We start from the raw sequence: 57,671 nt of genomic DNA on the forward strand, positions 1-57,671 counted from the left end.
TCTGTAATAATAATATCTGGTTTTATTTCTTTTGCTATATTTATAGCTTCATAAGCATTAGATGCCTCCCCCAAAACTTTACATTTCATTTTTTCCCAGGGAATTATACATTTAAGTCCTTTTCTTGAATAATATTCGTCATCTACTATTAATACTTTAATCACTTATCTCATACTCCTTTTTAGGCACTATAATAGAAAACACTGTAAATTCAGCTTCTCTTTTATAAGTTACTCCAAAGTCTTGTCCATAAAATAACTTTATTCTTTTATCAACATTATTAATCCCTACACCTTCTCCTGTGGAATTATTATTTTTCTCAAAGCCAACTCCATTATCTTTTATTTCAAAGCATAAATTATCTGAAACTTCAAAAGCATTTATAATTAAAATCCCTTTTCCAATTTTCTTTTCTAATCCATGAATAATAGCATTTTCAACTAATGGTTGTAGCATTAACTTTAAAATATGAAAATCTAATATATTTTCATCTATATTAATGTTAATAGTAAATCTATCCTTATATCTATAATCTTGAATAGTAAGGTAACTTTTTATTTGTTCAAATTCTTTTTTAATAGGTACCATATCCTCTATATTGTTTACACTATATCTAAAAAATTTAGCTAATGCATCTGTTGCTTTAACTACATCTTCACCTTCTCCAAGCCTTGCCATCCAACTTATAAGACCTAATGAATTGTAAAGGAAGTGAGGATTTACCTGAGACTTTAAAGCTTTAAACTCAGCCTCCTGAACTAAAAGTTCTTTCTTATAATCCTCTTCTATAAGTCGTTTTAATTCTTTTGTCATATCATTAAACCCTCTAGATAAATGTCCTATTTCATCATTTCTATTACTTTCTATATATACATCTAAATTTCCCTTTTCAACTTCTTTCATATAACTTGTCATCTCTAATATTGGCTCAGAAATTTTTTTAGATGTAATTAGTACAAAGAAAATTGATAGGCTTATTACAATTAAACTCAATATAATTAAGAACTTTAAATTATTAACTATTTCACTAAAAAAGTATTTATTAGGTATTAACTGTAGTACTTTTATTTTTGTATTTTGTGTTGTTGTATAATAGCATTGATAGCTTGTCTTATCTATATTAACCTTTAAAGTTCCTTTAATATTATTAAGCTTACTTAAATATTCAGATGGAAATTTAAATCCTGTTTGATTTTTATAATTTTTATCTGTAATTATATAACCATTATCATCAAGTAGCATTACATTTGAATCTTCTACAAAGGATATTGCTTTAAAAATATCATCAAAATAACTATCATAAACATCAGCTATAACATAACCTATTACTTCTTTTGTATCTCTATTTATTATAGCCTTTCCTATTACTAAAACAGTATCTTGCGATTCCTTACCTTCTACTCTTCTATGGATTTGGGTTATAACAATATCATCATTACGATTTAGTTTTTCATAAAAATCTCCTCTTATATCACTATATATTGGAGCATAATAATCTGTAGTTGAAAACCTACTTGTCTTATCTAAATTTACAATATGAATTGGTATTTCTTTAGTTTGAGTTGCTAATATAGCCCTTATAATTTTATATAGCTCTTGAGTATCTTCAAATTTCTTTTCCTTTTCATAATTATCTTTAATTCCTTCTTTTGATATTACTTCTTGAACCTCTAAATTTTCAGCTATGTAATTAACCATTTTGCTATATGTATTTATATTGCTATCTATCAATTCTGCTGCAATTGATAGATTACTATTTGTATAATATTCTATTTTTTCATAAGTAGTTTTTATAATAAATACTGTATCATATATCCATAGTAAAATTAATGGAATTATACCTACAAATAAAAACACAAGTAATAACTTTTTCTTAAACCCAAAATTATTCTTGAACATTTTAACTCTCCTGCTATAATAATAAAAATATTTCCATTATTTATAATAAACTATTTTTAATAAAAAACATAGTGACCTAAAATATCTATTCTGTATTTTAGGTCACTTTATTCATTCCTTTAACTCATAAATTTGTGTTATATATTCATTTGTACTACATTGGACTAAGACTTCATTTATACTCATTGCTTTTGGTATTTCTATAGTTATCAAACAGCTCTTTATCTTATCCAACTCGCTGGTATCATTTACATAGAATTCTATATTAGCAATTTTTATTCCTTTTTTAAGCATGTACACTTCGATACAATTCATAGCTTCTTGTTTATTTATATATTCAATATATATTTTGCAAAGTCCTCGATTAGTTATGAATCTATTTTCAAACCTTTTTAAAGTTACTAAAACTAATACTATTGCTATACCTGCTAAAATACTTATTGAATAATATCCAAAACCAATAGCTAATCCAACACAGGCTACCACCCATAAAGATGCAGCTGTGGTTAATCCTTTTATTGATCCCTTAGTATGAATTATCGTTCCTGCCCCTAAGAAGCCTACTCCACTTACAACTTGTGCTCCTAATCTTCCCATATCTATTTTTAAAGAATTTGATAAATTAGGATCTGCGGTTATTAACACAATAGATTTATTTACCATCTCTACTTGTATTAATGATATTACAGTTGCTCCTAAGGCAACTAAAATGTGGGTTCTAAAGCCTGCTGGGCTATTAGTTGATTCTCTCTCATATCCTATAACGCCACCTATTACTATTGCTAGTAATAATCTTAATCCAATTTCCTGTAAAGGCATAAACTTGTACTACCTCCTTTACTAGATTATATGAACATTCTCCTTACTAAAGTTAATCATTACCTCTTGTCCTTCTTCATATACCTTTTTAACTTGAGGATTAAAGTCCTCACATTTAATTATTGTTTCTCCAACTTGTATTGAATAATCTTGGAAAGCTCCCATAAATGTTGAACTTATTATTTTTCCTTTAAATATTCCTTTTTCACCTATTTCTATTGCTTCTGGTCTTAATACAAGTTTGCAACTATCTCCTGTTGTTTTTGATCCTTTATATGGTACATTAAAAATAACATCATCAACCTTAATAGTTACGTTTTCATATTCAGCATCAGTAATTTTACCTGGTAAAAAATTTGCTGTTCCTATAAAGTCTGCAACAAACTCTGTAGCTGGTGTATAATAGATTTCTTTAGGAGTACCTACTTGTTCTACTATACCTTTATTCATTATTATAATTCTATCTGAAAGACTCATAGCTTCTGATTGATCATGTGTTACATAAATAGCTGTGATTCCAACTTTCTTTTGAATTTTTCTTATTTCAGTTCTCATGTAAACTCTTAATTTAGCATCTAAATTTGATAAAGGTTCATCGAATAATAATACCCCAGGTTCCATAACTAATGCTCTTGCAAGAGCGACTCTTTGTTGTTGTCCCCCAGATAATTGATTTGGATATCTTACTTCCATTCCTTTTAAGCCTACTAATTCTATTATATTCTTAACTTTTTCATCAAGTTCCTTCTTATTCATTTTTTAAGCTTTAAACCATAAGCTATATTGTCATATATATTTAGATGTGGAAATAATGCATAACTTTGGAACACCATAGATGTATCTCTTTTATCTGGAGTTAGATTATTTATCATGTCTCCACCTAAATATATCTCTCCTTCTGTTGGAATTTCAAAACCTGCTACCATTCTTAATGTTGTTGTTTTTCCACAACCAGATGGTCCTAATAATGTTACAAATTCACCTGCTTTTATATCTATTGAAATATTATCTACAGCCTTAAATTCTGAATCTCCACTGTGAGATAAGTATATTTTAGTTAAATCTTTTATATTAACACCTTTACTTCTTTGCATATCTATCACTCCTATTATAATAAGTTATCATCACTCTTACTTACACCAAATCTTCCTAATATAAAATACATAAATGCAATAGCAATTAATACTATAATTATTAATACTGTTGAATATGCTGATGCTACACCAAATCTTCCATTATCTACTTGAGATAAAATTGAAGCTGTTAATAATTGATATTTTGGTGTTACTAAGAAAACTACTGCACTTACTGCTGTCATACTTCTTACAAAAGTATATACAAGTCCACTAAAGAAAGCTGGTTTTATTAATGGTAATGTTACTGATGTAAATACTTTTGTTGAATTTGCACCTAAATCTTGTGCCGCTTCTTCTATTGCTGGATCTATTTGTTGCAATGATGCAACCCCTGATCTTACCCCTACAGGTAAACTTCTAACTATAAAGGCTATAACTATTATAAATGCTGTTCCTGTTAATATTAATGGTTTTGTATTGTATGCATTTATATATCCAAGACCTAATACAGTACCTGGAACTGCCATTGCTAAAAGTGAAGTGAATTCTATAAATCCTCTTCCTATAAACTTCTTTCTTACTATTAAGAATGCAATAATCATACCAAATATACCTGTTATTGGTGTTGCATAAATAGATAATAATGTTGTATCTCTAAGTGGCTTCAATCCTAAATTAAATACATATTTAAAGTGTTCTCCTGTTAATGTATAATCTACACCCATTACCTTAAATATTCCACCTAGTGGTACTAATATATAAAATGCAAATACAAATAATGAAATTAATAAACAAATTATATCTATTGGCCATACAATATTTTTTTCTGTTATTAAGTCTCTTTCTCTTGATGCTTTTCCTGTAACTGTTACATATGATTTCTTTTCTATCCAGAACTTTTCTAATACAAAAAGTAATATTGATAAAGTTAGTAGTACAACTGCTATAGCAGCTCCACCTCTCATATCGTAGTTACCTATAGCTTGCATATAAATCTTTGTAGCTAATGTTGAGAAGTTCCCTCCTATAACCATTGGATTTGAAAAGTCTGCAACTACTTCTATAAATGTAAGTAAAAATGCATTTGCAAGTCCTGGTAACATTAATGGTAATGTTACTGTTCTAAAGGTTTTCCATCTTGATGCACCCATACTTCTTGCGGCTTCTTCTAATGATGGATCTATTTTTCTTAATAAACCTATTAATAAAAGATATGCTACTGGGAAGAATGTCATAGTTTGTACCATTACTATTCCTTTAAACCCATATATATTAGCATTTGTAATACCCAATAGTTGTCTTGTTACAAGCCCAAATTGACCAAATAGCATAATTGCTGATAATGCTAAAACAAATGGTGGTGAAACTATTGGTAATATTGATACTATTTTAAATAGCTTTTTAAAATGTGATTTTATATATGCATCTGCATATGCAAAAATAAATCCTATTATTGTTGATGATACTCCTACTGTTACTCCTAAAAGTAGAGTATTTACAAAGGTTTCTCTAAAATCTATATCTCTTAATACTTGTCTATAAGCACTTAATGAAAAACTTCCACTCTCAATAAAACTAGCTTTCAATACAGAATATAGAGGGTATAGTATAAATATAGCTAATGTAACTATTAAAAATATTATCGTTGTTAAAAGTATTGGGTCTCTCCATATCTTTTTCATATCATCTAGCTTATGCTTTCTAGCCATTTGTCGTCTACTAATGCTCATTTTTTATCACCTCTATATATTTAATTGGGAATAGGTTTAACTCCTATTCCCTAAAATATTACTTAATTGCATTATTCCACTTTTCTACAAGTTCACTTCTTACTTTTCCAGCCCAATCTAAATCATAATCAATTAATTTAGTATCTTTAATTTCATCTGCTAATGCTGGAGCTTGAGCTGTTGTATTAGTTAAGAATTGATATGATCCTACTGTTTGACCAATTTCCTGTCCTTTTTTACTTAAAACAAAATCAATAAACATTTTAGCTGCTTCTTGATCTGGGCTACCCTTAATAATTGCTGTAGCACCAATTTAATAACCTGTACCTTCTTTAGGTGCAGTTAAAACTATATCCTTCATACCTTCTTCTCTATATTTAATACCATCATGTAAATATGAAACACCCACCATTACTTCACCTTGACCTGCAAGTCTTGCTGGAGCTGTTCCTGATTTTTCATAAGATTTTACATTCTTATTAAGCTCTTTCATATATTCTAGGCCTTTTTCTTCACCCTTTAATTGAACCATTGTAGATAAAGCTGTGTATGCAGTTCCTGATGAACCTGGGTTGGCAATAGATATTTGACCCTTAAATTCTGGTTTTAATAGATCATCCCAGCTTTCTGGTGCTTTTACACCCTTTTCTTCTAATAATTTTTTATTAGAAGCAAATCCTAGATATCCAACATATATTCCTGTCCATGCTCCATCTTTATCCTTATATTTATCTGGTATATCCTTAGCATTTTCTGAAGTATAGTTTTCTAATAGTCCATCTTCTTTAGCTTGTACAAAAGCATCTGCCGGACCACCATACCATACTGAAGCTTTAGGATTATCTTTTTCAGCTCTTAATCTACCAAGAACTTCTCCAGAAGACATTCTAACTGCTTCTGCTTGAATTCCTGTTTCATTTTTAAATTCTTCAACGATTTTAACCATATGGTCTTCCATTAATCCACAATAAATAGTTAACTTTAAATCATCCTTTGATGTTTGCTTACTTCCACATCCAACAAATAATCCTGCTGTCATCAAAGTAGCAATTGAAAGTGCTAGTAATCTTTTCCTTTTCATTATTAATCCCCCTTAAATACGTTTCTTTGAGTATTTATCTTATGATTTTATTATACAGTAAACCTTTTCTTATTTCGTATATAGGTAAATTTTACTTACCTACAAGTAAAAAAAACACACATAAAAAAATAAGCCCATATACATGAGCTCATTAAATATTTGATATACTAATTGCTTGTTCTTTAAATTTATCTATACCTATTCTTTCAATGAAAAAGCTTAATTTTTCTCCTGCTTCTGCATTTTTTTTATAATATTCAAATATACTATCTATAACTTTTAATGCTTGTTCTTCATTTAATTCTTCAGCTATTATATCTGCTACTCTTGGATTGTAACCTGCAGATCCTCCAGCTATAACTATTAATCCTGTTTTATCTGCTATAACTCCAACATCTTTTGAATAAGTACTTGCACATGCATTCCTACAACCAGCTACCCCAATTTTAGTTCTACAAGGCATTTCCATCCATTGATATTTTTTAGATAATTTCATTCCAATACCTATAGTGTTATACTTAACTCTCTTACAAAAACCAGCAGGGCACATCTCTACATTTTTAACTGAATTTTGCATTTTCACTGCTGGCTTCATTCCAAGCTCATCCCATATTTTAGGTAAATCATAATCATTTAGATTAGTAATTAAAATTCGTTGCCCTGATGTTATTTTTAACACTCCATTATATTTTCTAGCTACTGCTGCTATTTTCTCTAACATTTCTGGAGTAACAAAGCCTCCAGGCAAATGAGGTGTTATTCCATATTTTCTTACTCCATCTCTAACCTTTTGAAGATTTCCATAAGTATCACTCATATTTTTCTCCTTAAATAATATATGTATTTTATATATACATTTTACTATATATCTTATAAATTTAAAACATTAATATTAAAATCTTATTTTTCCATATAAAAAAGGACATTATATATTTATAATATCCTTTTTGAATCCTAATTATTATAAAACAAATTCTTCTATTACTTTTGCTACTCCATCTTCTTCATTAGTAGCTGTTATATAATCTGCAGCTTCTTTTACTTCTTCAAAAGAATTTCCCATAGCTACTCCAAGGCCTGCATACTCTATCATATGTAAATCATTACCTGCATCACCCATAGCAATAACTTCTTCTCTCTTTATTCCTAAATGTTTTGCTAAAAGTTCTAATCCAGTTCCTTTATTAGCATCTTTATTTAAAAATTCTAAGAAATAAGGAGTACTTCTTACAACTGTATATTTTTCATAAATTTCTTTAGGTAAATTTTCTGTAGCTGGTGCTAGTATTTCCGGTTCATCTATCATCATTATTTTTGCAATAACTTCTTCTTTATCTATAGAATTAAAATCTTTTTCTGAAACATCTATTCCATTTATTGTTGCTTCTACTTCTGTGTACTTGCTTATTTTAGGAGTAATTAATCCTTGTATTTCTGAAAAGGCATGAATATTAACTCCATTTTCTTTACTTAATTTATATAAATCATGTACATCTTGCCCTTTTAAGCTTACTTTTGAAACTACCTCTTTACTTTTAGTTTTTTGAACTAAAGCTCCATTATAGCTTAATACATAATCATTATCTCTATACATATCAAGAATTTCTAAGTATCTTGATACTCCTTCAATAGGTCTTCCTGTAGCTAATACTACTGTTACACCCTTTTCTCTAGCTTTTTGTATAGCTAACTTTGTTCTTTCTGAAATACTTTTGTCTTCTCTTAATAGAGTTCCATCCATATCTAATGCAATTAACTTGTACATTATTAATCCTCCACAATTTAAATTCATTGAAATTATAACACAAAGTACTCTCTTATTCCATAAAGGATACTAGCTATATCTAAATTATATTATTTATTATGTTCTATATAAGATTTTAGTATATCTGAAAATTCGTCTCTTTTAAGAATATAAAACACTACTCCTACTACTTCATAACTTGATGTAATTAATGAATCTTTTCTTATTTCCATCAACTTTTTTTCTATATCTCCTACCAAAACTCTTAAATCTGATTCATTTAGTAACTCTCCAATATCATTTGCTGCATTTTCTATACTAGTTATTATTTTTTTAGGAATAAATTCTTCTATTCTTCCATCCTTTTTTATTATTTTCATAATCTTCACCTTCCTTATATTATATTATATTATGTGAAGTTTTGTCTATAACTATTAACTTATATAAAAATAAGGCGTTGAATTTTCAACACCTTATTTTCATCTTCTATTTTTTTGCTTTACTTAATCTTACCTTTTTACCTTTTATAGATACTTCTTTATATTTATTAAGTATCTTATTTCCTTTTCCATTTAATATATCAACAAATGAGCAAATATCTTGAACATCAATTATTCCTATATCTTCTCCTGTTAATCCATCTAAATTACTAAAACATCCCACAATATCAATTGGACGTATTTTTTTCTTTTTACCACCACTTATATGAATTTTAGTTACATCACTATGTATAGTTTTTTTAGGATTACCAATATTCTTAGATAAATTCTTTTGACTTTCTCTAAATATAGTTATTCCTTCTTTTACTTTTTCATCAGAAGGTAAGTTTCCTTGTTTAATTGTATATCCTATATATTCTTCTATCCCATCTAAAAATTTTTTCTCATAATTAGATACAAAAGAAATAGCAAAGCCTTCTTTTCCTGCTCTTCCTGTTCTTCCTATTCTATGTACATAACTTTCTCTTTCCATAGGAATCTCATAATTAAATACATGAGTTATATGGTCTATATGTATTCCTCTAGCTGCTATATCTGTAGCAACTAACACTTTAAATTCTTTATTCTTAAATCTTTCCATAGTCTTTAATCTATCTTTTTGTTCCATATCACCATGAAGTTGTTCTGCTTTTATTCCATCTCTTTTTAGTTCTAAAAATACATTTTTAACTTTATCTCTTGTATTACAGAATACTATAGCTGATTCTGGAGCAGATGCATATAAATATCTACACAATTCATTAAGTTTATTATTTACATCTATCTCTACATAACTTTGCTTAATTTTATCTCTATTAAAAGCTTTAGCTTTTACTGTTAATATTTTGGGGTTATTCATATAGCTAGAACATAATTTTTCTATTTGTTCTGGCAAAGTAGCTGAAAATAAAGCAGTATTTCTGTCCTTCGGCAATCTATTTAATATTTCTTCTATTTGATCTACAAATCCCATATTAAGCATTTTATCTGCTTCATCTATAACTACAAATTTAATATTTTTTAAATCTAGATTTCCTCTATTTATATGGTCATTAATTCTTCCTGGTGTTCCTGCAATAATATGAACTCTTTGCTTAAGTTCTCTAATTTGATCGTTAAAAGGCTGTTTTCCAAAAACTGCTGCACATCTAACTTTTTTTAATCTACCTATATTGGATATATCTTCTTTTACTTGCAAAGCTAATTCTCTTGTAGGTACTAAAACTAAGCCCTGAACTTTACTTTCATTTGATAAAGACATTTCGCATAATGGGATTCCAAAACTTGCAGTTTTTCCACTACCTGTTTGTGATTTTACTATAATATCATTTTTATTTAACATATATGGAATTGCTTCTTTTTGTACTTCTGATGGTTCTTCAAATCCTAAGTTATTCAAAGCTTTAAGTATTTCATCACTTAATTTCATATCTTTAAATGTTGTATTTTTCATTAAACTACCCCGTTCCTTAAAATAATACTCTTATTTTAACCTATAAAAGCTTTATTAACAATTAAAAAGAAAAATGTATAAAATAAAAATCACATGTTAATCTATTAAGATTTTACATGTGATTTATAATGTTGTTTCAATTATATGAAGAAATATCCAAAAGCATACCCTGCATATATAAATATAGCATTCCATATTGCTATTCCTATAGTAGAGTATACGGTAAAGTTTAATATATTCATTCTAAATGTTCCTGCTACAAAAGGAATTAAAGTTCTTCCTACAGGAACTAATCTTGTAACTAATACCCCTTTATTCCCGTATCGTTCTATATATTTATATGTTTTCTCAATAGAATCTCTAGTTTTAGGAAATCTTTTATATATTCTAGATAAAATAGGATTCCCAAAATAATATGATATTATATATAAAATATAGCTAGCTAATACACCTGCCAATACAGATACTCCTAATGCTACAAAAAAGTTAATTCCTGACTTTGCAACAACTATTCCTGCTGCTGGCATAATAACTGCTGCTCCTAAACCTGGAAAATTAAGATATTCTAAAAATATAATTAAAAATAGAAACATCATCCCGTACCTTGATAAATATTCCATTATTACTTGTATATTCATTGTTAAACCTTCTTTCCTATATAAATGTTATTCAACTAATCTTTATTTAGTTTAACTCACATATCTTAATTTAATCTTAACTTTTGATTTTAATTATCTTAAATTATTATATTTATTTAATTACATCAGGAGCTTTATATGTCTCTCCTTTTGTATCAATAGATATTGATTCTATAATTACATCTTTTTTAGGTTTATCATTTGCTCCAGTTTCTACTGATTCCACTTTATCTAAAACATCTATTCCTGATATAACTTTACCAAAAGCTGCATACTCACCATCTAAATGTGAAGCATCTCCTGTCATTATAAAAAATTGACTTCCTGCTGAATCTGGATTTTTAGCTCTTGCCATAGATAATACACCTTTTTCATGCTTTAAACTATTGTCAAATCCATTTGATGAAAATTCACCTTTAATTGAATATCCTGGACCTCCAGCTCCTGTTCCTTCTGGATCTCCACCTTGAATCATAAAACCTTTTATTATTCTATGAAAAGTTAAGTTGTTGTAGAATCCTTTATTGGCTAAATCTATAAAATTATTTACTGTATTAGGTGCTATATGCGGATAAAGCTCTGCTGTTATAGTTCCGTAATCCTTTATTACTATAGTTGCTATAGGTAAGTTTTCAGGTGCTTCGATTTTTTCACCTTTTTGATTTTCCTTTGTAACTTCTTCTTTTTTAGTGCTACAGCCTCCTAATGCTAATATTCCTAAACTCATTACAATCATAATAGCTATGAATTTTTTAAAGTTCTTTTTCATCTCTCAATCTCCTTTTTATTACAATTAAATATAATTTATTATACCCTCTTAATATGTAATAAAACAACATAATAATATATAATTTGCTTTTATTATATTTCAATAAACTCAAAAAGATATAGGTTATTTATCCTATATCTTTTATGTTTATTATTCAATTGGATTACCATTAAAATCTGTATATTCAGCTCTATTTTTATCATTTCCTATGTTGTTTTGGTTTCCATGAAGTCTTTGTCTTCTTTCACCTTTTTGTTGTGGTTCCTTTGTCTTATTGCTCTTTGGCATATATAAGCACATCCTTTCTATAATACTATTACTTAACATAGTTATTTTGTGCCTATATAAATATTTAATTCATTTATTTATAATTCAAATTCTTCTATTTCTATAGAATATGTTCCACAATTTTTACAAACTATAACTGTCACTATGTAATTACAATCTACTTTACCTTCTCTATAAAGCTTGGTAAAGGATTTTCCTTCATAATCATCATCTATACTGCTTGTTATAAACTTTCCATCCTTTGCATAAGCATAGAAAAAGAATTCTAGAAAATCAAAGACTTTCTTTTTCTCTGCTTTCCCTGCTCTACATTCTTCACAACAAGTTTCATAATAAGCCCTTTCAAATTCAACTTCTTTAGAGTTTGAAAGTAATTCCAAAACTTTATTTGCATCTATTCCTTCTAATTCAAATTCTTCATCATTAATAAAATAATCTAAGTTATCTTCTTTTAATTCATATTCTTTTCCATCAAAATTAAACTTATATATCATAAATTAATCTCCTTCTTATAATTGCTATTTAACATAACAACTTTAGTTAATATAAATTAGTGTATCACACCTTAATATTCTTTGCACCTATAAAGATCTATTGAACTTTTAATATTATTTTATAGGAATTTGTATTTCTGTTATAAATTCATTTTCTATAGATGTTTCGTGAACATCTATTTTGTAAATTTCTATAGGATCATTTATTACTTCAAAATTATTTTGTTTTATAAATTCAAATAATTTTTTTATATGTCTTTCGTTAGAACTATACGCTCCTCTATAAGAATATGTAATATACTTTCCTTCATTTAAAACAAGATTATATTCTTCATCTCCATCTTCTAAAAAGCAAAATACGGATTTATATTCATTAAATATGTTTCCCTTTAGTTTATCTAAATTATATATAGCTCCTATATGATAATTGCCTAAAAGATAAAATTTTTCTTCATATTTTTTCTGAAGCTTTTTAACTAAAAAGTCTACTTCTGCATCTCTAGAAATATTAGCATTTAACTTTAAAGCTTTTCTCTTTTTAATATGTATTACTTCAATTTTATCAATATAACTTTCTTCAACTACTTCCTCTATAGCTTTTAATCTTTTAGATATATTTATCTTTTGTTTATTTAAAACTTCTATTTTTTCATCTATTAATCTTATTTCTTCATTTAACATTTTTTGAGTTGAATTTATACTTCTATCATTTAAATAATCCTTTATCTTAGACATAGGAAAATTTAATACTCTTAATTCCTTAATTAAATTAAGCTTCCATATATCTGTAATGCTATATAATCTATACCCATTTGTATCTCTAATAGGTTTTAGAATTCCTATTTCTTCATAATACATTAAAGAATCTCTTCCAATACCATAAATTTTAGAAATTTCTCCTATTTTATAATAATCTTTCATTTAGATTCTCCTCATTTATTAAAAAATCATTTGACCTTAGTATTGTACCATAGTTTATATTTAATTATAAATAATACAAATTTAAATTAAGGAGAATAAAATGACTCAATCAATAGATAGTACAAGTGATAGTCTCACGATTCGAAAAAAATTTATTAAATACCTACTCCCTTCAGTAGCTGCAATGTGGATATTTTCTCTATATACAATGGTTGATGGTATATTTGTTAGTAGAGGTGTTGGACCTACAGCATTAGCAGCTGTAAATATATCTATGCCTTTTATTAATTTTATCTTTGCTATTTCTATGTTTTTTTCTACTGGTGTATCTACTATAGTTTCAATTTATTTAGGACAAGATAAATTAGATAAAGCTAAAGAAGTTTTTAGTTTTAATATGTTTTGTATGTTAATTGTAGCTATTGCTATAACTATATTTAGTCTACTTAATCTTGATAATATAGCATTATTTTTAGGAGCTACAGATACTACATTACCTATGGTTAAGGAATATCTAAAAATAATAATGCTTTTTAATGGTTTCTTTATTATCTCTTACTGTTTAGAAGTATTAAGTAAAGCTGATGGTTTTCCACATCTTGCTATAATAGGTATGATTATTTCTGCACTAACTAATGTAGTGTTAGATTTTATATTTGTAATATTATTAGGCTTTGGAATAAAAGGAGCTGCCTTTGCAACAATAATTTCTCAAGGTGTTTCTTGTTTATTTTTCTTAATTCACTTTTTAAGACCAGTTTCTAAATTACACTTTGTAAAATTTAAAATAAACTTTAAAACCTTAGGAAGAATATTATCAATAGGATTCCCAGATGCTCTTACAGAATTAACTTCTGGAATTGTAATTTTATTATTTAATCAAATAATACTAAAGTATATAGGGGAAGATGGTATAGTAACTTATAGTATTATCTGTTATGTAAATACTTTAGTAATAATGACGATGATTGGTATAACTCAAGGTATGCAACCACTTTCTAGTTTTCACTATGGGAAAAAAGAAAACTTCATAGTTAAAAATTTGCTTAAAATTAGCATAAAAACAATAGGTATATCTTCTATATCTATATTTATACTATGTATAATTTTTGCAAATAACATTGTTGCTATTTTTCTTAAAGGTCATTCTCCTGAATTATTTAGTTATTCAGTGAGTGCATTTAGAATATTTTCAACTGCCTTTTTAATACTTGGTTTTAATGTATTAATTTCTGGATACTTTGCATCTATAGAAAAACCATTTAATGCAACAATAATTTCATTATCTAGGGGGCTGATTATAATTACTATTGTTCTCCTTACTATGACTTCATTAGTTGGTGAAAATGGCATATGGATTTCAACTTTAATTTCTGAGTTACTATGTTTAATAATTTCAATATTATTGCTTATTAAAAATAGAATATCTTATAAAAAATCTTCATATAAAACTTCTAATGTATAATAAAATAAAAGGACTATCTAAGCTTAATTAGATAATCCTTTTTATATTGAACTTTAATTATTTTCTAACTTCATATTTTAACTTATTTAAAACTTCAACTTCATTAGTTATAATGTTTGTTACACCTAACTCCATTGCTTTTTTCATATCAATTTCACTATTTATAGTATAAGGATTAACCTTTATATGGTTTTCCTTTAACTCCCTCATTATCTCTTCATCAAATATAGAATAATAATAAGGGTGATAACATTCACATTTTATATTTTTTAGGTACTTATATACATCTACTAATGTAGTTTCTGTTAACGCACCTGTTATTATATTTTTATTAATTTCCTTTACTTTTAATAAACTATAATGATTAAATGAAGATATAATTATTCTATCTTCTATTTCATATTTTTCAATCAAATCTAGTACTTTTTCTTCTAAATTTTTATACTTTACTATACTATTTTTAATTCTAAATTTAAAATATCTAGTTTTGATTCCTTAAATAGTATTAATAATTCTTCTAATGTAGGAATCTTTTCGTTATTTTTAGTTTTAAATTTTCTTAATTCAGCTAAAGTATAACTTTTAACTAATCCTTTTCCATCAGTAGTCCTATCTAGTGTTTCATCATGAATTATAACTGGAATACCATCTTTCGATAATTGAACATCCGTTTCTATTCCATCTGCTCCAAATTCTATAGCCTTTTTAAAAGCTATTATAGTATTCTCATCATATTTTCCACTATATCCCCTATGAGCAATATTTAAAACCATCCATATTCCTTCTCTCTTGTATAAAATTATATCTCTAATAATTTTATCATACTTTTTATTTTATATATTCTTTTTCTACTTTTTAAATTTGATACTTTATTTGATGGTCTTTTATTTTTGGAATAATAGGTATCTTTTCCAATAGCAATTACTAGTACTGTAGCCCTACCCTTTTCAACTTTTGCTCCTTGGAGACATATATTATCTAATTCTGTTATATCCTTATGTTGATAATAATTTCCTCTTATATTTTCATATTTTTTTATTATAGTATTTTCTCCTGTTAATATATATTGGTTTATGCTAAAGTCATTGCAAGATATTATCCTAACGTCTGCTGGAATATAATCTCCTTCTTTTAAACATATTATATCTCCCATAGTTATATCTTCTGCTGATAGTATTCTTTCCTTTTTATTTCTTATACAACTTAAATATTTATTATTTTCTTTTATAAAATTTAATGAACTAGGTATAATATTAGGTCCATACCTTTGTATACGTATTCTAGCTTCCTCTTCACTAATTCCATTTATATTTGTTTTTAATATCTTATAGATTTCATTTATATTTATTTTGCTAAATCTAATTAACTTATCTATAGATAAATTACTATTTCTTGTATCAATCATATATCCACCTCCAAAATTATATCAGTAAAATAAGCTATAAAAGCTAACCCTTATTTTACATTTTTGAGATTACATTAGATTAGATTTAAGAAATAGTTGAGAAAAAATTATCTAAGTTATAAAAGCTACTTTGATAGGTCCTATAATTTTTTTGAAATTAATCCTATAAAGTCTAATTCTTCCTCCACTATTTCTATCTAATATGTGATCTGATTCCATTTTTGCACCTCCATAAAATATATATAAAAAAATTAACCCTTGTTTGTACTTGAACAAACAAGGGTATTCTTTAACTAATAAATACACTCTACTCGTTCAAGTTTTAGCTCTTTAAGGCATGAAATTGAATTAAATTAAACCTTCTTTGTTCGGTAAAATCTGCTAACCAGCTGAGAGTGTTTCCACCCTTTCACGGTATCAATCCTTATCCTTAAAGTAACCTCACCTACCGAGGATATTTAAATCTATATTATTAGTATATTTAGTATTTTTTTATTTGTTACTATATTCCTAAATTCTTAAGAGTATTTTGTTAATTTCTTCACTTACTTCTAATCTTTCATCATAAATCCAACTAACATCAAATTCTAAATTAAAAATTTTACAGAATGAATAGTACATATTTATTCTTTGATAATAACATTCTAATTCATCTAAATTCCCCTTATAACATTGTGGTTTAGTAATGGTTTTATTTTTTAATACAAATAACTCTTCTACATAATCTAAAAAAGTATCCATAAGTTCATTCTTTGAAACGTCAAAGGGAACTTTAAGTAATTCCCATTGAATACTTTCTTTTAGTTTATATCTTTTGATGTTTTCTAGAATTATTAAATATTCATTTATATCCATTTTTCTATAAAAATCAAGAGTTTCTTCTCTTGTAGCCCATAAAGCTAATTTTTCATTTAATGGCAATCCTTGTACTTTTAAAATTGCTTCTGAAGGACCTATTACTGCTTCTTTTATTACTATATCCTTTTCTGCTAACTTTTCTTTTATAAACCTTTGATTATCCCTTACTGTTGCAACATAACCTACTTCATATATTCCTTTTCTTCCTGCTCTACCTGCAACTTGTTTAACTTCTTGAGATGTTAATGGTCTTATTTCTTCTCCATCAAATTTTTGTATATCTAAAAATATTATTCTTTTAATTGGCAAATTTACCCCCATACCAATTGCATCAGTTGTTATTAATATTTTATTTTCTTTATTTATAAATTGCTCATATTGCTTTCTTCTTACTTCTGGTGGCAAATCCCCATATATTATACTTGCTTTTATTCCTAAACTAGAATACTGTTCTGCAAGACTTAATACTTTCTTTTTTGAAAATACTACTATAGCATCTCCTTCCTCTGCTTCTGAATTATTAAAATTTCTATTTTGAACTTCTAAAGGTATATTTCTTTTATATTCTTTAAATTCAAAATCATCATCGCAATCTTTTATAATAGTTTCTAATATTTCTTTAGCATTTAAAGCTCCACATACATGAATTTCTTTGCATCTTAAACCAAGCAAAGCTCTACTCCAAGCTGCACCTCTTTGTGAATCATCTATCATTTGAATTTCATCAATTATAGCAATATCATATTCCTCATTTAAGTTAGCTTTTTCTATAGTGCAAGAGGTATGTGTAGCACCCTCTTTAATTAATTCTTCTTCTCCAGTTAATAAATTGCATATCACACCTTCATTATTTAATCTTTCATAGTTTTCTAAAGCTAATATTCTAAGAGGTGATAAATATATTCCCTTCTTAGCAACTTTTAAACGTTCCATTGCATTATAAGTTTTCCCTGTATTCGTTTCCCCTAAATGTATGAAAAATTTTCTTTTCATACTTCTTGCAGCACTATACTCATCTTTAGGGTTTGCTGGAAAGTTTTCTTCAAACTCTTGAGAAATTAATTTAGGTATATGATGCTTAGTTAATAATGTCATAAACCCTGAGTTAATAAAAACATTATAATTTCCTCTTAATACTTGATAAAAGTCAAAATCAGTATTATTTTTTCTATTATAATCATCTAACATTTTTTTAGATATATATTCTAATAATTCTTCGTATCTTTCATATAAATTATCATATTCTTTAAAGCCTTCATTTTCCATAGTCTTAAGCTGTCTTAGTTTTTTACGTATTGCTGACTCGTGTTCTATTAAAGCCCCTGGTTTTGAATTATGAACTATTTCTTCAATTTGATTTATTTGAGATTTAAGCTTTTTAAAATCTCTTTGTAATGCATTCTTTTTCAACTTCTCACCTCTTAAGTTTTTACTATATTAGTAAAATTTTTCTCCTAATTGAGAATATTCCTTATAAAGTTTAAAAATCCTTCTATTATTTGTTCCTTTAATTTATTATATTCAAAATTAATATATACTTATACTAATTAACATTAAATATCCCTTAAAGTTATATTCTATGGGCTATTCTACTAATCCAATTGCTCTAACAGGACAGCCATCTGAATCTTTAAATTTAAGTGGTGTTGCTATAAACATAAATTCATTAGGAAGACTATCTAAGTTTGTTAAATTTTCTATTATTAACTTTCCTTCTTTAAATAAAATCATATGTATAGGAGAATCTATATGAGTTCCTGTATGAGAACATATATTAATACTTTTTTCATTATAACCAGATATTTTTATCTTTGAAATATCATTAAATATTGGTCTTTCATCATCTGAGTAAACTGTCATATTATACTGAATTTCATGTGATAAATCTACTATCTTCATAATTTATCTCCTTCTTATATTACTAAGTATGTAAAAAAGGCTCTTAATATACTGAGCCTTTTACATTTCTATATCTTTTTCTAAGTTATTTCTATATGAATTCTTTCTATTTTCCTTATTATAAAATTTATTCTTAACCCAATTGTAAGTTTTAAAAAGTTTCTTATATTTTTCCTCTTCATCTTTTTTAAACTTAAATTCTGACATTAACATAATAGGTTGAAGTAGATCCATTGTATCATAATAGCCTTCTCTTATCCTTACTCGCTTTGATTGCTCATCTAAATTTAAAGTCCCCTTAATTACGCTTTCATCTAGGTTTTTTGGTGCAAGCTCTATTATTTTGCTATTAGGATATAATGATCTATCTATTCCAGCTTCTTTAGATAGTAAAACTACTATTATAATGTCACATCCTTCTTCATATACAGGCTTAATAGGAGTGTTATCCGATACTCCTCCATCTATATACTTATTTCCTAAAATCTCTGTACAATCATATATAAGTGGTAATGAAGCTGATGCCACTATCATTTCTTTTGATATTTCATCATTAAAATCATTTATCTTAAAATATTTCGCTTTGAATTCTGGTAATTCTGTACATGCTGCGTAACATATTTTATTACGTTCTTTTACTTTTGATACATCTAAATATTTATCTATTATTTCTTTCGCTCCATCCTTTGGAACCGTTCCTTCTTCTAATTTTTGAAGCATATATTTTTTAGCTATATTTAAATATTTACCTCCAATTGCAAGCTCTAATCCTTTTTTAAAAAGTTCAATTTTACCTATAGGAACTAGCTTGTCCATAGTTACTTCGTCCCATAATTCCTCTGCTGCATCTATATCATCCTGTGCAAATAGTACAGCATTAAAGGCTCCTATTGATGCACCTGAAAACACTTCTATATATTTATCTATTCCAAGTTCTTTTAGAGCTTTCCAAACGCCTAACTCATAAGCTCCTTTTCCGCCACCACCTGATAATACTAACCCAATTTTCATTTTATCCCCCTATTTAAACTATACCTAATATCTTATTTTAATATATACATTATTATAATTTAATTCCTCTATTTTTTCAAAAATTGATAATATATTAATCTTCTTTGTTTTTTCTTATAATATACTTCTTATCTTCTAAAAAAGGTAATATCTCACTTTAATTTTAGTGAAATATTACCTCTGAATTTACTAATTATTTTTAAGGTCTAAATAAAAGTTTGCTTCTGTCATTTTTTGATAAGGATGTACCCATAATGCTCCTATTCCGAAAGTTAATGCACTTACTATCCACCATCCAATGAAACTTAAATTTAAAACAAAATAATCAAGTTTATGTCCTATCATCATTTCTTTACTTTCTGATAAGCATTGGATAATTCCCTTTTCATTATCCTCACTTAAAATAAAATATGCTTGTGAAAACATCATTGCAAATATAACTCCTGGCACTATTAGAAATATCATTCCTAATATTACTATAATAGTAATTAATATATTTAGTCCTAGAGTTTTAAAGTAAATATTAAATCCTGAAAAAAGATCATAAAATCTAGCACTGTTATCTTTTCTTGTTAAGTTTAATAGAAATTTACTTAATCCTAAAGCTAGCACTCCTCCTAATAATAGCGATACTACATCTACAAATATTTCTATACTTCCATCGAATATCATTTCACTATAGCTTATACTATTTATAATAATAAGATAAACAAAACAAGTAAGTATTGCAATTCCCCAGTTTCCTCTCAATTGATCTTTAGCATTAGCTTTCAATTCAGCTCTACTTTTCATACTATACCTCCTATTTATTATATAGTATTATATATAATAAACTTATTTTTTATTCTTCTATAAAACCAGTATAATCTAAAATTCCCCCTCTAAGATTGTATAATTTTGTAAACCCTTCATTTTCTAATATATCACAAGCTACACTACTTCTCATTCCTACTTTGCAATAAACTAGTATTGGTGTATCTTTATGTTCTTCTAAATCTTCTAGCTCCCACTCCAAATCATCAACTGGTATATTTATTGAATTAGGTATTCTATTTTCTTTAAATTCAGCAAATCTTCTTACATCCAATATTAAAAGTTTATTATTTTCTTTTATTAAATTTTCTGCTTGTCTATTACTAATAGATTTTGTATATTTCAAAATTCTCACCTCTTTAAGTTTAATTAATTAAAACTAATTATAATCTTCTAATATTTAAAATTCAATAATTCTATTTGTAATTTTATATTTAATTATATTATTTTTTGAATTGCAAAAAAGTGAGGAAAATAAAAATTCATTTTCCTCACTTTTGAAAAAATTAACGTTTCCCTGCATCAAATGGTTCACCAGCAGCCTTTGGTGCTTGTGATGATTTTGAGAATAGTATCAATGCTAATAATGTTATAGCATAAGGGAATACTTTTAATATAACTGGTGGAATTGTAGCTAATGTTGGTATAACTTGTGACACATTAGCAACTGTAGCTGCAAATCCAAAGAATAATGTTGCCCCTAATATTCCAAGAGGTTTCCACTGACCAAAGATTAATGCCGCTAAAGCAAGGAATCCTAATCCTGAAACACTTCCATTAAATTCTCCTGAGTATGTTACTAGAATTATTACTCCACCTAAAGCAGAAAATGCTCCTGAAATCATAACTCCTATATATCTCATTTTATAGACGTTTATACCTGCTGCATCAGCTGCTTGAGGATGTTCTCCACAAGCTCTTAATCTTAATCCAAAACTTGTTTTATAAAGTATAAATATACTTATTGCTAATATTCCTAATACTATCCAAGTCGTAGTATAGCTATTGCTAAAGAATAAATCTCCAATTATCGGAATATCTGAAAGTACTGGTACATCTTTAGGAATAAAACCTCTAGTAATTCTTATATTACCACTACCTGTAATAGTTCTTGCTAAGAATATTGTTAATGATCCTGCAATCATATTTATGGCAGTACCACTAATAACTTGATTAGCATTTAAATTTATACTTGCAAATGCATGTAATAATGAAAATAACATTCCAGCTAACATTGCTACTAAAAGTCCAATCCATAATGGAAGTGAACTTCCTGGCATCTTTTCTTGTAATTTTACTATTGTAAATGCCCCTGCAAAGGAACCTATAATCATAAGCCCATCAAGTCCTACATTTACTATACCACTTCTTTCACAGAATAAAGCTCCTAATGCTGCTATTAAAAGAGGAATTGTAAATGCAATAGCATATGGAAATATTTGTTGTATTGTATCCCACATATTATTTATCCCCCTTTCTTTTATTTTTATTATCTATAACAGACGGATCTTCTTCTACTAGTTTATCAGTATTCATTTGAACCTTTCTACGTCTAAATTTATCAAAAACCTTATCCACTACTGCACTTGTTGCAGCAAAATAAATAATTGTAGCCATAATTGTATCAGCTATTTCAGGAGGAATAGATGTCATGGCACTCATAAATCCTTTGCCTGTATATAAAAGTCCAAAGAATAATGCTGCAAATAAAACTCCAATTGGAGAGTTAGCACCAAGTAGCGCTACAGCAATCCCGTCAAAACCTTGAGATGGTGTAACACCTATTTGCATATTTGCTACATTACCTGCATATTGAGCAACACCTGCAAGCCCTGCAAGTCCTCCTGCTATCATCATAGAAATTACTATATTTCTCTTTACTGGCATTCCTGAGTATTCAGCTGCATATCTATTAAATCCAACTGCCTTTAATTCATATCCAAGAACTGTTCTATTTAAAATAAATCCAATTATTATAACAGCTATAATTGCAATTAAAACTCCATAGTTTATAAAAGACCCTTGAAATAATTCTGAAATCCAAGGGGCTTGTAATGAAGCTTCAGCTGATAGTTTAGCTGATTCTGTTTCTAAGAAAGCACCTTTAAAGTAAGCTGGTATTGTATAATATACAACCCAATAGGATATCCAATTCATCATAATTGTTGAAACAACTTCATTAACATTATATCTAGCCTTAAGTATCCCTGGAATAGCTGCACAAAGTGCTCCTCCTAAGAAACCAGCTAAAATCATTGTTATTAACAACAATGGTCTTGGAAGATTTACTGTTAATCCAACTGCTGTTGCACAAAGACCTCCACACAGCATTTGTCCTGCTGCACCTATATTAAATAAACCTGTTCTAAAGGCAAAAGCTACTGAAAGTCCAGTAAGAATAAGTGGAGTAGCTGTTGCTACTGTATTAGCTATTCTTTCTATATTCTTTAATCCACCTTGGAATAAATAACTATATCCTTCTATTGGATTACTTCCTATAATCGCCATTAGGATTGCTCCAGCTAATAACCCTAGTATAACTGCAAGAATGGATTTTAAACCTCTATTCTTCATGGTTCTTTTCCTCCTTTACTCCTGCCATCATAAGACCTATTTCATTTTCATTTGTTTCTTTTGAATTCACTATACCAATTAATTCACCATTATTTATAACAGCAATTCTATCTGCTACATTTAGTATCTCATCTAATTCTAAAGATATAAGCAAGACAGCTTTTCCATTATCTCTTTGCTCTACTAATCTTTTATGAATATACTCTATTGATCCAACATCAAGACCTCTTGTTGGTTGTACAGCAAGTAATAATTCTGGATTTAATTCAACTTCTCTACCTATAATAGCTTTTTGTTGATTTCCACCTGATAAAGTTCTAGCTATTGAATCAGCCCCTTCTCCAGATCTTACATCAAAAGTATCTATTATTTTTTGAGCATGTTCTTTTATTGCTTGTTTATTTAATAATCCATTTTTTGAAAAAGGCTTTTTATTATATGATTCTAAAACCATATTTTCTTCTATTGTATAATCAAGAACTAATCCTCTCTTATGTCTATCTTCAGGTATATGAGCTATACCTTTTTCAACCCTATTTCTAACTGGAATTGCAGTTATATCTTCGTTATTATAAATTATATTTCCTGAGTCTACAGGTCTTAGTCCTGTTATTGCTTCTACAAGTTCAGTTTGTCCATTTCCTTCAACCCCAGCAATACCTACAATCTCGCCTCTTCTTATATCTAATGAAAAGTTTTTTAAACCTAATACCTTTTTATTATTCATTACTGAAAGATTTTTAATACTCATAACGATATCTTTAGGCTTAGCTTCACTTTTATCTACCTTAAATGAAACCTCTCTACCAACCATCATTTTTGCCATTTCAGCTTCACTAGTGGTTTTTACATCAACTGTTCCTATGTATTTTCCTCTACGTATAGCTGTACATCTATCCGCAGCTTCTTTTATTTCTTTTAATTTATGGGTAATTACTATTATTGATTTTCCTTCTTGAACAAGACCCTTCATTATTTTTATTAATTCTTGTATTTCTTGTGGTGTTAAAACTGCAGTAGGTTCATCAAATATTAAGACTTCTGCGTTTCTATAAAGCATTTTTAGTATTTCAACACGTTGCTGCATTCCTACAGAAATATCCTCTATTTTTGCATAAGGATCTACATTTAATCCATATTGTTTTGATAACTCTTCTATTCTTTTAGCTGCTGACTTAATATCTACAACCAATCCCTTTTTAGGCTCTAATCCTAAAATTATATTTTCTGTTACAGTAAAATTGCTAACAAGTTTAAAATGTTGATGAACCATTCCTATTCCTAAATCATTCGCAACATTTGGATTGCTTATTTTTACTTCCTTACCTCTTATTTTTATCTTACCAACTTCAGGTTGATACATTCCAAATAAAACTCCCATTAAAGTCGATTTTCCTGCACCATTTTCACCAAGTAAAGCATGAATTTCACCTTTTCTTAGTTGAAGAGTAATGTTATCATTTGCAACAATCCCCGGAAACTCCTTACGAATATTAAGCATCTCTACTACATATTCCATGCTAACTCCTCCTTCTTAAATCTAACACAAAATAAGACATCAATTCCCGTATTTACCAAATTATCGTATATAAAAAAAGACGGAAGAACCGTCTTTTTTTTATATAATTCTTCCTAAAATAGCCCTTATTTTATTTTTGCCTTGCTAAAGCAAACCTTAATTAGCATTTTATATTATAGTAAATCACCTTTTTCAGCTGATACTTTAATTTCACCATTCTTAATCTTTTCTACTACTTCTTTAACTGTCTTTGTAGTATCTTCGCTTAAGTTTGGATTTTCATCTGGAATACCAACACCATTGTTAGTAACATCATAAACTATAGTATCTCCACCTGGGAAGTTACCTTCTTTTTCTGCTTTAATCATATCAGCAGCTGCGTTATCAATTCTCTTCATTGCTGAAGTTAAAATAACTGATTTGTCCCCTTCGTAAATACCGTGAGTATATTGGTCAACATCAACTCCAATAACCCATACTTCTTCACCTTTTGTAGCTCTACTCTTAGCTTCGTTTATAGCACCTACTCCAGTTGCACCTGCTGAACAGAATATAGCTTTAACACCTCTATTATACATTTGAGCTGCAATTTGTTGTCCTGCTGCTATATCTTTAAAAGTTCCTTGATAAATTACATTTTGAGACAGTAGATAGTTTTGTGTAAAAATAAAACTATCTACTGTTTTTTTGTATTAACAGTTGGAAGTTTTGGAATAATATACTATATAAATTAGGAGGAATTATTATGACAAGAAAAATTGATACCAACTTTGATTACAATGAGGAAATTAAAAGATGTAAAACAATCGATGATGTAATGGGTAAAAACGGATTAATACAAAGATTAGTTAAAGATGTCCTTGAAAATATATTAGAAGGTGAAATGGAAGAACATCTAGGAAGAAATAAATATGAACGTGTAGAAGCAGTTGATCAAACTAAGAAGAACTACAGGAATGGTTATAGTCGCAAGAATTTAAGAAGTTCCTTCGGTGACGTCGACCTAGACGTACCCCGTGATAGAAATGCTGAATTTGAGCCACAAATTATAAAAAAATATGAAACTGTGTGTACTGAGTTAGATAAAAAGATTATATCTTTATATGCTAAAGGTATGTCAACATCTGATATTCAGGCTGAAATTGAAGACTTATATGGAATAACTATATCACCATCGATGGTATCTAAAATAACTGATAAAGTGCTTGCTAGCGCCGCCGAATGGCAAAATAGAGTATTAGATAAAATATATCCAATAGTTTATTTAGATGCTATGTACTTTAAAGTTAGAAGTAATGGAAAGATAGTTAACAAGGCTGTCTATATATGCTTAGGATACACTATGGAAGGATATAAAGATATTTTAGGTATATGGGTTGATGAAGCAGAAGGTGCTAAATTCTGGTTAGGAATTTGCAATGATTTAAAAAATAGAGGTGTAAAAGAAATTTTAATTGCTTGTATGGATGGATTAAAAGGTCTTCCACAAGCTATAAAAACAGTATTTCCATCAGTAAATATTCAAACATGTATTGTTCATCAAATAAGAAATTCAATAAAATACATAGCTTCAAAAGATAAAAAAGCATTTATGAAAGATTTGAAGGAGGTTTATAAGGCTACAACAGAGGAACTTGCGTTAGCACAGCTAGATAATTTAAAGGAGAGATGGGGAGATAAATATGGAATAGTAATAGATTCCTGGTATAACAATTGGAGTAACCTTTCAACATTTTTTGACTTCTCTCCAACTATAAGAAAGATGATTTATACTACAAATATCTTAGAGGGTTTTAATCGTCAAATACGTAAATTCACTAAAGTTAGAGTCATATTCCCAACTGATGAATCTTTAAATAAGTGTGTTTACTTAGCAACAATGGAGATACTAGAAAAATGGACTCAACCTATACATAATTGGGGTGCTACGCTAGCGGAGCTATCAATAATATTTGAAGATCAATTAAAAGATGAATTAGCTTAAAAGCTTGTACTTTTTATAAATTATATGCATACTATTAGATTTTTTTGAAATACTAAAAAAGGTAATAAGAAACATTATTAGTATTTCTTAAATATAAAAAAATATTACTGGAAATGAAAATTTCCAGTAATGTTAAAATAATAAAAATGATAATTACACAGAATTATCTATTCTCTCTACATTTTCAGCTTTTATTGATGCCTTAGTACCTAAGTTTTCATTAGCATACTTAACACCTTGTTGGAATCCCCAATTAAATTTTTGTACTGGTGGAATTTCCATACCACCGATAAATCCTAATTCACCTTCTTTTATTTGTAAAGCAGTTGCAACACCTGCTATAAATCCTGATTGTTCTTCTGCAAAGAATATAGAAACAGTATTCTTTGCTACTGATGCATCTGACTTATCATCTTTCTTTGGTGCACCATCTAATAGTATAAATTTTGCATCACTATATTTTTCTTGTGCTTCAAAAATTGCAGTTTCGAATTTAAACCCTGGAGTTACTATAAATTTAAATCCTGCATCATAAAGATTCGTAATTTCCTTTATGTAGTCTGCATGAGTTTCTCCACTTGGTTGTAAATATTTCTTTTCTAATTTTAATTCATCCGCTGCTCTTGTTACCCCTGTCCATGTACCTTCATTAAATGATTTGTCGTCAATAGTACCTGAATCTGTTACCATCCCAACTTTTAAATTTGCATCTTCTGTTGATCCTGAGCCTTCACTTTTTCCGCAACCAACTAAGCCAGTTACCATAAGTGCTGATAATGCTAATGCAATTACTCTTTTTTTCATTCTTTAATTTCCCCCTTAGGTTTATTAATGTTAATTTTTTAATTTAATTATTGTCTTATTGCTAGTAATTTTGATTAAATTATATGTTTTTTTATTATTTACGCCATTAGTATGTAACATCATCTACGATTATATACCAAATTGCTAAAATATTTTGTAAATAAACTATTAAAATTATGTTTCCTAATGTTCTTATTGTTAAATAGTAAATATAATTTATTATTTACTAATAAAAAACGAGAAGAAATAGTCCTTCTCGCTTTTTTGTCGTATTTTGAATTTTATTTTCGATAATATTTTTTCTAAAATTCTGAAAAAATTCCTTTAAAAGTTTCTATTTCAATTGGAGAAATCCTAACTCTTTTTAATTGTAATTCTCCATTTTTTATATTTGAAAAACCATTTTGTGTAGTAACAGCACCCTCAATTCCAAGTTCTTTTGCAACTTCTATAGTTTCATTATCACATTTTCCCACTGGATAGCAAAGATACTTATTTTCTATTCCAAGATTATTTTTTAAGAAGTCTTTAGCTTGTCTTATTGAGTAAACCTTATCTTCTCTACTTAATTTATCTAATTCTAAATGATTAGCCGTATGACTTTCAATAGCCATTCCACTTTCCTTCATTTCTTTAAGCATATTTAAACTCATGTATGCTGGATCCTTATCTGTATTATCCGTAATAATAAAAAATGTTGCTTTCATATCGTATTTTTTTAATATTCTATATGCATTAGTATAATTATCTACATAACCATCATCAAAAGTAATTGCTACTGGTTTTTTAGGAACTTTACCTGTTTTTAATGAACTTATAACATCACCCATAAGCATAGAAGTAAATCCATTTTCTTTTAACCATTTAACTTGCTCTTCAAATTGACTTGTAGGGACCATTAAATTATTTGTAGGGTCTAAATCTGCAATAGAATGATACATTAATATTGGTACATATACTTCACTTGGATCAAGCTCTATATACTCAATAACTTCCTTTTTATCTTCTTTAATCTCTTCTGTATTTTCTTCTTTTTCTTCTTCATCTTCTATAATTTGTCCATTTTCTTCTGCTTGATTATCTGTTTCTTCTTTGTTAATAACCATTAAATTATTTCCTATAATATCTTTAAAAGAAAATGCTGCAAATGCACATATGCAAATTAAAAATATAGCTGTAAATATAGTTTTAGCTTTCACATTTCTCTCCCCCTTTTTTATTACATAATAATTATATTGTTTTTATTTATTTTATTCAAATTCAATTTATATTTTTAGTATTGCTACTTAAGTTTTAAATTATTTATCTTTATCATATAATTTAATAAATCAATATTATAAGGAGTGTTTTTTATTGTTCGGATACATAACTCCATTAAAAGGTGATCTTAAAGTTAAAGATTTCGATTTATTTAAAAGTTATTATTGTGGATTATGTTTTGCTATAAAAAATAATTTTGGAAATATCCCTAGAATGACTTTAAATTATGATATGACATTTTTAGGGGTACTTTTAGACTCTCTATCCCCTGATGAAATTGAGCTAGATATAACAAAATGTATATCTCACCCTACTCAAAAAAGATATATCATTATAAATAATAAAGCATTATCTTATGCTTCTTCTATTAACTTGTCACTATTTTATTATAAACTTTTAGATGATGTTAAAGATGATCAGAATTTGAAAAGTAAGTTTTTATCAAAATCTTTATATTTATATACAAAAAAAATTGATAAATCTCTATATCAAATAAATAATATAATTAATTCTAGATTAACTGAGCTTAATGATTTTGAGTCTAAAAAATCTTTTTCTTCCATAGATGAAATTTCTCACCCCTTTAGTGATATAGTTGCAAATATTCTTAAAAGCTATCCTAATGTACTTATTGATGATGGTGAAATATTAAGAAATAACCTATATAACTTTGGTTATGCTCTTGGAAAATGGATTTATATTATCGATGCTTTGGATGATTTAAAAGAAGATATGGAAAATAAAAAATTCAACCCAATTAATTTTCTATATAATAAAAACAATCTAAACTTTTATGAACTTCTAGAAAATATCAAAGCTAAAATTGAGTTTACTATTTTGAATTGTTCTTATAACTGTAAAGAATATCTCTCTAAACTTCCATTAAATAAGAATAAAGATATCTTATATAATATTATTGAACTTGGAATGCTTAATAAATATATAACTATAATAAATAATCATGGGCAAAACTAAATTTAGTTTTGCCCATGATTATTTATATCATCTGGTTTTGGACTTATACCTCTATACTCCTTTAATTTTTCTAAAGACATGTCTATCATTGGCATATTTTTTATCCCTTCCTTCTTAAAATGTTAGCCCCCTTAACCTTTTACTGCTCCAATTGTAATACCTTGAGTAAATGACTTTTGGAATATAAGGAATATTATTATCATAGGTATTGATGCTAAAGCTGCTCCTGCCATCATCAATCCATAATTAGTAGTAAATTCTAGTTGCATTGTTGCTATACCTAATGGAAGTGTTTGCATAGCTGTACTTCTAATAAGTATTAATTGCATAAAGTAATCATTCCAAGAACTTATAAATGTAAATATAGCTAATGCTCCTACTCCTGGTTTTACTATAGGTAATACTATATTTTTAAATATTCCAATTTCACTACAACCATCTATCTTCGCTGCTTCTAACAATTCTGTTGGTATTGTCTCACTAAATTGTTTCATAAGGAATATTCCAAATGGCCATCCTACTGCTGGTAATATAAGTGACTTATAGCTATTTATCCAATCAAGCTTTGTTAAGATATTAAATAAAGGTACCATTATAACTTGTTTTGGAAGTGCCATTGCTATTATAAGTAACCAGAATATTATGTGCCTACCTGGAAATCTCTTTTTAGCCAATACATACCCTGCAAGAGAAGATGTTAAGCACACTAAAAAAGTTGTACTAATAGCTATGAAAAAACTATTAAATGTCCATCTTAGAAGTGGTTGTCTTGCTAAGTCTGTCCAGTTTTGTAATGTTGGATTATGAGGAATCCACTGAGGTGGTATAGCAATAGTAGCTGCTTGATCTTTAAATGCCCCTGTTATAATCCAATAAAAAGGGAATATAAAAATTATCATAAATATACATAGTAAAATTAATGAGCAAATATATTTAGGAGTCCATCTATCTCTCCAATCATATAATTCTTCTTTTTCTTTTTTCTCTCTACCAAACATATGCTTTTCTCCTTCCTATTAGTATTCAACATCTGAACCTAAGTATTTATATTGAATAATAGATATTGCCATAACTATAATAGCTAATACTACCCCCATAGATGAAGCTAATCCATATTGTCCTAAAGTAAATGATCTCTCATATACTTGATACATAATGGTAGTTGTAGCATAATTTGGCCCACCAGCTGTTAAAAGTTGGATTATTGAAAAACATTGAAAAGAATTTATTGTAGTTATTATTACTATATATAAAGTTGTTGGTTTTAATAAAGGCCATGTTATATTCCAAAATACTTGTCTCGCACTAGCTCCATCAATTTCAGCAGCTTCTAAATAATCTTTTGGTATATTTCCTAAAGATGCCATATATAGAACTATAGGTTGTCCTACTGATAATGTAACTAATACCATTAATATTGCCCATTTCGCTATACTTGGATTTCCAAGCCACGATTGTGCTTCTATACCAAAGAAACTTAAAACATAGTTTAATATCCCGTAATTAGGATGAAATATCCATCCCCAAACTACTGTAATACTAACTACAGATGCTATAGCTGGCAAATAAAACACTGATCTAAAAAATGATCTAACTTTAGATGATCTTTTATAAATTGTTACTGCAACAAACATTGAAAAAACAAGAACTATTGGAACATTACCTATAACTAAAAATAAAGTGTTCCACAAAGACTTTCTAAATACAGGATCATTAAATATTTGAACATAATTTTTTAATCCTATAAATTCTGATGATCTTGGAGTATAGTTAAAAAAGCTTATAACTATACCGCCTATCATTGGAAGTATAACAAATGATAAGAAAAATATTGCTGCCGGCAATAAGAAAAGATATGCTGAAAGCCACTCTTTCTTAGCCAACTTACTATGTTTTTTCACTTTAAATTTTGGCTTTTTGTTATTTGCTAATTCAGTAACCATAATGCAAGCTTCCCCCTTATTATAATTAATATGAAGGGAGATATCCCCTTCATATTAACACCTTTATTTATTTTTTATTTAATGTTTCATTAGCTTTATCATTAAAATTCTTTAATGCTTCTTTTGGTGAAGTTTGACCTAAAGTTATTTCTTGAAGTGTTGGGAACCAATGAGTTCTCATTTCTGCAAATCCATTTACAGTATTATAATACTCAGCTGTATATTTTCCCATTCCTTCAGCAAATTTCATTTCTTCATCTTCATATAACCCTTTAATTGAGTCTCTAACTGAGAATGTACCAGTTGAAATTAAGTTTTTCTTTTGCCATTCTGAATCATTAGCTAAAAAGTCTATGAATTTCTTAGAAGCTTCTATTTTTGCGTCATCTCCATTATCAAATACACATAATCCACCAATTAAAGCTTCTAATGCAAGATCATCTTTGCTTGGTGATGGAATTGGTAATAATACCTCTTCAAAATCTTCTACTTTTTTATCTGCATTATTTTTTCTAAGTCCTGTTGAGTAAAGTATTGTAAATGCTGATTTTTGTTGTAAAAATAAATCTATCGCATCATTTGAAGCTAATGCTTCACTCCCTGGACCAATTAAACCATAATCTATGCTCTTTTTAACCCATTCCATTGCTTTTACAGCAGGTTCTTGATCAAAAGTGTAAGATGTTTGATCATCATTCATTACACTTCCACCATAAATATTTGAAACAAAGGCTCTAGTTCCTTGATCTCCAGCTGTACTTTTACTAAAGAATGTCATTGGTATAACATCCGGCTTAGCTTCTTTAATTCCTTTAAGTGCTGATTCAAATTCTTCTATTGTCCATAATCTATCTTCCTTATTTAATGGAAGTAAATCTAAAAGTCCTGCTTCTTCAAACATGGTTTTATTTGCAGCCATCATAAATGTTGTTGTATTAAATGGATACATATAATAAGTATCATCTAACTTACATCCTGCTAATAATTCATCAGATACATCTCCATTTAAATCTTTTATCATATCATCTACAGGAGCTAATACTCCTTGTCTTGCAAAATCAATAATTCTTCCTGGTGCATCATATAAAATATCTGGAGCTGAATTAGATGCTATAGCTGCATTTAATTTTTCTCCACCCCCATTAAAGGAAATCATTTCTACATTAACCTTAATATCAGGATTTTTCTCTTGGAATGCCTTTATTAACTCTTCTTCATATTTTCCGACTTGTCCATCTTTTACTTCAAAGTTAGGAAAATTCCACCATGTAATTTCTACTGGTTTATCCTTATTAGTCTCTTCTCCTCCTGACTTCCCACATCCAACAAAGGATGACATTGCTACTGCTGTAGCTAATAGAACTGTTGATAGTAGCTTAAGCTTTTTCATAAATTTAATTCCCCCTTTAATTTTATATTCTCTCTTATTGTGACTATGCTATTGTTCGTTAAATTATTTTAATCCTTTTCATATAATATGTAAGAAATTTTATAAATATTATAGGTTCTATTTCCATAAAAAATTTAACTTTTTAATAAATATATTTCTCCTTTTTTATCTAAATTAATACAAACTAAAAAGGCATGCTTTCTATAAGAAAACATACCTTTTTCCAATTTATTTAACACTACTTCTTTCAACTAGCTTTGTGTCTAATTTTATTATTTTATTTTTAGAGGTTCCATTTATTGTTTCTATTAAAAGTTTAAATGCTTCTTCACCCATACTATATATAGGTTGGGCTATTGTTGTAAGTTCTGGTTCAGTAAGTGATGAAATATTAATATTATCATATCCTAACACTGATATTTTACCTGGGATACTATACCCATTTCTTATAAGATATTTCATTCCTCCTAAAGCCATTACATCACTGCTATAAAATATAGCATCAATATTTCCTGATTTTGAAAGTAATTCTTCTGTTGCTTTTATTCCACCTTCTATTGAAAAATCACTTTCACATATTAAATCTTCATTATAAACTCCAAGTTCTCCTGCAATAGTCTTATAACTTTCATTTCTAATCTTAGATATTTGAAACTTAGATTTTCCTGCTACAAACGCTATATTTCTTTTACCTTTATCAAAAAGATACTTTACTCCTAGTTTAATTCCCTGATCATTATTGCATAAAACTGCATTATATTTCTCTATAGTTTCTATGTATCTATCTACAACTACAAATGGTATTCTATTGCTTTTTAATATATTAAGACTATCTTCACTATTTCCACCTGAAGCAAATATTACTCCATCTACAAGTTTACTTACTAATAATTTTATATATCGCTCTTCTTTTTCGTCTTTATTATAAGAATTACATAGGATAACATTATATCCAAGTATCTCTGCATTTTCTTCTATTGCTTTTGCCATTTCTGAAAAAAATGGATTTTCTATATCTGGTAATATAATCCCAATAGTATTAGTTTTCCTTGTACTTAAACTTCTTGCAACACTATTAGGTATATAATTTAATCTCTTTGAAATCTCCAAAATCTTTGTTCTTGTCTCATTACTTACACTGATTGGTTTATTATTTAAAACTTTAGAAACTGTTGTTTTTGATACATTAGCTTCCTTTGCTATATCATTCATTGTTATATTTCTCATAAAACACCCCATGCTATATGACTATTATATATTTTGCTAATTATTCGTACCACCTATTATATCATATTTTGTCTATAGTTGTGCTTTATTAACTTATACCTATTCTAAATCTGATTTTGTAAGTATTTTTAGTGATGCTGGTATTTCTTTATCTACATGTTCTCCTTTATTTATCCTTTCAGATATATCAACTCCTAAAGCTCCTATTACATCTGGTTGTTGAGCTACTGTTGCAGTCATATCTCCTTTTAAAATTGCATCTTCTGCATCAGCATTTCCATCAAAACCTATCAATATAACATCCTTATTAGCTGTCTTTATTGCTTTAGCTGCTCCTAATGCCATTTCATCATTATGGGCAAAAACAACATCAAACTCTGGAATTGCCTGTATTATATTCTCCATAACTTGAAGTCCTTTTTGTCTATCAAAATCTGCTGATTGGCTTGATACTATATTTATACTGCTATTAGTATTTACTATATCATTAAATCCTTTTCCTCTATCTCTAGTAGCTGATGCCCCTGGTACACCTTGCAATTCTATTGCTTTTATGTCTTTCTTATCTTTTAACTTATCTAACGCAAACTCAGCTGCCATATTTCCACCCTTTATATTATCTGATGCTATATGACTAGTTACCTCCCCATCATTAGCTTGTCTATCTAATGTTATTACTGGAACTTTTTTCTCATTAGCTACTTTAATTGATGTAGAAACAGCATCACTATCTGTAGGATTTATAAGTAATGTAATTACTCCTAATTCTATTAAATCTTCTACATTTGCTCTTTCTTTAGCAGGATCATTTTGTGAGTCTAGTACTATTAATTTATATCCTAACTCATTAGCTCTTTTTTCAGCACCATCTTTCATTGATACAAAAAATGGATTATTTAAAGTAGATACTACCATACCTATCTTTTTTTGTTGTTCTTTTCTTGAACATCCTGCAAATATACTAATGGTTAATGCACTTATTAAAGATACAGCTAAAATTTTTAAAGCTTTTCTTTTCATATTATTCACTCCTTATATTTACATTCTGTTATTTTCTTCTATCTTTTTTATCTAATAAAACTGCTATTAATATTACTAATCCTTTTACTATTAATTGATAAAAAGGTGAAACATTCATTAGATTTAATCCATTATTTAAAACACCGATAATTAATGCACCTATTATTGTTCCTGATATCTTACCTTCCCCTCCTGAAAGACTTGTTCCTCCAATTACTACTGCTGCTATTGCATCTAATTCAAAACCTGTCCCTGCATTTGGTGAAGCTGAACCTATTCTACTTGTTATAATAACTCCACTAATTGCCGCTGCTATACCTGAAATTACATAAACTAAAGTTTTTATTTTATCTGTATTTATTCCTGAAAGTCTTGCTGAATCTTCATTTCCACCTACTGCATATAAATATCTTCCGAATCTTGTTTGGGATAGTCCATATATTGCTATACCTGCTACTATTATTGTTATTAATACTGCTATTGGTAAAAATCCTATTTTTCCATTTCCTATATTCATAAAACTTTCTGGTAATTTTGATATAGGTGTTCCATTTGTAAATACTAGCGTTGTACCTCTAAAGATTGTCATTGTTGCTAGTGTTGCTATGAATGCCTGTAGCTTTCCTTTTGATACTAAAGCTCCATTTACTGCTCCTATAACTGTCCCTATTATAATTGCAACTAAAATTGCAAGAGTAATATTTCCCGTTGACTTAATTATAGATGCTGCAAATGCACCACTTAAAGCAAGAGTTGAACCTACTGATAAATCTATTCCACCTGTTAATATAACAAAAGTCATTCCTATAGCTATAATTGCATTTACTGATATTTGAGTTAATACATTTGTTATATTAGTTATAGTTAAAAATCTTGGGGTCATAATTGATATTATAATGCATAAAGCAACTAATCCTATAAGTGATTTATATTTTGTTAAATTTACTTTTACATTTTCTTTCATCTTTAATTCCTCCATTTTTATTGCATGCCAACTGCAAGCTTCATAATTTTTTCTTGGGTAGCTTCTTCTCTTTGAAGTTCTCCTGATATTCTTCCTTCACTCATTACCATTATTCTATCGCTTATTCCTAAAACTTCTGGTAAATCTGAAGAAATCATTATAATTGCCTTACCCATTGATTTTAATTCATTTAATAATTCATATATTTCTTTCTTAGCTCCAACATCAATTCCTCTTGTAGGTTCATCTATTATAAATACCTTTGGTGATAATAAAAGCCATTTAGCTAAAATAACTTTTTGCTGATTTCCCCCACTAAGATTTTTTATAAGTTGTCCACTATTTGGGGTTCTTATATTTATTTTTTTAATATACTCTTCAACATCTTTTAACTCAGCTTTAGTATTAATAGATTTATTATTCCTTTCATATTTTTTTAAATTACACAAAGTCATATTATTAGCAACTGACATATCTAATACACAACCCTCTTTTTTTCTATCTTCTGAAAGATAACATATACCATTTTCTATAGCATCTTTACTACATTTTATATTTATTTCTTTTCCAGACAATATTATTTTTCCAGATGTCTTTTTATATTCACCAAATATTGTCTTAGCTAATTCAGTTCTTCCTGATCCCATAAGACCAGCAACACCTAATATCTCTCCTTCTTTTACTTCAAAAGAAGCTTTTTTAACCTTACCCTTATATTCTAAATCGTTTACACGAAGTATAGTATTGCCTATATCCACCTTCTTATATGGAAACTGATCCTCTATCTTTCTACCAACCATCATAGCAATTAATTTATCGTTATCTATATCTTTTATTTGTGCTTCACCAGCATATTTACCATCTCTTAAGACTTCTACTCTATCACATATAGTAAATATTTCTTCCATTCTATGTGATATATAAATAATAGCTATCCCTTTATTTTTCAGATTATCTATTACTTTAAATAAATTTTTAGTTTCAACATCTGTTAAGGCCGTTGTTGGTTCATCCATAATTATTATTTTAGCATTTTTAGTAAGGGCTTTGGCTATTTCAATCATTTGCCTTTCCCCAACATTAATATCTTCAACTAACATATTAGGATCTAAAGTGCATCCTATTTGTTCTAAAAACATCTTACTTCTCTCTATCAATAGTTTTTTGTTAATTCTTCCTGTAAACTTATTATATTTTTCATTACCTAAAAATATATTTTCTGCTATTGTAAGATTAGGAATAACACTTAATTCTTGATGAATTATAGTAATACCACACTTTTCTGCATCTTTTATTCCTTTAATTTTAATTTCTTTTCCTTCTACAAAAATTTCTCCTTGATCCTTTTGGTAAACACCACTTAATATTTTCATAAGTGTAGATTTTCCAGCTCCGTTTTCTCCCATAAGAGCTGTAACTTCCCCACCAAAGGCCTTTAGATTTACATTGTCTAGGGCTTTAACTCCCGGAAAGCTCTTGCTTATATTAGTCATTTTTAACATTGGGTTTTTGGCACTCATTTAAATACCTCCTCTAAAATACAACTCCTGATTTTAAAATAATATTTGCATAAGGTGTTTGCTCACCAGTTCTTACTACTGCCTTACAATCCTTTAATAGAACTTTTAGCTCTTCATGTGATACTATAGTTATTTTTGTGTCTCCTATCTCTTCTTTTATCTTTTTATATACTTCAATATTTTTAGTTTCTATTTCAGCTGCTATTATTACCTCTTCAACTTGAAGTTCTAATAAAACAGCTTTTAATGTATCTATAAAACTAGGTAAATTTTTTATTAATGCTAAATCTATTCTTTTGGTACAATCAGGTATTGGAAGACCACAATCTCCAATAGCTAACATATCTGTATGTCCCATTTTAGATATTACTTCTGATAATTCACTGTTTAGTAATGCTGTTTTTTTCATTTCTAGTTCTCCTTATATATCTCTAATACTTCATCTAAATATGGTATAGATGGTTGTGCACCTTCTCTTTGTACTGCTATTGATGAAACTTTATTTCCAAATCTAACAGCTTCAGTTAAATCTTCAAATGTTAAATTGTTAGTGTTAAGTCTAGAACTTAATGCTCCAATAAAACTATCCCCTGCTGCAGTTGTATCTATTGCATTAACTTTAAATGCATCAATTATTCTGGCATCTTCTTTTGATATTACTGCAGCTCCTCTTGACCCTAAAGTTATTATTACAAATTTAACTCCTTTTGCTATCATTTTACTAGCTGCCATTTTAGCACTCTCTAAGTCTATAACCTTAACCCCTGTAATTAATTCAGCTTCTGTTTCATTAGGGATTATTATATCTGTATAATTTAATAACTCCTCTTGAATCTCCTTAGCTGGCGCTGGATTCAATATAGTAAACTTATTTAGTTTTTTAGCTTCTTTAAATGCCTCTAATGTAACATTTATTGGGGTTTCAAATTGAGATATCACTATATCACTTTCTTTTATTGCCTCTTTTGAACCTTCTATATCTTCATTAGTTATAGCCATATTAGCTCCAGGTACAACTATTATAGAATTATTTCCATTTTCATTAACCATTATCATAGCCATTCCTGTTGGTTCTTTTTCATCTATTAAAACATAGTTTGTATTTATTTTATCTTCTATTAACTTATCTACTAAAACTTTCCCATTTTCATCTTTACCTACTTTTGATACCATATATACTTTAGCTCCATATCTTTGAGCTGCTACTGCTTGATTAGCACCTTTACCACCTGGAATTTTTTTAAATCCCTTTGATAAAATAGTTTCTCCTACCTTAGGCATATCTTCAATTTGTAAAACAAGATCCATATTCATACTTCCTAAAACACATATCTTATTCATAATAATTCCTCCTAAGAATCTCTAGTTACTCGGTTAACTCAACCGGTTAACTATATAATACACTCTTTAGTAAACAATTACAATACTTTTCGGAATATTTTTTTATTTTATTTAAATTTACTTTGCAAACAAAAGAGATTGGATATAAATTAGTAAATAAAAATTTATATCCAATCTCTCTTATTAATTATTTTTAAATTCTTTTATTTGACTTTCAGCTTCTCTATCAACATTAATATTAACATTAGCTCTCTTTACTGATCCTGAAAACATTTTTTGTATCATTCCATCTAATCTATTCTCAACAAAAACTTTTCGAGTAATTTTTTTAACCTTTTCTTGATGTAGTTTTTGTTCTAAAAGCCAATCAATAGCTTCTTTAGTAGTATTAGAGTTCCAATAATTATTAGGCACTTGTTTTAATTCCCATGGCTTAATCTGATTTGGATAAACAAAATTAACTACCTCATAGGGTGAACCATTAAAAATTTTAGAAAACATTCCATTTAGTTTATTTTCTATAAAAATTTCTCCCGTAAGATTATTTTTTATCTCGTCAATGCTCCATTTTAATTTTTCTTCGAATAACCATTTTAATGCTTCCATACATGTATTTTCATTCCAATAATTATTTTCTACTTTGCTTAACTCCCACGGTCTAAATTTGTCTGGATAGGCGTTATTAACTAAATTAAAAATAGAATAGTTAAAAACTTTTTCTACCATCCCACTTAATTTATATTCTTTTAGAACTATAAATCTTAACTTTTCTTTTAGCTCTTCATCAGACCACATTAATATTTCTTCTATTAAATATCTTGTTAATATTGCTGCATCTTGTTTTGCCTCTGTCCTTTTCCAAAAGCCTCTTGGAAATTTTTCTACACTTCCATCTAAAATAAGTCTATATATTTGTAGTGCATCCATTTCGTGTATTTTTGAATATGTGCTTCTCATATTTACTTATTCCTCCCCAAATGTTTAATTTCTCAATATCTACTAAAAATCTCCCCTTTTTATAACTAAATCTTATATCATATCCGTCTTGTAATTAATGATTTATTTCTACTTATATCCCTGTTTTTTTTCGCATTTATTATTATAAATAATAATGTTTGTAAAAAAGCTAGAGACTGATAATTTACAGTCTCTAGCTTAGCATTTATTTTTTATTTTCCTTTTGAGTTTTATATTCTTTTGGGGAAACCCCTATGTATTTTTTAAAGGTTCTACTAAAATATTCTACATCATTATAATCTAATTTATAACTAACTTCATATACCTTTATTTCTGCATTTAATAATAAGTTTTTAGCTCTTTCCATTTTTAAAAAAGTCATATGTTCAACTATAGTTTTCCCAGTTGTTTTCCTAAAAAAATGACTTATATAACTTTTATTCATATTCATCTTATTACATATTAGCTCTAATGAAATATTGTTTTCTATATTTTCTATTATAATAGTACAGATTTCCTCTACTCTTTTATTATTTAAATAACCAAACTTATATTTAGCTATATCAATCATTAATTTATTGATAATTTCCTTTAAATAATTTCTTATTGTTTGTATATCATCACTTCTAAATTCATCGCTCTTTTTCCAATTTTTTATATTAACAAACTTATTATACCATCTATATTCTAATACTACATTATAGAGTATTTCATCTGAAACTTTTTTTACGATATACTTATCAGAATCCGATTTAAAAATATTTTCTTCTAATGCATTATTGATAATATCATCAATTTTATTAAATACTAAATCATTTCCTTCTCTTATATATTCTAAGATTTCACTAATTTCATCCTCTTTGATTAGCTTATCTATTTTACTAATTTTTTCTTCTTTTCTACGCTGTTCAACTAAAAATTTATTTGCTCGTATTAAAGCTTCTTCTAGTTCTTTTTCATTTATTGGTTTTGTAAGATAATCAAACGCTCCAAAAATAATTCCTTCTCTTGCATATTTAAATTCACTATATTCACTTAATAATATTACACAAATAGATAATCTCGCTTCTTTAATTTTTTTTAATAAAGTTACTCCATCTATATTTGGCATTTTTATATCTGTTATTATTAAATCTATTTTATTATCTCTTATTTTAGTTAATGCCTCTTCTCCATCTGAAGCTTCACTTACTACCCTAAACCCCGTTTTCTCTCCCCAGATTTTTTTTCTTATTATGTCCTTTCTCATTATTGGTAAATCATCTACAACCATTACATTAAACATTTTCATCACCTATACTTAGTATAATTAATTTACTTGTAATAACGAAAAATACACTATTGTTCCTTTATTAAATTCAGATTCTATCCATATTTCACCGTTATGCTTTTGTATCTTTTGCACTGGAAAATAAATTATATATTAAAACTCTAATTAATGTTTCATGAGCATTTATTTTTAACTTAATATATATTATATTGAATATATCTTCATATCCTGGCATAATTATTATTGCTATTACCAAATAATTTAATTATAAAAAACATCCTATTATTTATAATTTTATCTTTTATAGCTAATTTTATTGCCTATTTTCTATTTTAATGCTCTATATATAATCATTTCCATATATCAACTTTTCAATCATAAAAAGTGAGGTATATTAAAATAGCTATTTTAATATAATTAGCTATTAATACGCACCCCACTATAATTTTATTTTTAACTAAAATTATATGCATTTATTATTATAATATCTAAGCATATAATTTTTATAAATGTATTTTTTTTAGTTTCTACCTAGTTTTTTTTGTATTTACAGTTTTTTAATATTTTTTACAATTATTAAAAAATGAAAATGTACATATAATTAAATTTTTTAATAAAAAATTTAGCCATCTTATTAATTATGTCTTCATTTCTATTAAGTGTATTTTTTTAACTGTAATATTTCTTCTTTAGATAAATTACGCCACTTTCCTATTTCTAATTCATCTAATCTTATATTCATAATTCTAATACGTTCTAATCTTATTACATTGTATCCAAAAAACTTGCTCATTCTTCGAATTTGTCTATTTAATCCTTGAGTTAATATAATTTTAAAAGTGTTTTCTGAAATTCTTTCAACTACACAAGGTCTTGTTATAGTATTGCAAACTTCAACACCTGAAGCCATACCCTTAATAAAATCATCGTCAAAATTTTTATCTACAGTTACTATATATTCTTTTTCATGATTGTTTTCTGATTCTAAAATTTTATTTGCTAATTCTCCGTCATTAGTCATTAATATTAATCCTTGTGAATCTTTATCTAATCTCCCTACTGGAAATATATATTCTGGATAATTTATAAAATCAATTATATTACTTTTAACATCTCTTGCTGCTGTGCATGTTATCCCTATAGGTTTATTCAATACAATATAAACCTTATCTTTTATTGGTATAGGTTTATTATCAATAAAAATATTATCTTCTTCTTCAACCCATTGACCTGGCACACACAACTTTCCATTTACAGTTATTCTTTTTTCCTCAATAAATCTATTTGCTTCTTTTCTTGAACAAAATCCTAAATTACTAAGAAGTTTATTTATTCGCATGTAAAATCTTTATCCTTTCAATATGTCTCAATCTCTTTAAAATATTTTACTTAACTAATCTTAAATTTACAACTATGTATACAAAAAAACTCAGACTATCTAATAATCTAAGTTTTTTATCTAAATTAATTTTGGCTTATATTTTTCTTTGCTCAAAGATACGTTGCTATAAAATATACCCTTGTCCTCTCTTAGTTTGTAGATAACCTATAGCCCCTATCTCTTAAAGCTTCTTCCTTAAACTCTACCTCACTTGTAGCCAAATTATATTTTAAATCCATATAATTAAATATATCAACTTCATTATTTTTATAAGTTCTTCTTATAATGGATGAACTTCCTCAACAACATTTTCAAAATCTAAAGAATATTTTGTTTCATATCCATATCTATTCAAAAAAGTGCTTAATTCTAACCTGATTTTTTCTTCATCTTTTATAATATAAATTTTATTATTCATCTTATCCCCCTACCCTATAAAAAAATAGTACATTTTACTGTACTATTTTTAATTTTTATTAAATTATATCACAATTTAAGTTCTCTCTATTTTAACTTTACTTCCACCCTTACCTGATTCAGCTGGTGTTAATATTAATTTTACTGGGACTCTATTTTTTATTGTCTCTACGTGACTTATTATTCCTACTTTTAATTTGTCATTGTGTATTTTTTCTAATGAACTCATAACAATGTCTAATAAATTATCATCTAATGTTCCAAACCCTTCATCTAAGAAGAATAACTCTAATGGAGCTGTTCCTTTTAATTGGATTTCTGTTGATAAAGCCAATGCTAATGCTAATGAAGCAATAAATGTCTCTCCACCTGAAAGTGTTGATGCATCTCTTTCTGCTCCACCATTTTTATAATCTCTAATTATAAATTTCCCATTTTCATCTACTTCTAAAGCATAATTACCATTAGTTATATCTTTAAGGCGTTTAGATGCTTCAATAGAAACATATTTTAATCTAGTTGCTGCAACAAACTCTACAAATTTCTTACCTTTAAATAATTTATCTAAGTCATTTAATAACGCTAACTTATGCTCAACTTTTTCTTTTTGCTTTAGTAAGCCTTCAAGCTCTTTTATTTTATTTTCTATATTTTTAAACTCTTCTTCAACTTTAATTTTTATTTTACTCAATTCTTCAACTTGTTTTTTCTTTAAATCTTTTTCTTGTTTAATTTTTTCCCATTGTTCTTCTGTTAAAACTCTATTGTTAATTTTCTTAATTAAATTTTCTATAGTACCTTTAACTTTTGATAATTCATCATTATATTTTTCAATTTCTATTTTAAAATCATTTATTTTATTTTTATTTATAATATTATTTCTTACTTCTTCAATACTTGAAAAACTTTCTTCTTTTAATATTGAATCTAATTTTTCTTTATCTCTATCTCTGTTCTTATGAAGCTCACTATTTTTAGTATTAAGACTAATTATCATATCATTATATTTTTGATAATTCTTTTCTATTTCTTCTTTTAATTTTTCAATATTAATAAAATTATTTTCAATTTTTTTCATTTCTTCTTGAATATGCGTTAACAAATTTTCTATATTATCAACATCTCCAATTTTATTTTTTATCTGTAGAATTTTTTCATTTCTATTTTTATCTTTTTCTTGTAATATTGATTTTTCTCTAGCTAAACTTTCTCTTATATTATTTAAAGTATTAACTAATGTATCTTTTTTAGTAATTAATTCCTCTATCTTTTCTCTATATTTCTTAATATTTATTTCGGCTTCTTCTCTTTCTTTTCTTTATTAATTATCTCATCATTTTTAGCTTTAAAATCAATTACATTAGTTTTATCTTTTATATTATTTAATTTACTTTCATTATCTTTTAATATTTTTACTACTTCTTCATATTCTTCTTTTAAATTATTTAACTGTTTCTTTCCTTCTTCAGTTCTTGCTTCAATTTGTTTATATTTTGTATCTAAACTATGATATTCTTCTTTGAATATGGTTACTAATTTTTCTAGATTTTCTTTTTGAATATTATAGTTATTAATATTCTTTTCCAACTCTATAAACTTTTTTTCTAGTTGTTCTACTGAATATTTCTTAAAGTCTTCCCCTAAATCTAATATTGATTTTTTATTTTCTTCTAGTCTCTCCTCAGTTATTTTCTTATTTGTTTCTACTTTTGTAATTTCATATTGAAGCTCATTAAGTGTTTTTTCTTTTTCTTCAATGCTTTTTTCTAAAGCTTTAACATCTTTTAATTCTACATGTTTTAAATTTTCTTTATGATGTTCTACTGATCCGCAAACCGGACAAGCTTTACCTTCATTTAGATCTTTTCTTAAGGTATTTGCCAAATTTTCTATCTGTAATTCTTTAACATCAGCCTTTAAAACTTCTATTTCTTCTTTTAATTTAATATGCCTCTCTCTATTTTCTTTTAAGAAAATATCATAATTTATTACATCTTTCTTATACTTATCTATTTCTTCATTATATTTATTAAAATTTTCCCAAGCTTTCTTACTTTCAGAGTTTAACTTTTGCAATTCTAATAAATCATTTTGATTTCCCGGGCAATTTTTTATTAATTCTTCTAAATTTTTTTCATTTTCTCCTAAAGATTTCTTTTTTTCATCTAATTGATTTTTTATCTTTATTTCACTTTCATTATTAATTTTTATGCCATTATTAATCTTTTCAATTTTAATTTTAATATCTTTCTCTCTTTTTAATATATCTTCATAACTATTAGTAATGAGTAATCCTTTTTGAACTTCATTTTTAAATTCATTATCTATTTTTAGGCTATCTCTACGTTTTTCTTCCTCTTCTACAACTATATTTCCTTTCTCTATTCTACCTTCGATAGTAATTAAATTCTTATTATTTAATTCTTGATTTTTTTCTAAATCTTTAACTTTATTTTCTAATGATTCTATTTCTTTTTCTAAATTTATTAAAATTCTTCTATCTTCTAAAGCATCTTTAACTTTTTGTTCTCTTATTTTATACTCAGGTAATTCTTTATCTTTTTTTAATCGAGCATTATTCCATTCTTCTTCTATATTTAATTTTTTTCTTTAATATTCTCTAAGTTTGACATACATTCTTTTAATTCTTTTTCTGTAACTTCTATATTCCTTATAATATCTTCATATGTCAAAATATACGGATTTACTTTAAGTGCTGATTCTCCTAATTTTATAACCTTCTTAATTCTTTCAATATCTTCTGCTTTAGAAATAAGTTGTTCTTCTTTATTCTTATATTCATTAATCTCTAACTGTAAATTCCAAAGTTCTTGGTTTTCTTTAAATTTATCCTCTATAAATTTTAATTCATTACTAACACTATCTAAGTTTTCTATGCTTGTTTTTAATTCTTCACTTTTTTCATTTTTCTTTTCTTCGCTTATATCCTCATATCCCATTAGTTGTCCTAAAAGCACACTATTTTCAGTCTTTTCTTTATTTATTTCTCTTGAAAGCTTTCTTGATAAATTATCACCATATTGTTGTAGATTAAATAACCTTTCAAGCATTTCTCTTCTACTTTTACCCTCTAACTTTAAAAACTCTGAAAATTTTCCTTGTGGTAAAACTACGGTTCTAGTAAAATCTTCTAAGCTTAATCCTATTATTTCTTTGCATTTTTCAGTAACACTTTTTACTTTATCAGCTAAGATTATTTCTTCCTCATTAGTAATATCAATTATTTTACATTTTCCAGATATGGGGTTTCCTGTTTTTTTATCTCTTTTAAATTCTCTGACTACTAAATATTTTTTCACTTCTGAACCTGATATCTGAAATTCAAAACTTACATTCAATTTGTCACAATTAGTATTAATATAATTAGAACTCTTTCTAGATACTTCTCCATATAAAGCTAAAGTTATCCCATCTAATATAGTTGATTTTCCACTTCCAGTTGGTCCAAAAATCCCAAAAAAACCTCTATCAGTCAATTTATTAAAGTCTATTGTTTGTTCTTCTATAAAACTATTTAATCCCTTTATTTTAAGTTTAATTGGTTTCATCTTCTTCTCCTCCCTCTACTATAGATAAAAGTAATTCTATAACTTCATCATCTGCTTCTACTCCTCTTTCTTTTCTGTAAAACTCTTTAAATATATCTTGAAAAGATTTTTCTGATATATTCATTTCATCATCATTTTCTTCAATTCCATTTAATTTAGGTATTATCTCAAGTATGTCACTTTTTATATCTTTCATCTGTTTTATTTCGTCTTCTCTAATATATCTATCAGTAGCTACTTCTAAATATACCCAGCAGTTTCTATCTTTATTTTCTTCACATTTATTTATTGCCTCTTCTATACTTTTACATCTCCAAATTTCTATTGGCTTATATACTTTGAAATCAACTTCACTTATTTTGCTTTCTTCTCCAGCCTTAACATCAACAATAAAACATTTCTTAGTAAAATTAATTTCCTTTTTATTGTAATGTAATGGTGATCCAGAATATCTAGCTCTTTTTTCTGTACCTGGAACTATCTGTGGCTTATGAACATGACCTAAAGCAATATACTGTGCTTCATCAGGGAAACAACTTCCATCTACAATATAACTTCCCCCTAATTGAATACTTCTTTCTGACCCACTTTCTTCACTTTTCATAACAAATAAGTGTGATACTATAAGATTTATAGTATCCTCTCTATAATTTTCTTTAAGTGAATTAAATAATGAACGAATTCTATCCCCATAAGATTTTACTTTTTCTTCATCACTATCCATTTCTCCATACAGTACTTCATTTAATCTTTTTTCACTTGGATATGCTACAGTTAATATAACTGCCTTCTCATTATTTATTTCTATCTCAATAAAACCTTCACCTGAATTTAAAACTTTGTGTTTCCCATAATCTCCAGATTGAATTATAGTTTTAGGTGTTCCTACCATTATAATTCCATGTTCCATAGCTAATGGTCCTGCAGCAACTAATCTTTCTGGATTATCATGGTTTCCAGCAATAACTAATGTAAGTCTTTCTCCATCTTTTGATAACTTTTTTAATGTATCATAAAACATTTTTTCTGCTCTAGCAGGTGGATTACTTGTATCATAAATATCACCTGCAATAATTATTAAATCTACATTATTTTCCTGAACTATTTTAACAAAGTCTTCTAAAAATTCTTCTTGCTCATCCATTCTACTATTGCCCTCTAGATTTTTTCCTAAATGCCAATCAGCTGTATGTAATATTCTCATTTTATTCCTCCTATTATTGATATATATATAAATAAACTACTTTTCTAATATAAAATTATCTTTTTTATAAATATTATATCATTAATAGATAAATCCCTTTAGTATTATTTGTAAATAAAACTTTAAATTTAAAGGATTCACCTCCTTATAAATAGAATATTTAATTAATAATTATTTCATAATTGAAAGGGTGTTTTTATGAGTGATAAAGTATTTGACGTAATTGTAATTGGATCTGGTCTTGGAGGATTGCGTTCCACTCAAGAACTTTTAAAAAACAATTTAAAAGTTTGTATGATAACCTCTAAAGAATTTTGCTCTGGATCTAGTTTTTATCCTGGAACTTGGGGTCTTGGTATGATAGGTCCTAAAAATGAGAATGATAAAAAAGATTTATTAGAAAATATACTTAAAGTTGGTTGTAATAGATCAAATCCTAAACTTAGTTCAATCTTAGTAGATAAAGTTAATGATGAATTAGATTTACTTTTAAAAGAAGGAATCAAATTCAAAAGAAGTGTTGATCCTGAAGGAGTTATTCCTTGCTTTGATTCTAATAAAAGAAGATGGCTTGGTTTCGACTTTTCAAGTGCCAAAAAAAGCTTTTCTGAAATGTTAGATAATAAGAATTTAACTGTATTTTGTAAAACTAAAGTAATTAATATTTATAATATAAAAGATAATTCTAAAGGAGTATTAGTTGAAAATAGTAATGGATTTTTAGAGCTATTGAAATCAAAAACTATAATTATAGCCTCTGGAGGATATACTTGTTTGTTCCAACATAATTTTTCTCTTGAACTTAACTCCCCAATAATTCAATATTTAGCATATAAAAATGGTTGTGAGCTTATAAATTTAGATCTTATTCAATTTATACCAGCATATATTAATCCTTTATATAAAACAGTTTTTAATGAACGGGTTTTTAATTATATCACTTTAAAAGATAGAGATGGTAATAATATACTAAAAGATTTATCTTCTATTGATGAATTATTAAAAGAAAGATCTACTTATGGACCTTTTACAAGTAGACTTAAATCTAATATTATTGATAAAAAAATATTTCAATATTATAAAAAGGATAATGACAGTGTTTATTTTGAATACCCAAAGAATATAGAAAACATAGATGATACTTTAATATATAATTATTTTAAATGGCTTAAGGAATCTAATAAAAATATAAAAGATAAAATTCATATAGCGCCTTTTGCTCATGCCTGTAATGGTGGACTTAAAATAGATGAAAATGCTTCTACTACTGTTAAGGGAATATTTGCTTGTGGTGAAGCAACTGGAGGTGTTCACGGAGCTGATCGAATAGGTGGATTATCTACTTCCAATGCTTTAGTTTTTGGTGCAATTGCTGGAAAAAATGCTAGTGAATATTGTAAGTCTCATGAATTTGAAGATTTTAACATTGATATTAATTCTAATATTGAAATTAATGAAAAAGATATTATTGAGTTTAATAATATTTTATTTAATATCAGAAAAACTCTTTATCTTGAAGCCTCTATATTAAAAGACGATAAAAGCATACAAAAGGCTAAAAAAACAATAACTTCACTTATGAGAGAATTTAAAAATCTTAAACTCTCTCTAACTAATAACTCAATACTTGAAAGTTATTTGAATTTTTCTTTACTATATCTAAATAGCATAAAATAACTCTATGAACCCAAAAATCTTCAAACATGAGACAGTAGATAGTTTTGTGTAAAAATAAAACTATCTACTGTTTTTTTGTATTAACAGTTGGAAGTTTTGGAATAATATACTATATAAATTAGGAGGAATTATTATGACAAGAAAAATTGATACCAACTTTGATTACAATGAGGAAATTAAAAGATGTAAAACAATCGATGATGTAATGGGTAAAAACGGATTAATACAAAGATTAGTTAAAGATGTCCTTGAAAATATATTAGAAGGTGAAATGGAAGAACATCTAGGAAGAAATAAATATGAACGTGTAGAAGCAGTTGATCAAACTAAGAAGAACTACAGGAATGGTTATAGTCGCAAGAATTTAAGAAGTTCCTTCGGTGACGTCGACCTAGACGTACCCCGTGATAGAAATGCTGAATTTGAGCCACAAATTATAAAAAAATATGAAACTGTGTATACTGAGTTAGATAAAAAGATTATATCTTTATATGCTAAAGGTATGTCAACATCTGATATTCAGGCTGAAATTGAAGACTTATATGGAATAACTATATCACCATCGATGGTATCTAAAATAACTGATAAAGTGCTTGCTAGCGCCGCCGAATGGCAAAATAGAGTATTAGATAAAATATATCCAATAGTTTATTTAGATGCTATGTACTTTAAAGTTAGAAGTAATGGAAAGATAGTTAACAAGGCTGTCTATATATGCTTAGGATACACTATGGAAGGATATAAAGATATTTTAGGTATATGGGTTGATGAAGCAGAAGGTGCTAAATTCTGGTTAGGAATTTGCAATGATTTAAAAAATAGAGGTGTAAAAGAAATTTTAATTGCTTGTATGGATGGATTAAAAGGTCTTCCACAAGCTATAAAAACAGTATTTCCATCAGTAAATATTCAAACATGTATTGTTCATCAAATAAGAAATTCAATAAAATACATAGCTTCAAAAGATAAAAAAGCATTTATGAAAGATTTGAAGGAGGTTTATAAGGCTACAACAGAGGAACTTGCGTTAGCACAGCTAGATAATTTAAAGGAGAGATGGGGAGATAAATATGGAATAGTAATAGATTCCTGGTATAACAATTGGAGTAACCTTTCAACATTTTTTGACTTCTCTCCAACTATAAGAAAGATGATTTATACTACAAATATCTTAGAGGGTTTTAATCGTCAAATACGTAAATTCACTAAAGTTAGAGTCATATTCCCAACTGATGAATCTTTAAATAAGTGTGTTTACTTAGCAACAATGGAGATACTAGAAAAATGGACTCAACCTATACATAATTGGGGTGCTACGCTAGCGGAGCTATCAATAATATTTGAAGATCAATTAAAAGATGAATTAGCTTAAAAGCTTGTACTTTTTATAAATTATATGCATACTATTAGATTTTTTTGAAATACTAAAAAAGGTAATAAGAAACATTATTAGTATTTCTTAAATATAAAAAAATATTACTGGAAATGAAAATTTCCAGTAATGTTAAAATAATAAAAATGATAATTACACAGAATTATCTATTCTCTCTCAAACATTTTATTATTTGAAGATTTTTTATTTGTTAAATTACTTTAACTCTATCATTTTAACACTATCATTTGAAGATAAACTTGCTGCATTAGCCTCATCTGTATCTAAATGCAATTCTAACTTATAACTATCATTTACCCTTACAACAACATCTCCAAAAATAGTCTTTCTATCTCCTAATGTTATTACATTAACACTTTCTCCATTTTTAACATTGAATCCCTTAGCTTCATTTGAATTCATATGAATATGTCTTTTAGCTATTATTACATTTTCTTTTAAAATAATATTTCCTTTTGGTCCAATAACGCATATTTTTTCTGATCCTTTTAAGTCTCCAGACTCTCTAAGAGGACAGTTTTTTATACCTAATATAAAGCTATCTGTTTTTGAAATTTCTACTTGACTTGATTTTCTAACTGGCCCAAGAACTCTCACATTAAAAATACATCCTTTAGGTCCTGCTATATATACTGTTTCTTTTGCTGCAAACTGACCAGGTTGTTTTAAATTTTTCATTTCTGTTAATTTGTATCCTTTGCCAAAAAGAGCATCTAAATCTTCTTGGCTTAGATGTATATGCCTATTAGATACCCCTACCGGAATCTCCCTCTTAAGTAATTCCTCATAATTGTTATTTAAATTTTTGTTCATTTACAGTCACCCTTTCATGCACTTCTTAGTTGTCTACTAAAATTAACCTCTATAATTAATATGCTTTTAACAAAATAAAAAAGAACCTCAATAATTTTATATTGAAGTTCTTTTACTATATTCTATAATTTAAATACGTCTATATTCTTTTTTACGTCCTCCGCCATGTATTGTAATTCTTCAGCACTTTTATTTACTATTGAAAAAGTAGCTTCTTGCTCTGTTACTGATGCATTAACCTCTTCTGTTATAGCTGCTATTTGTTCTGTTGAACTAGCTACTTCTGAAATCGCTGTTAATACTTTTTCTTTTTTATCATTTACAATATTTACATCATTGCCTATTTCTTTTGTAGTTTCAACCATTTTATTTAAAACACCATGCATTTTACTAAAAGCATCTTCCATTAGTTCAAAGTTTTTCTTTTCTTCATCACTCATTTTTTCAGTTGTTATTAAAGTATTTCTTGTATTATTAACTAATAAGTCAATAGATTGTATAATTGAACCAATATTATCTGTTGCCTTTTGAGTTTCATTTGATAAACTCCTTATTTCATCTGAAATAACTGCAAATCCTCTACCAGCTTCCCCTGCTCTTGCTGCTTCGATAGCGGCATTTAATGATAAAAGATTAGTTTGTTCCGCAATATTTTTGATAATTCCTAAGAAATTAGATATATTATTTATTCCACTAAATAACTTTTCAATAGTTTCTTTTAATTCATTAAAACTTTCAATAGATTCCTTCTTTGAATCAATTAACACTCCTATTTTTTCGTTACTTTCATTTAAAGAAGTCACTACCTCATTATTAGCATTAATCATTAATTTATTATTATTTTCAAGACTATTTATAGCTTCCTCTAAATCCTTAGTTTGACTTTCTGTTTCTTGTGCTTGTTGTGCTACATTATATGTTTTTTGAGATATACCACTCATAGCTTGAGTTATTTCATGATTAGATGCTGAAACTTCTTCATTTACTGCTGATAAATTTTGTGATTGTTCATTAACTGTAATAATTGATTTATCTATATCTTTTAATATACTTCCTAGACTCTCTACGGTCTTATTAATTTGATGCGCTAATTCTTCAATTTCATCCTTTGTACTAATATCGTTAATTCTAATGCTTAAATCACCTTTTGAAATATCCTCCATGCTTCTAGTAAGTTTTTTTATTGGTTCTGTAAGCTTCTTTGATACAAAATACATAATTATTAAAGCTATTATTAATATTATTATTCCGATAATTCTAGTTGAATTAAATGCTTCACTTATTGTATTTTTTATATCATCTACATATCCAGTTGAATAGACATGCCATCCAAGTTCAGGTATTACTGTAGTTAAAGCAATTTTTTTCTTCTCCATTATATGTAAAATCAATTTGAGTAATTTCGTTAGATTTCTCATTAGAACCCTTATCTATTTCATCTATTCCTGTAATATTTCCTATAATATTTTTATCCTTACTATAAAGAATATTTCCACTTTTATCAGTTAAAAATACTTCGTATCTTTCATGATTATATTGACTTAATAATGAGTCATATCCATCTGCAATTACATCTTTGCAAATTGTTCCCAAAAAATTTCCATTTTCATCATTCATTCTTTTAGCTACAACATTAATATAATTGCCTGTTTCATTTGATTTAATTACGTCTGAATAATATATATCTTCTCCATTTTTTGTGTTAATAAAATACTCTCTATTTGATACATCTGCTAATAAGGCAGACTTATCACCAGCTAAAACAACTATACCATCTTTATTTACTATATATTCATTTTCTATATATCCGCTTTTAATATCCTTAGTTAAAATATTACTTAGCTTGTTTTGTGTTTCTATTGAAGATGGTTTCTTATTTTTTAAATCTTTAATATCTACTTTTATAAAATTAATAAAATCGTCATGAAAAATATATCCATTAACCTCTATAGCTTCATTTCTCATTTTTTCTTCTAGAGTATTTGATATTCCAGTTACATCAGCTTTTAATGTAAGTAATATTTGCTCATATTGCTTCTTTTCCATAGCATTAAATGTAAATCTACTTGTTATTATTGAGCTAAATATTAATATTGCACCAACTATTAATATTAATTTGCCTTGGATTGACTTTAAAATATTTTTACTTTTACTTCTATTAATATGTTCTTTTTTCATATCTTCATCAACCTCCCCTTTCTAAATCAAAAATATGATATTTCACAAAATTTAAAAAATATGCTTCTCTATAATACTTTCGTACCATATTAATTAAAATTTACTTTTTTTTAGTTTTAATTTTATTTATTATTTTTTTAAATAAGACATAGTTTCTTAGTAAATTATTTACTATTAATTATTAATTTGTGATAATATAAATTCAGAGGTGATATAAATAATGAAAAAGTTAGTAACAGTAGTTGGAGCAATAATTGAAAATAATAATAAAGAAATTCTTTGCGCTTTACGCTCAAAAGATATGGTATTACCTAAGTTTTGGGAATTTCCTGGTGGTAAAATTGAAGAGGGCGAAAGTATTGGTGAAGCAATAGTTAGAGAAATTAAAGAAGAATTAGATTGTCAAATTGAATTTATAGATGTCTTTAATGATAATACTCATGAATATGAAAATATTATAGTTAATTTAATAGTTACAAGATGCAAATTAATAAATGGTACACCAAAAGCTAATGAACATGCTAAATTATTATGGTTACCTATAGATTACCTAGAGAGCTTAACATGGGCACCTGCTGATGTTGCTGCTGTAAAAGAATTAGTGAAATCACTAAAATAGGGGCTGTCGCACTAAATAATAGTGCACAGCTCCTTTTTGATGCAAAAAAATAAATCCCAAACTCAATAGTTTAGGATTTATGGTAAAATGTTTTTTATGCAACTAAAAAATATTTTACAACAAAATTATACTGTAAATCGAAAGTTTTATCAATTAAAACTTCCTTTTGATATAGATTGCATAATTCCAGAAAATGATTCGGTGAGATTACTAAGTCAGTTTGTAGAGGAGATGGATTTAACTGACCTATATTCTACTTATTCTAAAATAAGAGAAAATCAAGTATCGCCAACGAACATGTTAAAGATTGTGCTTTATGGATATATGAATGGTTTCTATTCTTCACGAGATATAGAAACAGCATGTCTTAGAGATATAAATTTTATGTTTTTACTCGAAGGGGCATCTGCTCCGGATCACTCAACATTTGCAAGATTTAGAAGTTTACATTTTGCTCCATGTGCTGAAAAGATATTGGCTGAAATGTCTAATTTTCTTTATGAGATTGGAGAAATATCAGGCAGATCAATATTTATTGATGGTACTAAAATAGAAGCTTATGCAAATAAATATACATTCGTTTGGAAAAAAGCTGTGACAAAAAACATGGCTAAATTATTAACAAAAATAGCCGACCTTGTAAAAGAATGCGAAGAACTTTATGGTATTAAATTGATTTATAAAAATAAAGTTCAAATGAGGCACGTAAAAAAGCTAAAGAAAAGGCTTTATGAATTAAAGAAAATTGAAACTATTGAATTCGTCCACGGATGTGGTAAAAGAAAATCACCACTTCAAAAATCTATAGAGAAGCTTGAAGAGTATCTTTCAAAATTCAAAGAATATAACCAAAAAGTATACACCTGCGGAGAAAGAAATAGTTATTCAAAAACAGATAATGACGCTACTTTTATGAGAATGAAAGAAGATGCTATGAAAAATGGTCAACTTAAACCTGCTTATAATGTACAACACGGTGTTGATGCAGAATATATTTCGTGGCTTACTGTGGGACCACAGCCAACAGATACTACTACATTAATACCCTTTTTAAAAAGTATGGAATGGCATCTAAATTTTAAATATTCAAAAATAGTTGCTGATGCTGGCTATGAAAGTGAAGAGAATTACTCATTTATTGAGGATAATAATCAAATAGCATTTATTAAACCTTCTAATTATGAAATATCAAAGACAAGAAAGTATAAGAATGATATTGGCAGAATAGAAAATATGGATTATGACGCTGAGAATGATTTATTTATTTGCCAGAATGGTAAGACTCTAAAAGTCAATGGTATAAAGTTCAAGAAATCTAAAACAGGATATGAAAGTGAAAAAACAATTTATTCATGTGAGGACTGTAGTAATTGTAGCTTTAAGAGTAAATGTATTAAAGGAAATAATTCTAAAATTCCATTTGGGGAAAGAACTAAGAAATTTGAAACTTCAAAAAAGTTTAATCGTCAAAGAAAAGAAGATTTAGAAAGAATTATTACTGATGAAGGCATCTTACTTAGAATAAATAGAAGTATTCAAGCAGAAGGCTCTTTTGCACAAGTAAAACATGATATGAATTTCAGAAGATTTATGTGTCGTGGTCAAAAGAATGTTTTAGCAGAAAGCATCCTAATTGCTATGGCTCATAATGTTAATAAATTACATAACAAAATACAATCTAACCGAACTGGTAAGCATTTATTTGAGCTAAAAGAAGCTTTATAGTTAAATTTTTTAAGTCTTTTTTATTAGCTTTATTAAAGTGCGTCTATTTTTAAATAGAGTTTATTTATATTATAAAATGTGTAATAAATTTTATAAAAATATAGAAAAGGAGCTATCGCTAGCGGATTTTTTTACCCGCTATGCGACAGCCCCTTTTTTAATCCATTAATATTTTATCGGTATTTTCTATGCTTAAAGAACCCCCAGTAGATCCCATCATTCCTAATAAAGCATTACTACCAATTCTAAATCTAAAATACTGAACATTGTAACTAATATTCATATAACTTAGATCAAAATAATCCTCATCAAATTTTATTCCTTTGGGAATCTGAAAAACATATACGGATTCTTCTTCTCTGTCAATTCCATTTTTATAATTATAAAAATCACTTCTCCACCCTTCATTAAACCCTTTAAAAGAAAACTCTCCATTTGATAAATTTTTTTTACTACCAAAGCTTAATTTTAAATCATCAATACTAGCTATACCATTAAAATTATTTTTAAAAGAAATCTTTATATTTATATTTCCGTCCTCTTCTTCGTAACCTTCATATTTTATTGTAGGCTTCATGTTAAAGAAATATTTTTCAGATGAATTTATCCAGCTTTCTTTATCTTTTAAAATTACTTTTGAAAAACCTATAAATATCATTATACTCAAGAATATACTTATAGAGACCATTAAAAATTTTTTATTCATAAATTCACCACCTACACTATATCTTTCTTTTTATAAAATTTTACTGAGACATACATAGAAAAAATAAATACTACTATAAAAAATATAGTTATAGTTGTAAAATTTATATATTTAGTATCTATCCATTTAAATGCTACCTCTTCCAATCCATTTAATTTCATTGATATAAGAGATAAAAACTTAAAAGTAAATAGTCCTACTAATATTGATATTATTGGATTTAAAATTTTTGATGTTCTGTACGGATATTTAAAACTTATAGGTAAAATAATAGACATGATTATTAAAAATAGATTAATAGAAATATATATATCCTCCATAACTATAAACCTTGATAAAAAAAATAATTTTTCACTAGCTATAATAGAAGTTATTATTATTGTAATTAATAATATACTT

Annotated in this window: 54 protein-coding genes, 4 pseudogenes and 1 riboswitch (2 of these 59 cut by a window edge); of the genes and pseudogenes, 7 read left to right on the forward strand and 51 right to left on the reverse strand. The window is 27.2% G+C overall.

The annotated features are described in order from the left end of the window. The 17 genes from BTM21_RS08690 to BTM21_RS08755 all read right to left on the reverse strand — a co-directional run. On the reverse strand, positions 1–164 hold the start of the coding sequence (locus BTM21_RS08690; protein ID WP_079481188.1) for a response regulator transcription factor. It extends 1,318 nt beyond the left edge of the window; the window shows 164 of its 1,482 coding nt (coding positions 1–164); it begins with the start codon at positions 162–164; its stop codon lies beyond the left edge, outside the window. Further along, complete coding sequence (locus BTM21_RS08695; protein WP_079481187.1) at positions 157–1,899, reverse strand: sensor histidine kinase; 1,743 nt, start codon at positions 1,897–1,899, stop codon at positions 157–159. The genes BTM21_RS08690 and BTM21_RS08695 overlap by 8 nt, the downstream gene beginning before the upstream one ends. 111 nt (positions 1,900–2,010) lie before the next feature. Continuing rightward, positions 2,011–2,718 (reverse strand): MgtC/SapB family protein, encoded by a 708-nt coding sequence (locus BTM21_RS08700; protein ID WP_021875082.1) that lies wholly within the window; start codon positions 2,716–2,718, stop codon positions 2,011–2,013. Positions 2,719–2,739: 21 nt separating this feature from the next. Continuing rightward, the gene (locus tag BTM21_RS08705; RefSeq protein ID WP_338032668.1) at positions 2,740–3,474 is read right to left on the reverse strand and encodes an ABC transporter ATP-binding protein; all 735 of its coding nucleotides are present in this window, start codon (positions 3,472–3,474) and stop codon (positions 2,740–2,742) included. Continuing rightward, positions 3,471–3,812 carry an ATP-binding cassette domain-containing protein gene (locus tag BTM21_RS14155; RefSeq protein ID WP_338032667.1) on the reverse strand — a complete coding sequence of 114 codons (342 nt, stop codon included), beginning with the start codon at positions 3,810–3,812 and terminating at the stop codon, positions 3,471–3,473. Before BTM21_RS14155 ends, BTM21_RS08705 begins: the two co-directional genes overlap by 4 nt. A gap of 14 nt (positions 3,813–3,826) precedes the next feature. Next, positions 3,827–5,503, reverse strand: coding sequence for an ABC transporter permease (locus BTM21_RS08710; protein ID WP_021875079.1), 1,677 nt, complete (start codon positions 5,501–5,503; stop codon positions 3,827–3,829). 79 nt (positions 5,504–5,582) lie between these two features. Beyond that, entirely contained in the window at positions 5,583–5,786 is a 204-nt protein-coding gene (locus tag BTM21_RS13945) for an ABC transporter substrate-binding protein (RefSeq protein WP_021875078.1), read from the reverse strand. A 51-nt stretch (positions 5,787–5,837) separates the two neighbouring features. After that, on the reverse strand, positions 5,838–6,605 hold the full coding sequence (locus tag BTM21_RS08715) for an ABC transporter substrate-binding protein (RefSeq protein ID WP_242944836.1): 768 nt from the start codon (positions 6,603–6,605) through the stop codon (positions 5,838–5,840). 151 nt (positions 6,606–6,756) lie between these two features. Continuing rightward, positions 6,757–7,422, reverse strand: a complete 666-nt coding sequence (locus tag BTM21_RS08720; RefSeq protein WP_021875076.1) for a nitrite/sulfite reductase domain-containing protein — start codon at positions 7,420–7,422, stop codon at positions 6,757–6,759. Positions 7,423–7,566: 144 nt separating this feature from the next. Beyond that, complete coding sequence (gene yidA, locus BTM21_RS08725) at positions 7,567–8,370, reverse strand: sugar-phosphatase (protein WP_079481186.1); 804 nt, start codon at positions 8,368–8,370, stop codon at positions 7,567–7,569. An 89-nt stretch (positions 8,371–8,459) separates the two neighbouring features. After that, complete coding sequence (locus tag BTM21_RS08730; protein ID WP_021875074.1) at positions 8,460–8,729, reverse strand: ATP cone domain-containing protein; 270 nt, start codon at positions 8,727–8,729, stop codon at positions 8,460–8,462. A gap of 106 nt (positions 8,730–8,835) precedes the next feature. Next, complete coding sequence (locus tag BTM21_RS08735) at positions 8,836–10,281, reverse strand: DEAD/DEAH box helicase (protein ID WP_021875073.1); 1,446 nt, start codon at positions 10,279–10,281, stop codon at positions 8,836–8,838. Between the two features lie 140 nt (positions 10,282–10,421). Further along, positions 10,422–10,919 (reverse strand): DedA family protein, encoded by a 498-nt coding sequence (locus tag BTM21_RS08740; protein ID WP_079481185.1) that lies wholly within the window; start codon positions 10,917–10,919, stop codon positions 10,422–10,424. Between the two features lie 112 nt (positions 10,920–11,031). Further along, positions 11,032–11,688 carry a peptidylprolyl isomerase gene (locus BTM21_RS08745; RefSeq protein ID WP_021875071.1) on the reverse strand — a complete coding sequence of 219 codons (657 nt, stop codon included), beginning with the start codon at positions 11,686–11,688 and terminating at the stop codon, positions 11,032–11,034. Between the two features lie 150 nt (positions 11,689–11,838). Continuing rightward, positions 11,839–11,976 carry a clostri-philic family protein gene (locus BTM21_RS13785; protein WP_021875070.1) on the reverse strand — a complete coding sequence of 46 codons (138 nt, stop codon included), beginning with the start codon at positions 11,974–11,976 and terminating at the stop codon, positions 11,839–11,841. Positions 11,977–12,053: 77 nt separating this feature from the next. Then, a complete protein-coding gene (locus BTM21_RS08750; protein WP_021875069.1) occupies positions 12,054–12,470 on the reverse strand; it encodes a DUF3785 family protein in 417 nt (138 codons plus the stop codon). Positions 12,471–12,584: 114 nt separating this feature from the next. Further along, positions 12,585–13,391: a MerR family transcriptional regulator gene (locus tag BTM21_RS08755; RefSeq protein ID WP_021875068.1), complete on the reverse strand. Its 807-nt coding sequence runs from the start codon at positions 13,389–13,391 to the stop codon at positions 12,585–12,587. Positions 13,392–13,491: 100 nt separating this feature from the next. Between BTM21_RS08755 and BTM21_RS08760 the strand changes: the two genes are divergently transcribed. Then, positions 13,492–14,856, forward strand: a complete 1,365-nt coding sequence (locus BTM21_RS08760) for an MATE family efflux transporter (RefSeq protein ID WP_079481184.1) — start codon at positions 13,492–13,494, stop codon at positions 14,854–14,856. Positions 14,857–14,913: 57 nt separating this feature from the next. Here the strand turns inward: BTM21_RS08760 and BTM21_RS08765 are convergent. The 11 genes and pseudogenes from BTM21_RS08765 to BTM21_RS08815 all read right to left on the reverse strand — a co-directional run. Further along, positions 14,914–15,629 (reverse strand): annotated as a pseudogene (locus BTM21_RS08765) (glycerophosphodiester phosphodiesterase). 26 nt (positions 15,630–15,655) lie between these two features. Beyond that, positions 15,656–16,261 carry a P-type ATPase actuator domain-containing protein gene (locus BTM21_RS08770; RefSeq protein ID WP_021875065.1) on the reverse strand — a complete coding sequence of 202 codons (606 nt, stop codon included), beginning with the start codon at positions 16,259–16,261 and terminating at the stop codon, positions 15,656–15,658. A 298-nt stretch (positions 16,262–16,559) separates the two neighbouring features. Continuing rightward, positions 16,560–16,721, reverse strand: a riboswitch (M-box (ykoK) riboswitch). 50 nt (positions 16,722–16,771) lie between these two features. Further along, the gene (locus BTM21_RS08775) at positions 16,772–18,529 is read right to left on the reverse strand and encodes an SUV3 family DEAD/DEAH box RNA helicase (RefSeq protein ID WP_021875063.1); all 1,758 of its coding nucleotides are present in this window, start codon (positions 18,527–18,529) and stop codon (positions 16,772–16,774) included. A gap of 174 nt (positions 18,530–18,703) precedes the next feature. Beyond that, a complete protein-coding gene (locus BTM21_RS08780; RefSeq protein WP_021875062.1) occupies positions 18,704–19,018 on the reverse strand; it encodes a cyclase family protein in 315 nt (104 codons plus the stop codon). Between the two features lie 60 nt (positions 19,019–19,078). Then, a complete protein-coding gene (locus BTM21_RS08785; RefSeq protein ID WP_021875061.1) occupies positions 19,079–20,029 on the reverse strand; it encodes a patatin-like phospholipase family protein in 951 nt (316 codons plus the stop codon). A 189-nt stretch (positions 20,030–20,218) separates the two neighbouring features. Continuing rightward, on the reverse strand, positions 20,219–20,821 hold the full coding sequence (locus BTM21_RS08790; protein ID WP_021875060.1) for a DUF975 family protein: 603 nt from the start codon (positions 20,819–20,821) through the stop codon (positions 20,219–20,221). Positions 20,822–20,870: 49 nt separating this feature from the next. After that, a complete protein-coding gene (locus BTM21_RS08795; protein WP_242944835.1) occupies positions 20,871–21,197 on the reverse strand; it encodes a rhodanese-like domain-containing protein in 327 nt (108 codons plus the stop codon). A 151-nt stretch (positions 21,198–21,348) separates the two neighbouring features. Beyond that, entirely contained in the window at positions 21,349–22,302 is a 954-nt protein-coding gene (locus BTM21_RS08800; protein ID WP_021875058.1) for an ABC transporter permease, read from the reverse strand. 1 nt (position 22,303) lies between these two features. Further along, positions 22,304–23,416: an ABC transporter permease gene (locus BTM21_RS08805; RefSeq protein WP_079481182.1), complete on the reverse strand. Its 1,113-nt coding sequence runs from the start codon at positions 23,414–23,416 to the stop codon at positions 22,304–22,306. Continuing rightward, on the reverse strand, positions 23,406–24,935 hold the full coding sequence (locus tag BTM21_RS08810) for an ABC transporter ATP-binding protein (protein ID WP_021875056.1): 1,530 nt from the start codon (positions 24,933–24,935) through the stop codon (positions 23,406–23,408). Before BTM21_RS08810 ends, BTM21_RS08805 begins: the two co-directional genes overlap by 11 nt. A gap of 173 nt (positions 24,936–25,108) precedes the next feature. Continuing rightward, positions 25,109–25,579 (reverse strand): annotated as a pseudogene (locus BTM21_RS08815) (BMP family lipoprotein); the annotation flags it as partial. A 101-nt stretch (positions 25,580–25,680) separates the two neighbouring features. On the opposite strand from BTM21_RS08815, the gene BTM21_RS08820 reads away from it, so the two are divergent. After that, positions 25,681–26,919 (forward strand): IS256 family transposase, encoded by a 1,239-nt coding sequence (locus tag BTM21_RS08820; RefSeq protein ID WP_079480999.1) that lies wholly within the window; start codon positions 25,681–25,683, stop codon positions 26,917–26,919. Between the two features lie 177 nt (positions 26,920–27,096). Here BTM21_RS08820 and BTM21_RS08825 read toward each other — a convergent pair. Next, positions 27,097–27,723: pseudogene (locus BTM21_RS08825) on the reverse strand (BMP family lipoprotein); the annotation flags it as partial. Positions 27,724–28,025: 302 nt separating this feature from the next. Continuing rightward, the gene (locus BTM21_RS08830; protein WP_021875054.1) at positions 28,026–28,922 is read right to left on the reverse strand and encodes a polysaccharide deacetylase family protein; all 897 of its coding nucleotides are present in this window, start codon (positions 28,920–28,922) and stop codon (positions 28,026–28,028) included. Positions 28,923–29,076: 154 nt separating this feature from the next. On the opposite strand from BTM21_RS08830, the gene BTM21_RS08835 reads away from it, so the two are divergent. Beyond that, on the forward strand, positions 29,077–29,958 hold the full coding sequence (locus BTM21_RS08835; protein WP_021875053.1) for a DUF5685 family protein: 882 nt from the start codon (positions 29,077–29,079) through the stop codon (positions 29,956–29,958). Between the two features lie 2 nt (positions 29,959–29,960). Here BTM21_RS08835 and BTM21_RS13860 read toward each other — a convergent pair whose 3' ends face one another. The 16 genes and pseudogenes from BTM21_RS13860 to BTM21_RS08910 form a co-directional block, all read right to left on the reverse strand. Continuing rightward, positions 29,961–30,053: an acetylxylan esterase gene (locus BTM21_RS13860; RefSeq protein WP_145951873.1), complete on the reverse strand. Its 93-nt coding sequence runs from the start codon at positions 30,051–30,053 to the stop codon at positions 29,961–29,963. Positions 30,054–30,089: 36 nt separating this feature from the next. Further along, the gene (locus BTM21_RS08840; RefSeq protein ID WP_278336901.1) at positions 30,090–30,857 is read right to left on the reverse strand and encodes a carbohydrate ABC transporter permease; all 768 of its coding nucleotides are present in this window, start codon (positions 30,855–30,857) and stop codon (positions 30,090–30,092) included. Positions 30,858–30,974: 117 nt separating this feature from the next. Next, positions 30,975–31,901, reverse strand: a complete 927-nt coding sequence (locus BTM21_RS08845; RefSeq protein ID WP_021875051.1) for a carbohydrate ABC transporter permease — start codon at positions 31,899–31,901, stop codon at positions 30,975–30,977. A gap of 67 nt (positions 31,902–31,968) precedes the next feature. Then, positions 31,969–33,291, reverse strand: coding sequence for an ABC transporter substrate-binding protein (locus tag BTM21_RS08850; RefSeq protein ID WP_021875050.1), 1,323 nt, complete (start codon positions 33,289–33,291; stop codon positions 31,969–31,971). A 228-nt stretch (positions 33,292–33,519) separates the two neighbouring features. Then, positions 33,520–34,518: a LacI family DNA-binding transcriptional regulator gene (locus BTM21_RS08855; RefSeq protein WP_021875049.1), complete on the reverse strand. Its 999-nt coding sequence runs from the start codon at positions 34,516–34,518 to the stop codon at positions 33,520–33,522. A 99-nt stretch (positions 34,519–34,617) separates the two neighbouring features. After that, on the reverse strand, positions 34,618–35,538 hold the full coding sequence (gene rbsB / locus BTM21_RS08860; protein WP_079481178.1) for a ribose ABC transporter substrate-binding protein RbsB: 921 nt from the start codon (positions 35,536–35,538) through the stop codon (positions 34,618–34,620). A 28-nt stretch (positions 35,539–35,566) separates the two neighbouring features. After that, entirely contained in the window at positions 35,567–36,502 is a 936-nt protein-coding gene (locus BTM21_RS08865; RefSeq protein WP_079481177.1) for an ABC transporter permease, read from the reverse strand. Positions 36,503–36,519: 17 nt separating this feature from the next. Beyond that, positions 36,520–38,022 carry a sugar ABC transporter ATP-binding protein gene (locus BTM21_RS08870; RefSeq protein WP_079481176.1) on the reverse strand — a complete coding sequence of 501 codons (1,503 nt, stop codon included), beginning with the start codon at positions 38,020–38,022 and terminating at the stop codon, positions 36,520–36,522. A 13-nt stretch (positions 38,023–38,035) separates the two neighbouring features. Next, positions 38,036–38,431: a D-ribose pyranase gene (gene rbsD / locus BTM21_RS08875; protein WP_021875045.1), complete on the reverse strand. Its 396-nt coding sequence runs from the start codon at positions 38,429–38,431 to the stop codon at positions 38,036–38,038. Positions 38,432–38,433: 2 nt separating this feature from the next. Continuing rightward, positions 38,434–39,363, reverse strand: coding sequence for a ribokinase (gene rbsK / locus BTM21_RS08880; RefSeq protein WP_021875044.1), 930 nt, complete (start codon positions 39,361–39,363; stop codon positions 38,434–38,436). A gap of 183 nt (positions 39,364–39,546) precedes the next feature. After that, positions 39,547–40,320, reverse strand: coding sequence for a DUF4046 domain-containing protein (locus BTM21_RS08885; RefSeq protein WP_079481175.1), 774 nt, complete (start codon positions 40,318–40,320; stop codon positions 39,547–39,549). A gap of 205 nt (positions 40,321–40,525) precedes the next feature. Next, positions 40,526–41,605: a response regulator transcription factor gene (locus BTM21_RS08890; RefSeq protein WP_161493084.1), complete on the reverse strand. Its 1,080-nt coding sequence runs from the start codon at positions 41,603–41,605 to the stop codon at positions 40,526–40,528. Positions 41,606–42,245: 640 nt separating this feature from the next. After that, positions 42,246–42,929, reverse strand: coding sequence for a pseudouridine synthase (locus tag BTM21_RS08895; protein ID WP_021875040.1), 684 nt, complete (start codon positions 42,927–42,929; stop codon positions 42,246–42,248). A gap of 322 nt (positions 42,930–43,251) precedes the next feature. After that, complete coding sequence (locus tag BTM21_RS13950; RefSeq protein WP_021875039.1) at positions 43,252–43,389, reverse strand: response regulator; 138 nt, start codon at positions 43,387–43,389, stop codon at positions 43,252–43,254. A gap of 75 nt (positions 43,390–43,464) precedes the next feature. Then, positions 43,465–46,957, reverse strand: a pseudogene (locus BTM21_RS14235) (AAA family ATPase). After that, positions 46,944–48,161, reverse strand: a complete 1,218-nt coding sequence (locus BTM21_RS08910; RefSeq protein ID WP_021875037.1) for an exonuclease SbcCD subunit D — start codon at positions 48,159–48,161, stop codon at positions 46,944–46,946. The pseudogene BTM21_RS14235 and the gene BTM21_RS08910 overlap by 14 nt, the downstream one beginning before the upstream one ends. A gap of 198 nt (positions 48,162–48,359) precedes the next feature. Here BTM21_RS08910 and BTM21_RS08915 point away from each other — a divergent pair, with 198 nt between their 5' ends. Further along, positions 48,360–49,838: an FAD-binding protein gene (locus BTM21_RS08915; RefSeq protein WP_021875036.1), complete on the forward strand. Its 1,479-nt coding sequence runs from the start codon at positions 48,360–48,362 to the stop codon at positions 49,836–49,838. A gap of 133 nt (positions 49,839–49,971) precedes the next feature. Next, a complete protein-coding gene (locus BTM21_RS08920; RefSeq protein WP_079481173.1) occupies positions 49,972–51,210 on the forward strand; it encodes an IS256 family transposase in 1,239 nt (412 codons plus the stop codon). Between the two features lie 216 nt (positions 51,211–51,426). On the opposite strand, the gene BTM21_RS08925 is transcribed toward BTM21_RS08920, so the two are convergent. The 3 genes from BTM21_RS08925 to BTM21_RS13960 form a co-directional block, all read right to left on the reverse strand. Continuing rightward, positions 51,427–52,044 carry a phosphate propanoyltransferase gene (locus BTM21_RS08925; protein WP_021875035.1) on the reverse strand — a complete coding sequence of 206 codons (618 nt, stop codon included), beginning with the start codon at positions 52,042–52,044 and terminating at the stop codon, positions 51,427–51,429. A 122-nt stretch (positions 52,045–52,166) separates the two neighbouring features. Beyond that, positions 52,167–53,420 carry a methyl-accepting chemotaxis protein gene (locus tag BTM21_RS13955; RefSeq protein WP_242944834.1) on the reverse strand — a complete coding sequence of 418 codons (1,254 nt, stop codon included), beginning with the start codon at positions 53,418–53,420 and terminating at the stop codon, positions 52,167–52,169. Then, positions 53,380–54,222 (reverse strand): PDC sensor domain-containing protein, encoded by an 843-nt coding sequence (locus tag BTM21_RS13960; protein ID WP_021875033.1) that lies wholly within the window; start codon positions 54,220–54,222, stop codon positions 53,380–53,382. Before BTM21_RS13960 ends, BTM21_RS13955 begins: the two co-directional genes overlap by 41 nt. A gap of 220 nt (positions 54,223–54,442) precedes the next feature. On the opposite strand from BTM21_RS13960, the gene BTM21_RS08935 reads away from it, so the two are divergent. Together BTM21_RS08935 and BTM21_RS08940 are read left to right on the forward strand one after the other, a co-directional pair. After that, on the forward strand, positions 54,443–54,841 hold the full coding sequence (locus tag BTM21_RS08935; RefSeq protein WP_079481172.1) for a (deoxy)nucleoside triphosphate pyrophosphohydrolase: 399 nt from the start codon (positions 54,443–54,445) through the stop codon (positions 54,839–54,841). Between the two features lie 96 nt (positions 54,842–54,937). Then, on the forward strand, positions 54,938–56,566 hold the full coding sequence (locus BTM21_RS08940; RefSeq protein ID WP_096145475.1) for an IS1182 family transposase: 1,629 nt from the start codon (positions 54,938–54,940) through the stop codon (positions 56,564–56,566). A gap of 157 nt (positions 56,567–56,723) precedes the next feature. On the opposite strand, the gene BTM21_RS08945 is transcribed toward BTM21_RS08940, so the two are convergent. Beyond that, positions 56,724–57,272, reverse strand: a complete 549-nt coding sequence (locus BTM21_RS08945) for a hypothetical protein (RefSeq protein ID WP_079481171.1) — start codon at positions 57,270–57,272, stop codon at positions 56,724–56,726. 11 nt (positions 57,273–57,283) lie between these two features. Next, positions 57,284–57,671: the 3' portion of an ABC-2 transporter permease gene (locus tag BTM21_RS08950; protein ID WP_161493083.1), read on the reverse strand. Its footprint extends 260 nt past the window's final position; the window shows 388 of its 648 coding nt (coding positions 261–648); its start codon lies off the right edge, out of view; its stop codon occupies positions 57,284–57,286.

The sequence above is a fragment of the Clostridium chauvoei genome, from assembly GCF_002327185.1.
In the GTDB taxonomy this organism is placed as follows: domain Bacteria; phylum Bacillota; class Clostridia; order Clostridiales; family Clostridiaceae; genus Clostridium; species Clostridium chauvoei.

Bases quoted from the DNA above. Each gene is read 5' to 3' on its own strand.
- BTM21_RS08695 (WP_079481187.1), bottom strand. From the start codon at position 1,899: ATGTTCAAGAATAATTTTGGGTTTAAGAAAAAGTTATTACTTGTGTTT.
- BTM21_RS08700 (WP_021875082.1), bottom strand. From the start codon at position 2,718: ATGCCTTTACAGGAAATTGGATTAAGATTATTACTAGCAATAGTAATA.
- BTM21_RS08705 (WP_338032668.1), bottom strand. From the start codon at position 3,474: ATGAATAAGAAGGAACTTGATGAAAAAGTTAAGAATATAATAGAATTA.
- BTM21_RS14155 (WP_338032667.1), bottom strand. From the start codon at position 3,812: ATGCAAAGAAGTAAAGGTGTTAATATAAAAGATTTAACTAAAATATAC.
- BTM21_RS08710 (WP_021875079.1), bottom strand. From the start codon at position 5,503: ATGGCTAGAAAGCATAAGCTAGATGATATGAAAAAGATATGGAGAGAC.
- BTM21_RS13945 (WP_021875078.1), bottom strand. From the start codon at position 5,786: ATGTTTATTGATTTTGTTTTAAGTAAAAAAGGACAGGAAATTGGTCAA.
- BTM21_RS08715 (WP_242944836.1), bottom strand. From the start codon at position 6,605: ATGAAAAGGAAAAGATTACTAGCACTTTCAATTGCTACTTTGATGACA.
- BTM21_RS08720 (WP_021875076.1), bottom strand. From the start codon at position 7,422: ATGAGTGATACTTATGGAAATCTTCAAAAGGTTAGAGATGGAGTAAGA.
- yidA (WP_079481186.1), bottom strand. From the start codon at position 8,370: ATGTACAAGTTAATTGCATTAGATATGGATGGAACTCTATTAAGAGAA.
- BTM21_RS08730 (WP_021875074.1), bottom strand. From the start codon at position 8,729: ATGAAAATAATAAAAAAGGATGGAAGAATAGAAGAATTTATTCCTAAA.
- BTM21_RS08735 (WP_021875073.1), bottom strand. From the start codon at position 10,281: ATGAAAAATACAACATTTAAAGATATGAAATTAAGTGATGAAATACTT.
- BTM21_RS08740 (WP_079481185.1), bottom strand. From the start codon at position 10,919: ATGAATATACAAGTAATAATGGAATATTTATCAAGGTACGGGATGATG.
- BTM21_RS08745 (WP_021875071.1), bottom strand. From the start codon at position 11,688: ATGAAAAAGAACTTTAAAAAATTCATAGCTATTATGATTGTAATGAGT.
- BTM21_RS13785 (WP_021875070.1), bottom strand. From the start codon at position 11,976: ATGCCAAAGAGCAATAAGACAAAGGAACCACAACAAAAAGGTGAAAGA.
- BTM21_RS08750 (WP_021875069.1), bottom strand. From the start codon at position 12,470: ATGATATATAAGTTTAATTTTGATGGAAAAGAATATGAATTAAAAGAA.
- BTM21_RS08755 (WP_021875068.1), bottom strand. From the start codon at position 13,391: ATGAAAGATTATTATAAAATAGGAGAAATTTCTAAAATTTATGGTATT.
- BTM21_RS08760 (WP_079481184.1), top strand. From the start codon at position 13,492: ATGACTCAATCAATAGATAGTACAAGTGATAGTCTCACGATTCGAAAA.
- BTM21_RS08770 (WP_021875065.1), bottom strand. From the start codon at position 16,261: ATGATTGATACAAGAAATAGTAATTTATCTATAGATAAGTTAATTAGA.
- BTM21_RS08780 (WP_021875062.1), bottom strand. From the start codon at position 19,018: ATGAAGATAGTAGATTTATCACATGAAATTCAGTATAATATGACAGTT.
- BTM21_RS08785 (WP_021875061.1), bottom strand. From the start codon at position 20,029: ATGAAAATTGGGTTAGTATTATCAGGTGGTGGCGGAAAAGGAGCTTAT.
- BTM21_RS08790 (WP_021875060.1), bottom strand. From the start codon at position 20,821: ATGAAAAGTAGAGCTGAATTGAAAGCTAATGCTAAAGATCAATTGAGA.
- BTM21_RS08800 (WP_021875058.1), bottom strand. From the start codon at position 22,302: ATGTGGGATACAATACAACAAATATTTCCATATGCTATTGCATTTACA.
- BTM21_RS08805 (WP_079481182.1), bottom strand. From the start codon at position 23,416: ATGAAGAATAGAGGTTTAAAATCCATTCTTGCAGTTATACTAGGGTTA.
- BTM21_RS08810 (WP_021875056.1), bottom strand. From the start codon at position 24,935: ATGGAATATGTAGTAGAGATGCTTAATATTCGTAAGGAGTTTCCGGGG.
- BTM21_RS08820 (WP_079480999.1), top strand. From the start codon at position 25,681: ATGACAAGAAAAATTGATACCAACTTTGATTACAATGAGGAAATTAAA.
- BTM21_RS13860 (WP_145951873.1), bottom strand. From the start codon at position 30,053: ATGCCAATGATAGACATGTCTTTAGAAAAATTAAAGGAGTATAGAGGT.
- BTM21_RS08840 (WP_278336901.1), bottom strand. From the start codon at position 30,857: ATGATAATTTTTATATTCCCTTTTTATTGGATTATAACAGGGGCATTT.
- BTM21_RS08845 (WP_021875051.1), bottom strand. From the start codon at position 31,901: ATGGTTACTGAATTAGCAAATAACAAAAAGCCAAAATTTAAAGTGAAA.
- BTM21_RS08850 (WP_021875050.1), bottom strand. From the start codon at position 33,291: ATGAAAAAGCTTAAGCTACTATCAACAGTTCTATTAGCTACAGCAGTA.
- BTM21_RS08855 (WP_021875049.1), bottom strand. From the start codon at position 34,518: ATGAGAAATATAACAATGAATGATATAGCAAAGGAAGCTAATGTATCA.
- rbsB (WP_079481178.1), bottom strand. From the start codon at position 35,538: ATGAAAAGAAAAGCTTTAAAAATTTTAGCTGTATCTTTAATAAGTGCA.
- BTM21_RS08865 (WP_079481177.1), bottom strand. From the start codon at position 36,502: ATGAAAGAAAATGTAAAAGTAAATTTAACAAAATATAAATCACTTATA.
- BTM21_RS08870 (WP_079481176.1), bottom strand. From the start codon at position 38,022: ATGAGTGCCAAAAACCCAATGTTAAAAATGACTAATATAAGCAAGAGC.
- rbsD (WP_021875045.1), bottom strand. From the start codon at position 38,431: ATGAAAAAAACAGCATTACTAAACAGTGAATTATCAGAAGTAATATCT.
- rbsK (WP_021875044.1), bottom strand. From the start codon at position 39,363: ATGAATAAGATATGTGTTTTAGGAAGTATGAATATGGATCTTGTTTTA.
- BTM21_RS08885 (WP_079481175.1), bottom strand. From the start codon at position 40,320: ATGAGAAGCACATATTCAAAAATACACGAAATGGATGCACTACAAATA.
- BTM21_RS08890 (WP_161493084.1), bottom strand. From the start codon at position 41,605: ATGTTTAATGTAATGGTTGTAGATGATTTACCAATAATGAGAAAGGAC.
- BTM21_RS08895 (WP_021875040.1), bottom strand. From the start codon at position 42,929: ATGCGAATAAATAAACTTCTTAGTAATTTAGGATTTTGTTCAAGAAAA.
- BTM21_RS13950 (WP_021875039.1), bottom strand. From the start codon at position 43,389: ATGAATAATAAAATTTATATTATAAAAGATGAAGAAAAAATCAGGTTA.
- BTM21_RS08910 (WP_021875037.1), bottom strand. From the start codon at position 48,161: ATGAGAATATTACATACAGCTGATTGGCATTTAGGAAAAAATCTAGAG.
- BTM21_RS08915 (WP_021875036.1), top strand. From the start codon at position 48,360: ATGAGTGATAAAGTATTTGACGTAATTGTAATTGGATCTGGTCTTGGA.
- BTM21_RS08920 (WP_079481173.1), top strand. From the start codon at position 49,972: ATGACAAGAAAAATTGATACCAACTTTGATTACAATGAGGAAATTAAA.
- BTM21_RS08925 (WP_021875035.1), bottom strand. From the start codon at position 52,044: ATGAACAAAAATTTAAATAACAATTATGAGGAATTACTTAAGAGGGAG.
- BTM21_RS13955 (WP_242944834.1), bottom strand. From the start codon at position 53,420: ATGGAGAAGAAAAAAATTGCTTTAACTACAGTAATACCTGAACTTGGA.
- BTM21_RS13960 (WP_021875033.1), bottom strand. From the start codon at position 54,222: ATGAAAAAAGAACATATTAATAGAAGTAAAAGTAAAAATATTTTAAAG.
- BTM21_RS08935 (WP_079481172.1), top strand. From the start codon at position 54,443: ATGAAAAAGTTAGTAACAGTAGTTGGAGCAATAATTGAAAATAATAAT.
- BTM21_RS08940 (WP_096145475.1), top strand. From the start codon at position 54,938: ATGCAACTAAAAAATATTTTACAACAAAATTATACTGTAAATCGAAAG.
- BTM21_RS08945 (WP_079481171.1), bottom strand. From the start codon at position 57,272: ATGAATAAAAAATTTTTAATGGTCTCTATAAGTATATTCTTGAGTATA.